At 67.6% G+C, this 48,440-nt stretch carries 49 protein-coding genes, 1 tRNA gene and 1 pseudogene; 31 read left to right on the plus strand and 20 right to left on the minus strand.

The window, feature by feature from the left end; genetic code table 11:
• Window positions 1–23: 23 nt before the first annotated feature.
• Entirely contained in the window at window positions 24–803 is a 780-nt protein-coding gene (locus H7290_RS19435; RefSeq protein WP_290515671.1) for a DNA-formamidopyrimidine glycosylase family protein, read from the minus strand.
• On the minus strand, window positions 796–5,382 hold the full coding sequence (locus tag H7290_RS19440; protein ID WP_290515672.1) for an ATP-dependent helicase: 4,587 nt from the start codon (window positions 5,380–5,382) through the stop codon (window positions 796–798). The genes H7290_RS19435 and H7290_RS19440 overlap by 8 nt, the downstream gene beginning before the upstream one ends.
• A 130-nt stretch (window positions 5,383–5,512) precedes the next feature.
• Between H7290_RS19440 and H7290_RS19445 the strand changes: the two genes are divergently transcribed.
• The 3 genes from H7290_RS19445 to H7290_RS19455 all read left to right on the plus strand — a co-directional run bounded on the left by H7290_RS19445 (window position 5,513) and on the right by H7290_RS19455 (window position 7,773).
• On the plus strand, window positions 5,513–6,196 hold the full coding sequence (locus H7290_RS19445; RefSeq protein ID WP_290515673.1) for a hypothetical protein: 684 nt from the start codon (window positions 5,513–5,515) through the stop codon (window positions 6,194–6,196).
• A 9-nt stretch (window positions 6,197–6,205) separates the two neighbouring features.
• Entirely contained in the window at window positions 6,206–6,682 is a 477-nt protein-coding gene (locus H7290_RS19450; RefSeq protein ID WP_290515674.1) for a hypothetical protein, read from the plus strand.
• Window positions 6,683–6,759: 77 nt separating this feature from the next.
• Window positions 6,760–7,773: a DUF3048 domain-containing protein gene (locus H7290_RS19455; RefSeq protein ID WP_290515675.1), complete on the plus strand. Its 1,014-nt coding sequence runs from the start codon at window positions 6,760–6,762 to the stop codon at window positions 7,771–7,773.
• A 27-nt stretch (window positions 7,774–7,800) separates the two neighbouring features.
• On the opposite strand, the gene H7290_RS19460 is transcribed toward H7290_RS19455, so the two are convergent.
• Window positions 7,801–8,454, minus strand: a complete 654-nt coding sequence (locus tag H7290_RS19460; RefSeq protein WP_290515676.1) for a TetR/AcrR family transcriptional regulator — start codon at window positions 8,452–8,454, stop codon at window positions 7,801–7,803.
• Window positions 8,455–8,592: 138 nt separating this feature from the next.
• On the opposite strand from H7290_RS19460, the gene H7290_RS19465 reads away from it, so the two are divergent.
• Entirely contained in the window at window positions 8,593–9,108 is a 516-nt protein-coding gene (locus H7290_RS19465) for a hypothetical protein (RefSeq protein ID WP_290515677.1), read from the plus strand.
• 92 nt (window positions 9,109–9,200) lie between these two features.
• Here H7290_RS19465 and H7290_RS19470 read toward each other — a convergent pair whose 3' ends face one another.
• The gene (locus H7290_RS19470) at window positions 9,201–9,959 is read right to left on the minus strand and encodes a MerR family transcriptional regulator (RefSeq protein WP_290515678.1); all 759 of its coding nucleotides are present in this window, start codon (window positions 9,957–9,959) and stop codon (window positions 9,201–9,203) included.
• A 64-nt stretch (window positions 9,960–10,023) separates the two neighbouring features.
• Here H7290_RS19470 and H7290_RS19475 point away from each other — a divergent pair, with 64 nt between their 5' ends.
• The 6 genes from H7290_RS19475 (at window position 10,024) to H7290_RS19500 (ending at window position 14,948) form a co-directional block, all read left to right on the plus strand.
• Window positions 10,024–10,572, plus strand: a complete 549-nt coding sequence (locus H7290_RS19475) for a YqgE/AlgH family protein (RefSeq protein WP_290515679.1) — start codon at window positions 10,024–10,026, stop codon at window positions 10,570–10,572.
• A gap of 74 nt (window positions 10,573–10,646) precedes the next feature.
• Window positions 10,647–10,862, plus strand: coding sequence for a DUF3039 domain-containing protein (locus H7290_RS19480; protein WP_290515718.1), 216 nt, complete (start codon window positions 10,647–10,649; stop codon window positions 10,860–10,862).
• Entirely contained in the window at window positions 10,852–12,552 is a 1,701-nt protein-coding gene (locus H7290_RS19485) for a DEAD/DEAH box helicase (RefSeq protein ID WP_290515680.1), read from the plus strand. The genes H7290_RS19480 and H7290_RS19485 overlap by 11 nt, the downstream gene beginning before the upstream one ends.
• A gap of 80 nt (window positions 12,553–12,632) precedes the next feature.
• Complete coding sequence (locus H7290_RS19490; protein WP_290515719.1) at window positions 12,633–13,565, plus strand: alpha/beta hydrolase; 933 nt, start codon at window positions 12,633–12,635, stop codon at window positions 13,563–13,565.
• A gap of 141 nt (window positions 13,566–13,706) precedes the next feature.
• Window positions 13,707–14,732 (plus strand): LLM class flavin-dependent oxidoreductase, encoded by a 1,026-nt coding sequence (locus tag H7290_RS19495; RefSeq protein ID WP_290515681.1) that lies wholly within the window; start codon window positions 13,707–13,709, stop codon window positions 14,730–14,732.
• Window positions 14,733–14,810: 78 nt separating this feature from the next.
• On the plus strand, window positions 14,811–14,948 hold the full coding sequence (locus H7290_RS19500; RefSeq protein WP_290515682.1) for a hypothetical protein: 138 nt from the start codon (window positions 14,811–14,813) through the stop codon (window positions 14,946–14,948).
• A 99-nt stretch (window positions 14,949–15,047) separates the two neighbouring features.
• Here the strand turns inward: H7290_RS19500 and H7290_RS19505 are convergent, their stop codons facing one another.
• From H7290_RS19505 to H7290_RS19515, 3 genes are read right to left on the minus strand one after another with little or no spacing between them, the layout of a single operon-like run.
• Complete coding sequence (locus tag H7290_RS19505) at window positions 15,048–16,370, minus strand: GNAT family N-acetyltransferase (protein ID WP_290515683.1); 1,323 nt, start codon at window positions 16,368–16,370, stop codon at window positions 15,048–15,050.
• A gap of 28 nt (window positions 16,371–16,398) precedes the next feature.
• On the minus strand, window positions 16,399–16,950 hold the full coding sequence (locus H7290_RS19510; RefSeq protein ID WP_290515684.1) for an isochorismatase family protein: 552 nt from the start codon (window positions 16,948–16,950) through the stop codon (window positions 16,399–16,401).
• Entirely contained in the window at window positions 16,947–18,257 is a 1,311-nt protein-coding gene (locus tag H7290_RS19515; protein WP_290515685.1) for a nicotinate phosphoribosyltransferase, read from the minus strand. The genes H7290_RS19510 and H7290_RS19515 overlap by 4 nt, the downstream gene beginning before the upstream one ends.
• Before the next feature lie 101 nt (window positions 18,258–18,358).
• Here H7290_RS19515 and clpS point away from each other — a divergent pair, with 101 nt between their 5' ends.
• The 10 genes from clpS to rdgB all read left to right on the plus strand — a co-directional run bounded on the left by clpS (window position 18,359) and on the right by rdgB (window position 25,152).
• Window positions 18,359–18,655, plus strand: coding sequence for an ATP-dependent Clp protease adapter ClpS (gene clpS / locus H7290_RS19520; protein ID WP_290515686.1), 297 nt, complete (start codon window positions 18,359–18,361; stop codon window positions 18,653–18,655).
• Window positions 18,652–19,233 carry a DUF2017 domain-containing protein gene (locus H7290_RS19525; protein ID WP_290515687.1) on the plus strand — a complete coding sequence of 194 codons (582 nt, stop codon included), beginning with the start codon at window positions 18,652–18,654 and terminating at the stop codon, window positions 19,231–19,233. Before clpS ends, H7290_RS19525 begins: the two co-directional genes overlap by 4 nt.
• A gap of 77 nt (window positions 19,234–19,310) precedes the next feature.
• Window positions 19,311–19,802, plus strand: a complete 492-nt coding sequence (locus H7290_RS19530) for a M67 family metallopeptidase (protein ID WP_290515688.1) — start codon at window positions 19,311–19,313, stop codon at window positions 19,800–19,802.
• Complete coding sequence (locus tag H7290_RS19535; RefSeq protein ID WP_290515689.1) at window positions 19,802–20,089, plus strand: MoaD/ThiS family protein; 288 nt, start codon at window positions 19,802–19,804, stop codon at window positions 20,087–20,089. The genes H7290_RS19530 and H7290_RS19535 overlap by 1 nt, the downstream gene beginning before the upstream one ends.
• Window positions 20,090–20,099: 10 nt before the next feature.
• On the plus strand, window positions 20,100–21,047 hold the full coding sequence (locus H7290_RS19540; protein ID WP_290515690.1) for a PLP-dependent cysteine synthase family protein: 948 nt from the start codon (window positions 20,100–20,102) through the stop codon (window positions 21,045–21,047).
• Between the two features lie 83 nt (window positions 21,048–21,130).
• Window positions 21,131–22,108, plus strand: coding sequence for a ribose-phosphate pyrophosphokinase (locus H7290_RS19545; RefSeq protein WP_290515691.1), 978 nt, complete (start codon window positions 21,131–21,133; stop codon window positions 22,106–22,108).
• 92 nt (window positions 22,109–22,200) lie between these two features.
• A complete protein-coding gene (murI, locus tag H7290_RS19550; protein ID WP_290515692.1) occupies window positions 22,201–23,025 on the plus strand; it encodes a glutamate racemase in 825 nt (274 codons plus the stop codon).
• Window positions 23,022–23,792: an MBL fold metallo-hydrolase gene (locus H7290_RS19555; RefSeq protein ID WP_290515693.1), complete on the plus strand. Its 771-nt coding sequence runs from the start codon at window positions 23,022–23,024 to the stop codon at window positions 23,790–23,792. The genes murI and H7290_RS19555 overlap by 4 nt, the downstream gene beginning before the upstream one ends.
• Before the next feature lie 14 nt (window positions 23,793–23,806).
• The gene (gene rph / locus H7290_RS19560) at window positions 23,807–24,526 is read left to right on the plus strand and encodes a ribonuclease PH (protein WP_290515694.1); all 720 of its coding nucleotides are present in this window, start codon (window positions 23,807–23,809) and stop codon (window positions 24,524–24,526) included.
• 11 nt (window positions 24,527–24,537) lie between these two features.
• Complete coding sequence (gene rdgB / locus H7290_RS19565) at window positions 24,538–25,152, plus strand: RdgB/HAM1 family non-canonical purine NTP pyrophosphatase (RefSeq protein WP_290515695.1); 615 nt, start codon at window positions 24,538–24,540, stop codon at window positions 25,150–25,152.
• A 6-nt stretch (window positions 25,153–25,158) separates the two neighbouring features.
• On the opposite strand, the gene H7290_RS19570 is transcribed toward rdgB, so the two are convergent.
• The 3 genes from H7290_RS19570 to H7290_RS19580 form a co-directional block, all read right to left on the minus strand.
• A complete protein-coding gene (locus tag H7290_RS19570; RefSeq protein WP_290515696.1) occupies window positions 25,159–25,869 on the minus strand; it encodes an SGNH/GDSL hydrolase family protein in 711 nt (236 codons plus the stop codon).
• Between the two features lie 147 nt (window positions 25,870–26,016).
• Window positions 26,017–26,487 (minus strand): tRNA (cytidine(34)-2'-O)-methyltransferase, encoded by a 471-nt coding sequence (locus tag H7290_RS19575; protein WP_290515697.1) that lies wholly within the window; start codon window positions 26,485–26,487, stop codon window positions 26,017–26,019.
• Window positions 26,487–27,665, minus strand: coding sequence for a benzoate/H(+) symporter BenE family transporter (locus tag H7290_RS19580; RefSeq protein WP_290515698.1), 1,179 nt, complete (start codon window positions 27,663–27,665; stop codon window positions 26,487–26,489). Before H7290_RS19580 ends, H7290_RS19575 begins: the two co-directional genes overlap by 1 nt.
• A 77-nt stretch (window positions 27,666–27,742) precedes the next feature.
• On the opposite strand from H7290_RS19580, the gene H7290_RS19585 reads away from it, so the two are divergent.
• The 5 genes from H7290_RS19585 (at window position 27,743) to H7290_RS19605 (ending at window position 31,174) form a co-directional block, all read left to right on the plus strand.
• On the plus strand, window positions 27,743–28,168 hold the full coding sequence (locus H7290_RS19585) for an SRPBCC family protein (protein ID WP_290515699.1): 426 nt from the start codon (window positions 27,743–27,745) through the stop codon (window positions 28,166–28,168).
• Between the two features lie 95 nt (window positions 28,169–28,263).
• Window positions 28,264–29,244, plus strand: a complete 981-nt coding sequence (locus H7290_RS19590; RefSeq protein ID WP_290515700.1) for an acyl-CoA dehydrogenase — start codon at window positions 28,264–28,266, stop codon at window positions 29,242–29,244.
• Entirely contained in the window at window positions 29,237–29,932 is a 696-nt protein-coding gene (locus H7290_RS19595; RefSeq protein WP_290515701.1) for a PIG-L family deacetylase, read from the plus strand. The genes H7290_RS19590 and H7290_RS19595 overlap by 8 nt, the downstream gene beginning before the upstream one ends.
• Window positions 29,929–30,495 carry an SAM-dependent methyltransferase gene (locus H7290_RS19600; protein WP_290515702.1) on the plus strand — a complete coding sequence of 189 codons (567 nt, stop codon included), beginning with the start codon at window positions 29,929–29,931 and terminating at the stop codon, window positions 30,493–30,495. Before H7290_RS19595 ends, H7290_RS19600 begins: the two co-directional genes overlap by 4 nt.
• Window positions 30,482–31,174: a glycosyltransferase gene (locus H7290_RS19605; RefSeq protein WP_290515703.1), complete on the plus strand. Its 693-nt coding sequence runs from the start codon at window positions 30,482–30,484 to the stop codon at window positions 31,172–31,174. Before H7290_RS19600 ends, H7290_RS19605 begins: the two co-directional genes overlap by 14 nt.
• 275 nt (window positions 31,175–31,449) lie before the next feature.
• On the opposite strand, the gene H7290_RS19610 is transcribed toward H7290_RS19605, so the two are convergent.
• From H7290_RS19610 to H7290_RS19630, 5 genes are all read right to left on the minus strand, one after another.
• A complete protein-coding gene (locus H7290_RS19610; RefSeq protein ID WP_290515704.1) occupies window positions 31,450–32,847 on the minus strand; it encodes an MFS transporter in 1,398 nt (465 codons plus the stop codon).
• 223 nt (window positions 32,848–33,070) lie between these two features.
• Window positions 33,071–33,952, minus strand: coding sequence for an alpha/beta hydrolase (locus H7290_RS19615; protein ID WP_290515705.1), 882 nt, complete (start codon window positions 33,950–33,952; stop codon window positions 33,071–33,073).
• A gap of 38 nt (window positions 33,953–33,990) precedes the next feature.
• The gene (locus H7290_RS19620) at window positions 33,991–34,686 is read right to left on the minus strand and encodes an SRPBCC family protein (protein ID WP_290515706.1); all 696 of its coding nucleotides are present in this window, start codon (window positions 34,684–34,686) and stop codon (window positions 33,991–33,993) included.
• A gap of 1 nt (window position 34,687) precedes the next feature.
• Window positions 34,688–35,485 carry an SDR family oxidoreductase gene (locus H7290_RS19625; RefSeq protein ID WP_290515707.1) on the minus strand — a complete coding sequence of 266 codons (798 nt, stop codon included), beginning with the start codon at window positions 35,483–35,485 and terminating at the stop codon, window positions 34,688–34,690.
• Window positions 35,486–35,536: 51 nt separating this feature from the next.
• A complete protein-coding gene (locus tag H7290_RS19630) occupies window positions 35,537–36,268 on the minus strand; it encodes an enoyl-CoA hydratase/isomerase family protein (protein WP_290515708.1) in 732 nt (243 codons plus the stop codon).
• Window positions 36,269–36,326: 58 nt separating this feature from the next.
• Here H7290_RS19630 and H7290_RS19635 point away from each other — a divergent pair, with 58 nt between their 5' ends.
• The 5 genes from H7290_RS19635 (at window position 36,327) to H7290_RS19655 (ending at window position 43,038) form a co-directional block, all read left to right on the plus strand.
• The gene (locus tag H7290_RS19635; RefSeq protein ID WP_290515709.1) at window positions 36,327–37,196 is read left to right on the plus strand and encodes an FAD binding domain-containing protein; all 870 of its coding nucleotides are present in this window, start codon (window positions 36,327–36,329) and stop codon (window positions 37,194–37,196) included.
• Window positions 37,193–39,568, plus strand: a complete 2,376-nt coding sequence (locus H7290_RS19640) for a xanthine dehydrogenase family protein molybdopterin-binding subunit (protein ID WP_290515710.1) — start codon at window positions 37,193–37,195, stop codon at window positions 39,566–39,568. Before H7290_RS19635 ends, H7290_RS19640 begins: the two co-directional genes overlap by 4 nt.
• The gene (locus H7290_RS19645) at window positions 39,565–40,056 is read left to right on the plus strand and encodes a (2Fe-2S)-binding protein (protein WP_290515711.1); all 492 of its coding nucleotides are present in this window, start codon (window positions 39,565–39,567) and stop codon (window positions 40,054–40,056) included. The genes H7290_RS19640 and H7290_RS19645 overlap by 4 nt, the downstream gene beginning before the upstream one ends.
• The gene (locus tag H7290_RS19650) at window positions 40,049–42,349 is read left to right on the plus strand and encodes a xanthine dehydrogenase family protein molybdopterin-binding subunit (RefSeq protein WP_290515712.1); all 2,301 of its coding nucleotides are present in this window, start codon (window positions 40,049–40,051) and stop codon (window positions 42,347–42,349) included. Before H7290_RS19645 ends, H7290_RS19650 begins: the two co-directional genes overlap by 8 nt.
• Before the next feature lie 65 nt (window positions 42,350–42,414).
• Entirely contained in the window at window positions 42,415–43,038 is a 624-nt protein-coding gene (locus H7290_RS19655) for a GntR family transcriptional regulator (protein ID WP_290515713.1), read from the plus strand.
• A gap of 27 nt (window positions 43,039–43,065) precedes the next feature.
• On the opposite strand, the gene H7290_RS19660 is transcribed toward H7290_RS19655, so the two are convergent.
• From H7290_RS19660 to H7290_RS19670, 3 genes are read right to left on the minus strand one after another with little or no spacing between them, the layout of a single operon-like run.
• Complete coding sequence (locus tag H7290_RS19660; RefSeq protein ID WP_290515714.1) at window positions 43,066–44,466, minus strand: amidase; 1,401 nt, start codon at window positions 44,464–44,466, stop codon at window positions 43,066–43,068.
• Complete coding sequence (locus H7290_RS19665) at window positions 44,463–46,019, minus strand: class I adenylate-forming enzyme family protein (protein WP_290515715.1); 1,557 nt, start codon at window positions 46,017–46,019, stop codon at window positions 44,463–44,465. The genes H7290_RS19660 and H7290_RS19665 overlap by 4 nt, the downstream gene beginning before the upstream one ends.
• Before the next feature lie 40 nt (window positions 46,020–46,059).
• Window positions 46,060–46,749, minus strand: a complete 690-nt coding sequence (locus tag H7290_RS19670; protein ID WP_290515716.1) for a TetR family transcriptional regulator — start codon at window positions 46,747–46,749, stop codon at window positions 46,060–46,062.
• 80 nt (window positions 46,750–46,829) lie between these two features.
• Between H7290_RS19670 and H7290_RS19675 the strand changes: the two genes are divergently transcribed.
• Window positions 46,830–48,005, plus strand: coding sequence for an acyl-CoA dehydrogenase family protein (locus H7290_RS19675; protein WP_290515717.1), 1,176 nt, complete (start codon window positions 46,830–46,832; stop codon window positions 48,003–48,005).
• 194 nt (window positions 48,006–48,199) lie between these two features.
• On the opposite strand, the gene H7290_RS19680 is transcribed toward H7290_RS19675, so the two are convergent.
• Window positions 48,200–48,281 (minus strand) — tRNA-Leu (locus tag H7290_RS19680).
• Between the two features lie 20 nt (window positions 48,282–48,301).
• Window positions 48,302–48,440: pseudogene (locus tag H7290_RS19685) on the minus strand (peroxiredoxin); the annotation flags it as partial.

The following is a 48,440-nucleotide window of genomic DNA, read 5'->3' on the forward strand; positions in this document are numbered from 1 at the left end:
ACGAGCTGGTAGCGCGGCCTTGCTCAGGTCTGGCAGTGCGGGCACCAGAACGTGTCGCGCTCGGTGGTGGGACGGTCGCCGAGCTTGCCGCTGAGCAGCCGGTTCTTGCACCGGCGGCAGCGAGCTCGCTCGCGGTTGTAGACCCATCGGTCCTCACCGGTGCGGGTGCTGCCCGTGAACGAGCGTTCGACGCGCGCCTTGTTGACGTCGAGCATGCGCTGCCCCCGCTGGATGACTCGACGAATGTCGCCGACCCGGCCGACGGGACGCGTGGGCAGAAGGCCCATCAGGAACAGCAGCTCGTTGACGTACTCGTTGCCGAAGCCGGCGAGGTTGCGCTGGTCGAGGAGCGCGAGGAACACGGGTCGGTCGGGGTCGGCAGTGACCCGGCGCACCGCTTCGTCAAGATCCCAGTGCGGTCCCAGGAGATCGGGGCCGAGGTAGCCGACGGCGGACGGCTCGTCGGCTCGCGCGAGCACCTCGAGGATGCCGAGCGAGTAGCCGACCGTCTGCCACTCGTCGTTCTCGAGCACCGCTCGTGCCGAGTGCCCGGGCCGGCGCCACGGGGACCCGAGTCGGTAGACGTGCCATGCCCCCTCCATCTTGAGGTGCGAGTGGATGGAGTGCGTAGCTGTGCGGATCAGCAGGTGCTTGCCGTGGCTCACGACCTCGTCGACCAGCTCCCCGCGGAGGTCGACGGTGGCGAACGCCGGCACGCGGAAGTCGGTGCGGGTCAGCTGGCGACCGGCGAGAACCTCGTGCAGGTGGTGCGCCGTCCGCCAGACGGTGTCGCCCTCAGGCATCGAGTCTCAGACCCTTGACGACGCGCTCGAACCCCGCTTCGACGAGTGCATCGCCCAACGGCGAGGACGCCACCGGCTGGCCCGTCGCGGTCTCGATCGTGAGCCGGCTGATGCGCTTGCCGCGCACGGTGGCGGCCAAGGATGCCGCGGCGGCCGCCAACCGGACGGGGTCGTCGTTGAACACCAGCACCTTCTTGCCGCCTCGCTCGAGGTAGAGCACCAGGCGGCCGTCGTGGATGACCACGAGCGAGCCGGCCTTGCGGGCGGGCCGGTGGCGGGTGGCCTCGTCTGCGCTTCGCTCGGGCCACGGCAGCGCCGCGCCGAACGGGTTGGCGGGGTCGGTCGCGGCCAGCGTCAGCGCCTTGACGTCGGCGACGCGGTCGTCCTCGGGGTCGGTGGAGTGCCCGCGCATGCGATCGACCGTGGCCGGGGCAGCGAACTGGGCTGCGCCGAGGGTCTCGATGTAGTAGCCGCGCAGGCATGCGCCGGTCTGCTCGAGCTCGCGCAGGACCCGGTAGATGGCCGCGAACCCGCCGGGCGTCTGCTCGGCCATGACGGACCCGCGGGTGACGACGCCGTAGCGCCCCAGCAGTGCCTCGGTGCGAGCCAGCTGCAGGCTCGTGAGGTCGGGCAGGCTGTCGGGCAGGGCGAACCACCGGCCGCTGACGGTGGGCGGCCCTTGCAGGGCGACCCGTGGCGAGCGGGTGCGCCGGCCGTGGATGCGGGCGCGGGGTGCTGGCCTCGTCGTGCGGTGGGCCCCGCCTCGCCCGACCATCGTGCGGATGGGCGCGAAGGTGTCGTTGCTGACGTGGCCCGACCAGACGAGGTCCCACAACGACTGGGCGAGCACGCTGTCGTTGTCGCGGCCGGCCGAACCCTCGGGCAACGCCTGCGCGAGCTGGCGGAAGAGGAACGCCCCGCCCCCCTCGAGCGCCGAGGCGATCTCGGCATGCAGCGTGTCGGGCTCGACGGCGGTGCGCTGCGGGAGCACGAGGTCGGCCGGATGCAGCTGTACCCAGCCGTCGTTGCCGGGCAGCGCACCCGCACCTGTCCAGACGATCTCGCCCGCCGACGTGAGCTCGTCGAGCATGCCGGGAGAGTAGTCGCGAACCCGCGCCGGCAGCACGAGCGACTCCCAGGCTGATGCTGGGAGGGCGAGGCCGACGAGTTGGTCGATGACGGTGAGCACTCCGTCGGCGCCCCTCAGCGAACCGCCGACGTTCTGCCACGACGGCAGGAATCGTGCGTAGGTCGTGGGGTCGACGGGCTCGACCTGCTGACGCGCCGCGGCGAGTGATCGTGATCGGATGCGTCGCAGGACACCGGGCTCGACCCACTCGGTGCCGGTGGCCTGCGGGCGGAACTCTCCTTCGGTGAGGCGACCGTCGCGGCTGAGCCGCCGGAGCACCTGGAGCGCGACGGCCGTGCCGAGGCCGAAGCGTGTTGCGGTCTCCTCTGTCGTGAAGGGTCCGTGGGTGCGGGTGAACCGCGAGATGAGGTCGAGGAGCGGATCGTTGGTGGGCTGCAGGTGGGCCTCGGGGATGCCGAGCGGAAGGACGATGCCGAGGGCCTCACGGAGGCGGGCTGCATCCTCGACCACGGCCCACCGCTGTTGGCCGGCGACGGACACCTCGATGGCTCGCCGGGCCACCTGCAGCTCGGTGAGCCAGGCCTGGGCCTCATGTCGGGCGTCGGGTTGCAGCCGGGCCTGCACCTCCTCGAGCGACAACGGGCCGAGGATGCGCATCAGGTCGGCCACCCCTTCGACGTCCTTGGCCAGCCGATCGTCGCTGAGCCGCTGCAGCTCGAGCTCGGTGCGCTCGAGCACCTCGGGGTCGAGGAGCTCACGCAGCTCTGCCCGACCCAGCAGCTCGGCGAGCAGCGCGGGGTCGAGCGTGAGGGCCGACGCCCTGCGCTCGGCGAGAGGGGTGTCGCCCTCGTAGAGGAAGGCCGCGACGTAGCCGAACAACAATGTCTGCGCGAACGGCGACGCGCGCTCGGTGGTGACCTCCGCGATCTGGATCTCGCGGGAGGCCAGCTTGCGCGCGAGGGCTGTGAGGGCCGGCAGGTCGTAGACGTCCTGCAGGCACTCGCGGGCCGTCTCGAGGAGGATGGGGAACGAGGGGTACTTGCGGGCGACGACGAGCAGCTGGGCGGCGCGTTGGCGCTGCTGCCACAGCGGAGCGCGCGAACCCGGGTTGCGGCGCGGCAGCAGCAGCGCGCGGGAAGCGCACTCGCGGAATCGCGACGCGAACAGTGCCGATCCGCCGACCTCCTCGGTGACGACGGCATCGAGCTCGTCGGCCTCGAAGACGAACAGCTCGGCACCGGGCGGCTCGGCCTCGGTGTCGGGGATGCGGGCCACGATGCCGTCGTCGCTGGCCACCACAGAGCCGTCCATGCCGAAGCGTTCGATGATGCGGGCCGCCACTGCGAGAGCCCACGGCGCGTGGACGCGACGGCCGAAGGGGGAGTGCAGCACGACCCGCCAGTCGCCGAGCTCGTCGCGGAAGCGCTCGACCACCAGCGTGCGGTCAGATGGCACCTGACCCGTGGCCTCGCGCTGGTCGCGCAGGTAGGCGGCGAGGTTGTCAGACGCCCGTCGGTCGAGGCCGAGCGACTCGGCGCGGTCGGCAAGCGCCGCCGGTGTCAGCGTGGATACCTCGCGCACGAATGCGCCGATTGCCTCGCCGAGCTCGTAGGGCCGGCCGACGGCGTCGCCCCGCCAGAACGGGAGACGGGCGGGCTGGCCGAACGCCGGGGTGACGACGACGCGATCATGGGTGATCTCCTGGATGCGCCAGCTGGTGGCGCCGAGGGCGAAGACGTCGTTGATGCGCGACTCGTAGACCATCTCCTCGTCGAGCTCTCCGACCTTGCGGCTGCCAGTCTCCTCGGTGCCCGCAGCCAACGTCACGGAGAACATGCCCCGGTCGGGGATCGTGCCTCCGCTCGTGACGGCGAGCCGCTGGGCCCCGGGGCGACCGGTGATGGTGCCGGCGTCGCGGTCCCACACCAGACGGGGGCGGAGCTCGGCGAACTCATCGGACGGGTAGCGGCCCGACAGCAGGTCGAGCGTCGCGTCGTAGGCGGAGCGGGGGAGCGAGGCGAACGGTGCGCTGCGACGGACGATGTCGAACCACTCCTCGACGTCGAGCGCCTCAAGAGCCGTGGCGGCGACGGTCTGTTGCGCCAGGATGTCGAGCGGGTTGGACGGGATGTCGAGCCGCTCGATGAGCCCTTGCTGCATGCGGGACGTGGTGACGGCGGCCCCGAGGAGGTCTTGCCGGGACGTCGGGTACATGACTCCCTCGGAGATCTCACCGACCTGGTGACCAGCCCGGCCCACCCGTTGCAGCCCGCTGGCCACCGATGGAGGGGTGGAGACCTGGATGACCAGGTCGACGGCGCCCATGTCGATGCCGAGCTCGAGGCTCGACGTGGCTACGACGCATCGCAGCCGACCGGTCTTGAGCTCGTCCTCGATGATGGCGCGCTGGTCCTTGCTGACTGATCCGTGATGGGCTCGGGCAAGCACCGGCTCGGCACCGGTGGTCTGGTTGTGGGAGCCACCGATCTGCGCAGGTGCGCGCGGCGCGGTGGCAGGGGAAGCGTCGGCATCGGCGCCGATGCGCTCGGCGTAGGCCTCGTTGAGCCGAGCCGTGAGTCGTTCGGCCACGCCGCGGGAGTTGACGAAGATGATCGTGGACCGATGCTGGAGGACCCGCTCCATGACGGCCTCCTCGACATGGGGCCAGATGCTGCCCCGGGGTTGGTCGTCGGCTGCCGCCGCGGCCGGGCCCGCTTCGACCGACCGGGCGCCACTTCCCTCCTCGCGCTTGACCGCCGGCAGCTTGGTCATGTCTTCCACCGGGACCGCGACCTCGAGCCGCAGCCGGGTCTCGGCCAGCGGCGCGACGATCTGCACGGGTGAGGAGCCCGCAAGAAACCGCGCGACCTCCTCGTGGGGCCTGACGGTGGCACTCAGGCCGATGCGCCGGGCGGGCGACTCCATCAGGGCGTCAAGCCGTTCGAGCGACAATGCCAGGTGGGCGCCGCGCTTGGTGCCCGCGACCGCATGAATCTCGTCGATGATGACGGTGTCGACGGTGCGCAAGGTCTCGCGCGCGGCCGACGTGAGCATGAGGAAGAGCGACTCGGGCGTCGTGATGAGGATGTCGGGCGGGTGGGTCACGAGGGTGCGACGGTCGCGCTGTGTGGTGTCGCCTGAACGGACGCCGACCGTGACCTCGCGGAAGGTGTCGCCGCGCCGCGCTGCCGCCTGCGTGATGCCGACGAGCGGCGACCGCAGGTTGCGCTCGACGTCGACTGCAAGCGCCTTGAGCGGCGAGATGTACAGGACGCGGGTGCCCTCGGACTCGCCCGCGTGCATGAGCCGGTCGATGGAGGAGAGGAACGCCGCCAGCGTCTTGCCCGAGCCTGTCGGCGCGACCACGAGAACGTGATCGTCACCGGCGACACCGTCCCATGCGCCGAGCTGCGCGGGGGTGGGGGCAGCGAACGAATCGTTGAACCACTCCCGCGTCGCGGGGGCGAAACGATCGATCGGACCGGGCATCCGTCCATCGTCCCAGCCACCACCGACACTCGCACGGGACTGCGCAGGCACCCCTGGTGGGGACGGCTATCCTGAGCACTTGTCGCGGCCAGATCGGCACGGTCGCGACGTCGACCACAGGGGACGGTACGTGACCGAGGACAGGCTCAGGGAGCTCGTCGCCCTGACCGGGGTGGCGCTCGTGACGGTCATCGTCATCGGAGCCTTGATGGGGTCACGCTCCGTCGCCACCGACCTCGAGCCGGCAGCGACGGAGGCACTTTCTGCCGCGGGCCTCGACATGGTGGCGGTGAGCTTTGAGGGTCGCGAGGCCGAGCTCGCAGGTGGGACGCGGCAAGACCTGGTCAGGGCCGAGTCGGTCGTCGCACACCTTCGTGGCGTCCGTCGGGTCGGCGTGCCGGGTGGCGACGTGGCGGTGCCCGCCCCACCTGCGCCGAGCCCTGCTGACAAAGTCCCGACGCTTGTCCTGCGACGAACGGCCGACGGCCTCGAGATCAGTGGCACCGTGGCTGATGCAGAGGTGTCTGCTGAGCTCAAGGCTCGCGCGGCGGAGGAATTCGGCGTGCCTGTGCGCGGAGACCTCGCGATCCGGGCTTCCGTCGGGGCTGCCTCATGGGGGACCACGCTCCCGAAGGCTTTCAGTCGCCTCGTCGACGTCGCGGGTCTGACGTTGCAGATCGATGGCAGCGGGTCCCTGTGGATCGGGGGCACTGTCGGCAGCCGTGCTGCTGCCACGGTCGTCCAGTCGTCGGTGGCGGCGGCCGTGCCCGGGCTCGACGTCGTGACGTCCGGACTGATCGTGAAGGCGGTTTGAGTCGTGTCGATGTTCACGGTCGGGGAGATCATCATCTGGCTCGTCCTCGCCTCTGCGCTCGGGTTCGCCCTTGGCTGGCTGATGAGGGAGCAGCGGTTCCGCGCCACGTCGTTGACGGCGAAGGTCCCGGACGCTGTTGCCGAGCCGCCGGGGTCTGACGATGAGCCCACGTCTCCACCGCAGGAGAGCGTCCCGGCAGAGGAGCCGGCCTTGGCAAAGAAAGCAGCTCCGAAGAAGAGGGCAGCTCCGAAGAAGGCACCAGTCAGGACGGCAGCACCAACCATCGCGCCGGGGGCGTTCCCCAGATCGGCCGCTCCGCTCCCGGGCGGCGAGGCGCCTTCGCCCGCACACGTCATCAAGGGCAACGTGAAGTCGATGATCTACCACCCGCCCGGCGGCTCGTCGTACTCCCGGACCGTCGCCCAGATCTGGTTCACCGGCGAGGACGACGCGGTCGCGGCTGGTTTCCGCAGGTCGCGGCGCTAGTAAAGGTCAGACGAGCACCGGGTCGGACGCGGACGCGGTGCGCGATCCGGTCGACCCCATGGGGCATGCTGGGCCGCATGAAGATGCGCCTGCTCGTCCTCGTCTCTGCTGCGGCCTTGAGCCTGACCGCTTGCTCCTCCGACGGCGGCACGTCTGCACCCGGACCGAACGTCGACAAGGGCTCCAGCCAGAAGCTCGTCCAGATGTCTCCGCTGACCGGCAGAGCGCTCACCAAGGGGGCCCCGGCCAACCCCGTGTTCGTCGTGAAGGTCGAGAACACCGACGCGGGCGCGCCGCAGTACGGCCTCGACAAGGCCGATCTGGTCATCGAAGAGCTCGTCGAGGGGGGCCTCACGAGGCTCGCCGCCTTCTACTACTCCCAGCTGCCCTCGAAGGTCGGCCACGTGCGATCGATGCGTGCCACCGACATCGGCATCGCGTCACCGGTCGGCGGTCAGATCGTGGCGTCGGGTGGGGCGGGCGGTACCTACGGACGGGTCAAGAAAGCCGGAATCACGGTGTTCTCGGAGGATCACGGCGCGCCGGGGTTCAGCAGCGACCAGGCGAAGGATCGTCCGTACAACCGCCTGATCAACCTGAAGACCGTCGCCAAGAAGGCGAAGCGCAACAAGATCCACGCTCCCTACCTTCCGTGGACGTCGAAGGGCTCGGCCATGGCTCCGACGGCGGGTGCGGGTGCGCCGAAGCGGGCCAGGTCGGCCACGGTCGCGTTCTCGAACTCGACCCGCACGCAGTGGGCGCTCAAGAGCGGAAAGTGGCAGCGGACCAACGGTCATGCCTCACCGGGCCACGACTTCAAGGCCGACACGATGATCGCGATGTTCTGCAAGGTTGGTGACGCCGGCTACACAGACCCCGCAGGCAACCCGGTGCCCGAGACCAAGCTCAAGGGCCGGGGGCGGGCCGTCGTCTTCCACGGCAAGGATGTCACCGAGGTGACGTGGCACAAGTCGAGCCTCGGCGCGTCGATCACGTTCAGCTCCGCTGGCGGCAAGCCCTACACGATCGATCCCGGCCACGTGTTCCTCGAGCTCGTGCCCAAGGACGGCGGCTCGGTCAACCTCGGGTAGGTCTGGTCTGCCGGATCCGTCGCTCAGTCAGGTGCCGATGGTCGGCAGGAGACGCATGCCGGCCAGGATCGCACCGATCGTTGCCTGTACCTCTTCACTGGCGGCATCGGGGTCATCGGCGTCGGCAACGTACTCCGATGCCGACCGGATGGCCCCGTAGAACACCGCGCCGAACGCCTCGCTGAGCCCGTCGGCCCCGCCGAGGTCGTCGAGCAGGTCGTCAACGGTTCGCTGCACGATGCCCAACGACGATGCCTTCTCGGCCTCGTGCCACCGTTCGTGGCCGAGGGCTACGGGGCCCTCCTGGATGCAGATACGGCGGTACTGCGGCTCACGGCACACCTCGAGGAACTTCTCAAGGCCGATCTTCGCACGCTCCCACGGGTCCTTCGAGACGGTGAGACCTTTTTCGATGTCGCGAACGGTGCGCTCCTGCACCCGGTCGAAGACGCTCTCGAACAGGGCCAGCTTGCTCGGGAAGTGGTGGTAGAGCGCGCCCTTGGTCACCCGTGCGGCCGCGACGACCTCGTCGAGCGAGGTGCCGGCGTAGCCGTGATCAGTGAACAGGACGGTCGCGTTGTCCAGCAGCGCGCCCTTGGTGCTGGAGGAATAGTCCTGGCGACGCGTGGTCTTGCGAGCGGTGCGCAAGACGGTCTTCGTCACGCGTGCAGGGGTTGGCATGCAGCAAGTCTAGGCGGGATGGCGCGGGTGGTGGGAATCACATACCAGGGGTTTGCCAATCGGATCGGCCGCGAACATACTGAGAGTACGTACCGAGGGTATGTAGCCTTCGCTTCGTCGAACAGAAAGGAGCACACCATGACCTGGAATGCTTACCACCGTCGTAAGGAAACACTCCGAGCCATGCTGACGATCGCTGATCAGCATCGCGACGTGTCCCTCACCGATCTGCTCGACACGGTCGACGGAGGCCACGACGCCTTCGCGAACGAGACCGAGCTTCTCTTCGATCTCCAGATGGTCTGGTTCCAGCGCCTCAGCGGCCAGATGGACCGTCTTCTCTCAGAAGGCCTCGAGACCCCCGAGCTGGTGGCCGTCACGGCATGGGTCAACGCAGCGGCCGAGATGCCCGGCGCCCGGGCCCTGCTTGACGCCCACCGCACCGACCCAGCCCTCCAGAAGGCGCAGGCCAAGGAGCTGTCGTTCCTGGCAGCGTCAGCCGGCGTGCCGACCCACCACCCTCGTCTCACCGATGTCGGTCAGCGGATCCAGGACTCCGCTCGCGAGTCCGTGGTCTACGCCGAACCGATCACGCCCGATGACAACACGCGGACGGGACTGATCTCCCGGCTTCGCGGCATGATCGCCGCCTGACGACACCACGACCAGAACCCTGCCCGGCGCCACTTTCCCTCCCTCCCTGCGGCGCCGGGCAGGGTTCTTCCCTGTCGGGACGCCTTGGAGCACTACGGAGCAGCGGGGTGATCGCCGAGGCCGTTGAGCTGCTCGCCCAGCTCGACGTCGATGGCATCGCGCAGCTCGCTGCGAAAGATGCCGAGGGTGACTTGGCTGGCGACTGGCAGCAGGCTCTCGATGATGCCCAGCACCCTCGGCCAGTCGTCCTCGGGGTAGCCCGCGTCAACGAACGGTTGGACGAGCTCGGTGACGACCTGACGGACGAAGGTGTCGGCGATAGTGCGCAAGTGCGTCTGCAGTATCGGGAACATGTCGATGACGGTTTGAGGCGCCAGCCCGATCGTGACTGCGGCAGCACCCGCCCGAACGACAGCGGGCTCGACCAGCAGCAGTTGGTCGCCTTCCTTGCGCTCGACGAGTCCGAGCTCCTCGAGAGCGTCGATCAAGCGGGAATCGCGGTCGACTCCGGCCAGCGCGGCGAGATCGTCGCGCTGCATGACCTCGGTCTCGACGTTGTCGGGCTGGTCGAGGATCGTCATGAGGTCGAGGGCGTGCCCGGCGGCCGTCTGAGGAGTGTTCTGCAGGGCCTGTTCGACGGCCGCGAGGGTGAACCCCCGCTCGAGCAGCTGGCGGATCAGCTGCAACCTCTGCAGGTGGTCGCGGTTGTAGTAGCCGGTGCGTCCGGCGAGGCGAGGGGCGTCGATCAGGCCCCGCCCGGCGTAGGCCCGGACGTTGCGCACAGTCATCTGCGCCCGCGAGGCCAGCTCGTCGACGGTGAACTCGTCGATCGCTGACTCATCCGCTGGCATGAGGTGAAGCATAGGGGGCGCGGCAGCATGCCGCCGCTGCAGCCTGCGGGGCATCATGGGGACCATGGACACGATGCGGGGCCGCCTCCTGGTGGCCACCCCGGCGATCGAGTCGGGGCCGTTTCTGCGCAGCGTCGTGTTCATGCTCGACCACGACGCTGACGGCGCCTTGGGCGTCATCGTCAACAGGCCGCTCGACTCCGACGTCGACGATGTCCTGCCTGACTGGGCTCGTCTCGTCAACGCCCCGGTGTGTCTCTTCGACGGAGGCCCCGTGGCGATGGACTCCGCCCTTGCGCTGGGAGTCATCGCCGATGTCGCCCCGGCAACCGGCTGGCGTCAGATGGCCGGACGGGTGGGCCTCGTCGACCTGGAGGGCCCACTGCCCAGGGACGGACAGTTCGTGGGGCTCAGGGTCTTCGCGGGCTACGCCGGGTGGGAACCCGGGCAGCTCGAGGACGAGCTCGCGGAAGGTGCTTGGCTGTGCGTCGACGCGCTCGACGCCGACCTGGTGTCGCCACAGCCGGAGACGCTCTGGCGTGAGGTGCTGCGTCGACAGGACGACGATGTGAGGTTCTGGACGACATTCCCCGACGACCCCTCCACCAACTGACCCGGACTCGCTAGACTCTTGGGGTGGCATTCTTCGGGCGAGGTTCAGAGACAGTGGTCGACGAGCGCACCGACATGCGCACCGAAGATGGTGACCACGAGAAGTTCTCGCACTACGTGCCCAAGGAAAAGCTCACCGAGGCCATGATCATGGGGGAGCCGGTCGTTGCTCTGTGCGGCAAGGTCTGGATCCCGAGCCGTGATCCAGAACGGTTTCCCGTGTGCCCCGAGTGCAAGGACATCTGGGAGAGCATGAACAGCGACGACGGAGACCCTTCGGGTGACGCGTAGCCAGCACCTCCGGGTCTGGCAGCGTGAGGCGTTCGAGCTCTACCAGCGTGCGCAGCCGCGCGACTTCCTCACTGTGGCCACGCCCGGCGCAGGCAAGACGACCTTTGCTCTGACGATCGCCGCCGACCTGCTCGCCCGCGGCCTCGTCGAGCGTGTCGTCGTCGTCACCCCGACCGACCACCTCAAGACCCAATGGGCCCTGGCGGCCTCGGGCATCGGCATCATCCTCGACCCGACTCTCGCGGGTTCGGGCGTCCTCGGGAGCGACTTCCAAGGCTTCGCGGTCACCTACGCGGGCCTGGCGGTCAACCCCAACGCCTACCGTGCCCGTATCGAGCACCGCCCGACGATGGTCATCCTCGATGAGGTGCACCACGCCGCCGACGCACTGTCGTGGGGCGACGCCGTGCAGGAGGCCTGTGAGCCGGCCATCCGCCGGCTGTCGCTGACCGGCACGCCGTTTCGGTCCGACGACAACCCCATCCCCTTCGTCACGTACGCGCCGGCCACCGACGGAACCGTCACGAGCGTCGCCGACTTCTCGTACGGCTACGGTCATGCGCTGAAGGACGGTGTCGTCCGTCCCGTGCTGTTCATGGCCTACTCGGGGCAGATGCACTGGCGCACCCGCGCCGGCGACGAGGTCGCGGCGCGGCTCGGCGAACCACTCGACCGGGCTGCCACGGCTCAGGCGCTCCGCACCGCACTGCACCCGCAGGGCTCATGGATACCGGCGGTGCTCACGGCGGCGCACACGCGCCTGATGGAGGTGCGCCGCGACGTCCCTGACGCCGGCGGTCTGGTGATCGCGAGCGACCAGGACACCGCACGTCAGTACGCGTCGGTGCTGGCAGACATCACGGGGGTGGTGCCCACCGTCGTGCTCTCGGACGAGCCCGGTTCGAGCGCTCGCATCGCCGACTTCTCGGCCGGGATGACGACCTGGATGGTGGCCGTGCGCATGGTCAGCGAAGGCGTCGACATCCCCCGGCTCTCGGTGGGTGTCTACGCCACGACGACCGCCACCCCGCTCTACTTCGCCCAGGCCGTCGGTCGATTCGTGCGGGCCCGACGCAAGGGTGAGACCGCCTCGATCTTCGTGCCCAGCGTGCCCGTGCTGCTCGCGCTGGCGTCCGACCTCGAGGCGCAGCGCGACCACGTCATCGGGCGCCCAGTCAAGGACGAGGCCGATCTCTTCGCCGCCGAGGCAGAGCTCCTCGCCCAGGCACAGCAGGACGAGGGTGCCTCCGACCAGCTCGGTGAGTACCGCGCGCTGGGCAGCGACGCCTCCTTCGATCGGCTGGTCTACGACGGCGGCGAGTTCGGGTACGACTCGCTGTCCGACGATGACGGCGAGCTCGACTTCCTCGGCATCCCCGGCCTGCTCGACCACGACCAGGTCGCCGAGCTGCTCCGGACGTCTCGGGCCAAGCGGGCGAAGGCGAAGAGCGCGTCGGCCGCCACAGCCCCGGCTGAGGCCGATGTGGCGTTCGAACGACGTAGTGAGCTCCGCCGAGAGCTGCACGCCCTTGTCGGTGCCTGGTTCCACCGCACGGGGCAGCCGCACGGGGTCACTCACAGCCGCCTGCGTCAGCAGTGCGGCGGTCCGGCCGCGGCGCAGGCCTCGTCGGCCCAGCTGCAGGCGCGCATCGACGCCGTGCGGGTGTGGGCCCTCAAGGCATCCGGCTGACGCCGCACGTGAGACGCACGACTCGCACCGTCAGGTCGGCGGGACGATGAGGACCCGAGAAAGGACTTCAGTTGACTGCCATGGCCCTGCGCACGCGAGTCTTCGCCGCAATCCTGCGACGCACTGCGACGCCCGTCGAGGAGGCGAAGGACTACTCCAAGCTCCGCGCCGAGCGGTTGAAGCTGCAGGCCTCGGCTGCCGGAGGCCTGATCTTCGGTCGCGTCGACAAGGCGGCGACGGTCGAGGAGATCACCGTCGGAGCTGGTTCGCGCGCGCTGGTGCACCGGCCGAAGGGTGCCATCGGCCCACTCCCGTGCGTCATCAACTTCCACGGTGGCGGCTGGGTGCAAGGCAACCCCGAGCAGTCCGCGTGGCTCTCGAGCCGGGTCGCGGTGCGCAACAAGGCCGTCGTGATCTCACCGTCGTACCGGCTCGCCCCCGAAAACGTCTTCCCGGCCGGTCTCCACGACTGCCGCGATGCCGTGGCGTGGGTGGTCGAGCACGCCGACGAGCTCGGCATCAACCCTGAGCGCATCGCGGTGATGGGCGACAGCGCTGGCGGCAACCTGGCCGCCGTCGTGGCGTTGCTCGCGCGGGACGCCGGTGGCCCGGTGCTGCGCGCGCAGGTGCTGATCTATCCGGGTGTCGAGATGTACGACCGCTGGCCGTCGGAGGACCGCAACGCCGAGGCGCCGGTGCTGACGTCGGAGGGCATGCGCGCCTTCGGGCGGCTCTACCTCGGCGAGCAGTACGGCACGGAGGACTTCCGCGCCTCCCCGATCAGGGCCTCCTCGCACGCCGACCTGCCGAAGGCCTTCATCCTCACGGCTGAGCACGACCCGCTCCTGGACAATGGCGCGCACTACCGCGACGCGCTCGTGGCCGACGGGGTGCCGGTGCGCTATGCCGAGTACGGCGGTGCGATTCACGGTTTCATGAGCCTCCCCGGGGTGGTTCCGGTGTCCAAGAGAGCGCTCGACGACATCGTCGATTTTCTGTCGACGACGCTCTGAGGCATGCTGGCAGGGCGAACCGTCGTGACGCTGTCATGACAGCCACCCTCGACACCGGCGAGCTCACGAGCCTGGCCGCTGACACCGTCGGTCGGGAAGTTTCGCCGGGGGAGTCGCGTTGCACCCCGTGTGAGACTTTCTGTGCTCGATCTCGTTCCTGTCCGCACCGATCAGACGACCAGCGATGCCGTTGCCGCGACCGTGTCGCTCGCGCAGGTCGCCGACCGAGTCGGCTACACCCGTTACTGGGTGGCCGAGCACCACAACATGCCTGCGGTTGCCGCGACATCGCCGCCGGTGCTCATCGCGATCCTCGGGGCCCACACCTCCACGATCAGGCTCGGTTCCGGTGGTGTCATGCTGCCCAACCACGCGCCGCTCGCCGTGGCGGAGCAGTTCGCCCTGCTCGAGGCGGCCACTCCCGGCCGCATCGACCTCGGCATCGGTCGCGCCCCCGGCTCCGACCCCGTGACATCGATGGCCCTGCGTGGTGCGGCGGGCCGCGACGACACCGACATCGAGAACTTCCCGCAGTACCTCGACGACGTCGTCGCCCTGATGGGCGCCGACGGCGTGCGTGTGGCGATACCCCGTCAGGAGTACATCCTCAAGGCCACGCCCGCTGCGGCGAGCGAGCCGCGCATGTGGCTGCTCGGATCGTCGATGTACTCGGCGCACCTCGCGGCGGCCAAGGGCCTGCCCTACGTCTTCGCCCACCACTTCTCGGGTCACGGCACTGCTGAGGCGCTTGAGGTCTACCGCTCGGAGTTCCGGCCCAGCGACCTCTCACCGGAGCCCGTCACCTTCCTCACCGTGAATGCCTCGGTGGCCGACACCGAGGAGGAGGCCGCCGCCCTGATGCTGCCCAACCTGCACATGATGGCAAAGCTCCGCACGGGCCAGCCGCTCACGGCACTCGACCTCGTCGAGGACGCCGAAGCCATCTCGTTGGCACCCCAGGCACAGGCCATCGTCGAATCCAGCCTGGCTCGCGCTGTCGTCGGCACACCCGAGTCAGCTGCCGCCCAGATCAGGTCGCTGGCCGAGCAGTTCGGCGTCGACGAGGTGATGATCAACCCCGTCGCGTCTGACCGCCGCGGCACCGACCCGCGTGCGGCACCTGGTCGCGAGCACACCGTCGAGCTGCTTGCCAAAGAGCTGCTCTGAGCGAGCATTGCTCTGCTCGCCGCCGCCAGTTCACCGTGAGGTGGGCTGGCGTTGGGACGAGACCGACATGGTCGGTGCATGCCCCAGCCAGATGCCCCGATGCCGTCACGCCTGAATCTGCTCGTTCGCTCGGCGGTCCGCCCGGCGCTCGCGGGTATCGCTGCCGGTGCCCTTGCTGCTGCCATGGTGCCGTTCGCCGCCGCGAACGACGGTTGACCACTCGGCGTGGGGACGAGCAAGGCCGCGACCCTCACGAGGAGCAAGGCCCGGTCCGGCATCGACCGTCTCACGCGTGATCGTTCGCTGACGCTCCGGTCAGAACCAGATGCTGAGCCACGGCGCGACGGGCGACCTGAACATCGCCTCGAGCGTCGTGGCGTCACCCGTGACCCGGCCGGCCTGGGCCAGCACGAGCGGTGAGACGCCACCGAGGTGGATCGCGCTGAGCTCGTTGATCGACATGCTGACGTCGACCGGCTCGCCGACCGCTGTCACGACGGCCGATCCGGTTGAGTCAACCTCAAGAACCCACGCACCCTCGGTGTGGAGCCCGGCAGCTGCCCCCAACGGGTCGGCGACCCCGACGACGATGCGTCCGGGAGTCGCATACGTGCGCGCCTCGAGGGCTGCCTTGACGTCGAGGATGCGGGTCCAGAGGTGGTCGAACTCAGTCACGCCGACGGCGCGGTGGTCGGCGATCATCCAGCGCAGGGGCTCGTCGGGCGGGCGCAGGTGGGCCGTGATCGTGGAGACGAGGTCCATCTGCACGAGGAATCGCCAGAGGCCCGCGTACGCATCGGCGGTGGCTGACACGAGGTGCAGCAGCGTGAGGTGGTGGTTGGTGAAGTCGCCGGCGTTCTCCTTGACGCGGAAGATCGCGAAACCCTGAGCCATGCCCGACTCGTCGTCGTACCGGACGCAGCGCAGGGTCTTGGCCTCCTCGTCGCCCACCATGAGCCCGAGCTGACGGTCCCAGAGGATGCCGTCGTAGGCGATCTGGCCGGGTGTCGCCAGGCGCACCCGCTCGACGATCTCGTGGCCGCCGACGCGCAGCTGCTGGGGGCTGACGAACTGCACCCGGCCGCCGGCCACGGGGCCGATCCATCTCGCGCGGCGGGTGTCGACCGTCAGGTCGCAGGCCATGGCCGACGGGGCGAAACCGAACCGGCCATAGATCGTGGACTCCGACACCGTCAGCATCGCGAGCGGGAGGTCGAGCGCCGCAGCCGTGCGCAGCTCGGCCTCGATGACGGCCCTCGCGATGCCGCGGCGGCGGTGCGTCGGTGCGACCGTCACGCCACTGATTGCCCAAGCGGGCAACGACCTGTGCCCCGGCACCGTCAGCTCGGCTGGCCACACCTGGGTCGTGGCCACCGGAGTCAGGGGATTCGCCTCGCTGTCGTCCCACACCCCGGTGGTGCGGCGCACGCGTGCGTAGCCCCGACGCTGCTCGACGTGCTCGGTGGTGCCGGCGGCCGAATGGAAACCACGTGACTCCGCCTCCGTCCAGGCCGCGAAGGCCGCCTCGTCGGCGGTGTCGACAAGACCGAGACGAAGGCCGTCGGCGGCAAGCAGGTCTCGCGACGTCCCATCGACGCCGATCTCGAGGTGTCGGGAACCTGCATGTTCGGCGCTCATGCTGTCAGGATATCGACGTCGGACGGGCTCAGACAGTCACGACCCCGGCTGCTCCGAGCTCGTCCGTCACCGCGGGGATATTGTCGGGCGACACCGCTGCGGTCAGGCCCGCGATGACCCGGACCGAGAAGCCCTCGCGGGCCGCGTCAAGGGCCGTCGCCCGGACGCAGTGGTCAGTAGCGATGCCGCAGATGTCGACCTCGTCGACACCACGCTCACGGAGCCAGTCGGCCAGTCCGATGCCCGAGGCGGTCACCCCCTCGAACCCCGAGTAGGCCGCGGTGTACTCACCCTTGAGGAACGACTCGGCAAACATCGACGGGTCGAGCGGCGCATGCATCTGCTCGCCGGGGGTGCCGACGACACAGTGCCGAGGCCACGAGTCGATGAAGTCGGGGGTGTCGGAGAAGTGGTCGCCCGGGTCGATGTGGTGGTCGCGCGTGGCCACGACCAGCTGGTGGGAACCGAATGCCAGCAGCTCAGCGACACCGATGGCGACAGCAGCGCCACCGGCGACCGCAAGCGAACCACCCTCGCAGAAGTCGTTCTGCACGTCGACGACGATGAGGGCCCTCGTCATGAGAAGGCTCCCTCGTACACCGTGTCGAGAATCGGTTCGCCTCGCGACAGCTGCATCGCCGACGGCGGCAGCTCGCCGAGGGCCGCGCGCAGCCTGGCTCGCGCGTCGTCGAGGGTCTCGTGGTGGGCCCGCTGACCGTCGCGGACGAGCTCGACGAGGAGCGGGCGGTCGTTGCCGTCGTGTGCGGGCGGCTCCCCGATACCGATGACTTCCGCCTGCGCACGACCTGACGACCCGAGCCGGCGCGTCGGGTGCTTGCGGCCGCCCATCGAGACCTTGTCCTTGCTCTTCTTCGCCACAGGCATCATCTCGCCGTCGTCGCCGACCCGCGCGACGAGCTTGTAGACGAATCCGCTCGTCGGAACCCCCGAACCGGTCACCAGCGCGGTGCCGACGCCGTAGCCGTCGACAGGCGCGGCCGCCAGACCGGCGATCGCGAACTCGTCCAGGTCACTCGTGACGGTGATGCGGGTCGACGTCGCGCCGAGCTCGTCGAGCTGCGAGCGAACTGTCCGGGCGAGCGACACGAGGTCGCCCGAGTCGAGGCGCACACCGCCGAGCTCGGGACCCGCGAGGTCAACTGCCGTGCGGATCGCGGCGGGTATGTCGTACGTGTCGACCAGCAGGGTGGTGCCAGGTCCGAGGGCCCGGATCTGTGCGGCGAACGCCTCCCTCTCGGTGTCGTGGAGCAACGTGTAGGAGTGCGCGCTGGTGCCCGTGGTGGGGATGCCGTATGTCCGTCCGGCCTCGAGGTTGGACGTCGCGGCGAACCCGGCGATGTAGGCCGAGCGTGCGGCGGCGACAGCGGAGATCTCGTGGGTACGGCGTGATCCCATCTCGATGCATGGGCGGCCGCCGGCGGCGCTGATCATCCGGGTCGCCGCCGAAGCGATGGCTGAGTCGTGGTTGAGGATCGAGAGAAACAGCGTCTCGAGGATCACGCACTCGGCGAAGGTGCCCTCGACGATGAGCACGGGCGACTGCGGGAAGTAGAGCCCGCCGTCGGGATAGCCCCAGACGCTTCCACCGAAGCGGTAGTCGGCAAGCCAGCTGAGGGTGGCCTCGTCGACGACTTCTGCCTCACGGAGCCACTGCAGCTCGTCCTCGCCGAAGTGGAAGTCCTGGAGCGCGTCGAGGATGCGCCCGATTCCGGCGACGACCCCGTATCGCCGACCGGCCGACAGACGGCGGGCGAACATCTCGAAGACGGAGCGTCGTTGCGCCGTTCCGTCGCGCAATGTCGCCTGCAACATCGTGAGCTCGTAGCGATCGGTGAGCAGTGCCGTGCTGGCGGAAGCGTTCACCACTTCAGGATAGGTGCCGTGGCGCGCGTGCGTCGGTGACGTCTGGCCGGCCGTTGCGGGTGGCACCATTTCGCTTCGGCATGACGCTGCGACACAATGGGGGCGTGACAACCCCGGCCCCCGTCGAGATCGCCGAGCCAGACGTCGTTGAGATTGTCGAGCTCGAGAATCCTTGGGTCACGATCGTCTGGAACGACCCGGTCAACCTGATGTCGTACGTTGCCTACGTGTTCCGCAACTACTTCGGCTACACCGAGGAGAAGTCTCACGAGCTGATGCTTGCGGTGCACCACGACGGCAAGGCCACGGTCTCCAGCGGCAGCCGCGAGCAGATGGAGGTCCACGTGCAGGCCATGCACGAGTACGGCCTGTGGGCCACGCTCGAGCGGGCTGACGCGTGAAGCCGTTCAAGCGTCGCCGTCGTGGGGGCATCGCCGCCACCTTCGAGCCCGACGAGGCGCACCTGTTGGCCAACCTGTCAGGACAGGTCGTCGAGCTGCTGCGCGACCGCAACGGCGCCGAGGAGTCCGACGCAGACCCGCTGGCGGCCCAGCTCGGCATGGGCGGCCCGTCGGTCCCACCGGAAGACCCGGTGCTGCGCAGGCTGCTGCCCGACGCGTATCGCGACGACGAGGAAGACTCCGGTGAGTTCCGCCGGTTCACCGAGAAGTCTCTGACCACCGCCAAGGTCCACCACGCCGAGGCGCTCATCGGCTCGCTCGTCGACGGTGGGCTCACGTTCGGCGACACCTCGCACGACGAGCACGTCATCGAGGTCGAGCTCGACGAGGCCGAGGTCCAGTCGTGGCTGCGGGCACTCACCGACGTCCGGCTGTCGCTCGCGGTACGCCTCGGCATCGAGAACGACGAGGACGCCATGCTTGTCGCCGAGTCCGACGACGAGGCCATCGTCGCGACGTTCCACATCTACGACTGGCTGGGACACGTCCAGGAGACACTCATCGCAGCCCTCGACTGACGAGCTCGGCGCCGGACCGCGGTCTTGCTCACCGGTCACGGCGGGTTCCTTCGCGCAGTAGCCGATAAACTGATGCCGTGCTGATCATCGACCAGGCCACGCATGACGCGATCATCGCGCATGCTCGCCGTGACCACCCCGACGAGGCGTGCGGCGTCGTTGCCGGCCCGATCGACTCCGACGTCCCCTTGCGGTTCATCCCGATGCTCAACGCCGCGATGTCGCCGACGTTCTACGAGTTCGACTCCGGCGACCTGCTGAAGCTCTACCGCGACCTGGACGACCGCGACGAGGAGCCGGTCGTGATCTACCACTCGCACACCGCCACCGAGGCATATCCGTCTCGTACCGACATCAACCTCGCCGGTGAACCAGGCGCCCATTACGTCCTGGTGTCCACCCGTGACGGTGCCCACGACGACGGCCCGGTCGACTTCCGTTCCTATCGCATCGTCGATGGGGAGGTCTCGGAGGAAGAAGTTTGCCTCGTGGCGGCTTATACAGACGGGGCTCAGAACATCGAGCCTCATACGCACGGGCAGTCCACCCAACAGAAGGCAGAAGACTGATGACCATCGAGGTCCGCATCCCCACCATCCTGCGCACGTACACCGACGGCGAGCGTGTCGTCGCGGGCGGCGGAGCAAACGTGACCGAGCTGATCGACAAGCTCGAGGCCGAACACGCGGGAATCAAGGAACGTCTGGTCGAGAGTGGCGAGGCGCGACGGTTCGTCAACATCTACGTCAACGACGAGGACATCCGCTTCACCGGCGGACTCGGCACGGCGGTCGCCGACGGTGACACCGTGGTCATCCTGCCGGCCGTCGCCGGTGGCGCCCCCCACCACTCCTGATCGGCCACGCATGCGTTTCGACTCCCTGATCGACTCCGTCGGCGGCACGCCCCTCGTGGGGCTGCCCCGTCTCTCGCCGAGCCCTGACGTTCGTCTGTGGGCCAAGCTCGAGGACCAGAACCCGACGGGGTCGATCAAGGACCGCGCTGCGTTGGCCATGATCGTGAAAGCGGAGAAGGACGGCCTGCTGCACCCCGGCTCGACGATCCTCGAGCCCACCAGCGGCAACACCGGCATCTCGCTCGCGATGGTGGCCAGCCAACGTGGCTACAAGCTCATCTGTGTCATGCCGGAGAACACCTCGATCGAGCGCACCCAGCTGCTCACGATGTGGGGTGCCGAGATCATCCCCTCGCCCGCCGCAGGGGGGTCGAACGAGGCCGTCCGGGTTGCCAAGGGCATCGCGGCAGAGCATCCCGACTGGGTCATGCTCTACCAGTACGGCAACCCCGCCAACGCTCAGGCCCATTACGAGGGCACCGGCCCTGAAGTGCTCGCCGACCTGCCCGAGATCACGCACTTCGTGGCCGGTCTGGGCACCACCGGAACGCTGATGGGCGTCGGTCGGTTCTTCCGTGAGCACAAGTCGTCGGTGCGCATCGTGGCTGCCGAGCCCCGCTACGGCGAGCTGGTCTACGGGCTGCGCAACCTCGACGAGGGCTTCATCCCCGAGCTCTACGACGAGACGCTCATCGACGCACGCTTCTCGGTCGGCCCGCGCGACGCCGTCCGCCGCATGCGCGAGCTGATCGCGTCCGAGGGCATCTTCGCGGGCATCTCGACCGGCGCGATCCTGCACGCGGCCCTCGCCCAGGCCGCCAAGTGCGTCAAGGAGGGGGAGCCGGCAGACATCGTCTTCATCGTCTGTGACGGCGGTTGGAAGTATCTCTCCACCGGAGCCTATGAGGGGACGCTCGACGACGCCGAGGACCAGCTCGACGGTCAGCTCTGGGCCTGAGCCCATCGTGTCTGCACCACCATTCGCACCCCGAGTTGGCCGGACGTTGCGCGCCGCTCCAGCGCGTCGGCTAGCCTTCTGCCGTGAGTCAGATCGTCGTCTTCTCCGGAAGCGCGCACCGACCCCTGGCCGAGCAGATTTGTTCGGAGCTTGGCCAGCCGCTCTCGGCCTCTGACACGATCCGCTTCAGCAACGACTGCCTCCAGGTGCAGCTGCTCGCGAACTGCCGCAAGAAGGACGTCTACATCATCCAACCGCTGGTCCCGCCGACGCAGGACCACCTCATGGAGCTGCTCCTGATGATCGACGCGGCCCGGGGTGCTTCCGCCGAGTCGGTCACCGCGGTGATACCGCACTACGCGTACGCGCGCTCCGACAAGAAGGACGCCTCGCGCATCTCGATCGGCGGACGACTCGTGGCCGACATGCTCACGACAGCCGGCGCCGACCGGGTCGTCACGATGACTCTGCACGCCCCACAGGTGCACGGCTTCTTCAGCGTCCCGGTCGACCACCTCACCGCGATCGGCGAGCTGGCCGACTACTACCGGGGTCGCGACCTCTCCAACACCGTCGTCGTCTCGCCCGATCTCGGCAACGCCAAGACGGCCTCCTTGTTCGCCCGTCTGCTCGGGTTGCCGGTCGCGGCAGGCTCGAAGCAGCGCCAGGCGGACGACAAGGTCGTCATCGACGCCATCGTCGGTGACGTGGCGGGCCGCACGGCGATCGTCCTCGACGACGAGATCGCCACGGGCGGCTCGATCGTCGAGCTGATGAACAAGCTCGCCGAGGAAGGATGCACCGAGGCGTCGGTAGCCTGCACCCACGGGCTGTTCACGGGCAAGGCCGTCGAGCGTCTGCGCAACCACCCCTCGATCACCGAGGTCGTCACGACCGACACGGTCCCGCCGCCGGCCGACTGGCCGGAGCTGCAGGTCCGTTCGGTTGCCAGGCTGTTCGCCGAGGCCATCGCCCGCATCCACGCAGGTGAGTCGGTGTCATCACTCTTCGACGGGGTGGACCCGGCTCACGCACCACCGCAGCCCAAGCTTCCGCTCTGAAACGCCTACCGGTCGGACTGCAAGGTGGCTCACATGTGATCTGCGGCCCGTTCACTTTGCCGTAACACTCCGCCCGCGTAGGCTTTTCCGTTGTGACTGACGCTCCCATCGGCATCTTCGACTCCGGCTTCGGCGGCTTGACCGTCGCCCGAGCCGTTCTCGACCAGCTGCCGCACGAGCCAGTGCTCTACCTGGGTGACACCGCCCGACAGCCGTACGGCCCCCGACCGATCTCGCAGGTCCGCGAATTCGCGCTCGAGTGCCTCGACCACCTGGTGGCCCAGGGGGTCAAGGTTCTCGTCATTGCCTGCAACTCCGCCAGCGCGGCCGTCCTGCGTGACGCCCGCGAGCGCTATGACGTGCCCGTCGTCGAAGTCATCGTGCCCGCCACCCGTCGCGCCGTCAGCGCCACCCGCAACGGCTCGATCGGCGTCATCTGCACCGAGGCGACCGCCACGTCCCGTGCCTACGACGATGCCTTCGCTGCCAATCCCGGCATCACTCTGCACACGCAGGCATGCCCCCGACTCGTCGAGTTCGTCGAGACGGGCGTCACCAGCGGGCCCGAGCTGATCGCGGCGGCACAGGGCTACCTGCAACCCCTCATCGATCTCGAAATCGACACGCTCGTGCTCGGCTGCACGCACTACCCGCTCCTCACCGGTGTGCTGTCCTACGTCATGGGCGACGGTGTCACGCTCGTCTCGAGTGCCGAGGAGACCGCCAAGGATGTCTACGCGTTGCTCGTCCGTGAGGGCCTCGAGCGCGACAGGTCGCTGCCCGAGCCACACCACCGCTTCCTCACGACGGGCAGCCCCGAGGAGTTCCGCGATCTCGGCCGTCGGTTCCTGGGCCCCGAGATCGAGTCCGTCGATCGGCTTCTCACCACCGCACGGGTTGCACGGGTGACCACATGAGCATCAAGCTCACCGTCATCGGGTGTGCTGGCTCGTTCCCAGGTCCCGATTCCCCGGCCAGCTGCTACCTGCTCGAAGCGCCGTTCGAGGGACGCACCTACCGTCTCCTCCTCGACCTCGGCTCGGGTGCCTTCGGTCCGCTTCAGCGCCACTGCGACGTGAGCGACATCGACGCCGTCGCGCTCTCGCACCTACATGCCGACCACTGCTTCGACATGTCGGCGTTCTACGTCGTCAGCAAGTACAACCCTGACGGGCCCCTCGATCGCATCCCTGTGCTCGCCCCCGAGGGCGCCGACACGTTCCTCGCGTCGGCCTACGGCATCGAGGAGCCCTGCGGCATGAACGAACAGTTCGCGTTCGAGCCGTGGCTCGACGGCAGGCAGTCTGTCGTCGGACCCTTCACCGTGCTGGCGGTACGGGTCGACCACCCGGTGCCGGCCTATGCGATCAGGATCTCGACCCCGGAAGGTTCGTTGGTCTACTCCGGCGACACAGGGCCGACCGAGGCACTCGCCGACCTCGCCGCGGGGGCCGACCTGTTCCTGTGCGAGGCCTCGTTCCTCGAGGACGCGATCAACCCACCCAACCTGCACCTGACAGGTGCGGAGGCCGGCGACTACGCCACGCGCGGTGGTGTCGGCAGGCTCCTCGTCACTCACATACCGGCCTGGACCGACCGCGCCATGGTCGAGGCCGACGTCAAGAGCACATGGGACGGGCCCTACGAGCTGGTGACCGCAGGATCGACCTACACGGTCGGCTAGATAGGCTCGCGGGCATGACCCGCGAAGACGGCCGTAGTGCCGACCAGCTCCGACCTGTCACGATCACCCGCAACTGGCTCGACCATGCGCAGGGTTCCTGCCTGATCGAGTTCGGCAAGACCAAGGTCCTCTGCGCCGCGAGCGCCAGCGAGGGTGTGCCCCGGTGGCGCAAGGGCTCGGGCCTCGGCTGGTTGACGGCCGAGTACGCGATGCTGCCGCAGGCCACCCACGACCGCTCGGCACGGGAGTCCGTCAAGGGCCGCATCGGCGGACGCACGCACGAGATCTCGCGCCTGGTCGGCAGGTCGCTGCGCGCCGCGATTGACTACAAGGCGCTGGGCGAGAACACGATCACGATCGACTGCGACGTGCTGCAGGCCGACGGCGGCACCCGTACGGCTGCGATCACCGGCGCCTACATCGCCTTGGCGGACGCCGTCGAGCACCTGCGTTCCAAGGGTGCGTTGGTGGGTGAACCCCTCGTCGAGTCAGTCGCGGCCATCAGCGTCGGCATCATCGACGGAGTGCCGCTGCTCGACCTCCCGTACGTCGAGGACGTCCGGGCCGAGACCGACATGAACGTCGTGATGACGGGCTCCGGCAAGTTCATCGAGGTGCAGGGCACCGCCGAGGGCGTGCCGTTCGACAAGACCGAGCTTGACGCCCTGCTCGAGCTGGCCGGCAAGGGCTGCACCGACCTGACGCGTATGCAGAACGAAGCACTCGGTAGGTGAGAGAGGTGCCGATGAGGGTCGTCCTGGCCACCAACAACGCGAAGAAGCTCGCCGAGCTGCGCCGCATCCTCACCCCACTGGTGCCCACGATCGAGGTGCTCGGCCTTGCCGACGTCCCCACTTACGACGAGCCGGCGGAGACAGAACCGACGTTCGAGGGCAATGCACTGATCAAGGCGCGGGCATGTCTCGCTGCGACAGGTCTTCCATCGCTCGCTGACGACTCTGGGCTGTGCGTCGATGCCCTGAACGGCATGCCGGGGGTGTTGTCGGCCCGGTGGTCCGGGGTGGCCAAGGACGCCGGCGGTGACGCCGCCAACAATGCGTTGCTGCTGAACCAGCTGTCGGAGGTGCCCGAGCACCGACGCACGGCGCAGTTCCGGTGTGCGGTGGCCTTTTGCACGCCCGACGGAATCGAGGTCGGCGAGGTCGGTGAGATGGCGGGGCGCGTGCTGAGCAGCGAGCAGGGTGCTGGTGGGTTCGGTTACGACCCGCTGTTCGCCGCCGACGGCTACGACATCTCGACCGCCGAGCTTGCGCCGAAGGAGAAGGACCGCATCAGCCACCGTGGCAAGGCCCTGACGGCGATCGCACCCACCGTGGTCGATGCTCTCGCCAAGCTGTGATGTCGCCTAGTCGATCGAGCGGATGACCCGGTCGGCGATGGCCACGCTGCCGGCTCGGTTGGGGTGCACCCCGTCCAGGACACGAGCAGTGGTGAGCGTGCCGCGAGTGTCGATGAACTGGAGCCCGTGTCGCGTTGCCGCATCCTTGATGATCATGGTGATCCGCAGCCCGTCGATCTGGTCGAGTGGACCCCACGGAGGTCCCATCACGATGATGCGGGTCGACGAGGGCAGGAAGGTCTGCAGCACGTCGAGGTAGCGGTTGACGGCGCGGTCGATCATGATGTCGGGCGCCTCTACGTATCGTCCGCGTCGGCAGAACGACCAGTCGTTGCGTCCCGCCTCGATGATCAGCATGGAGGGTGGGGGACCGGTGAACGCCGCGTCCCGGTCGATCAACCGGTCGCCGCTGCATGGTCCTGCGGGGCCATGCCCGGAGCGGAGGTAGCCCGAGCCCGACTGGGCGTACGTCGTGACGTGTGCGCCGAACCGGCGGCCGACGATGCTCCACCAGCCCTGCCTCAGGTCGCCCGGTGTGTCGTTGTAGCGCGCCGTGATGGAGTCGCCCACGACCACGATGCCCAGCGGAGCGAGCGCCGAGACGCTGGCCTGCTCACCACCCTGCGCACCCTGCCATGCGATGAACGGCGCGATGATCACCGCGAGGACGAACGAGACAACAATCGTGGGGCGAACGGCCGTTCTGGGCATGGTCATGGTGCGTTTTTCTTCCTCACTCGCGAGGCCAACTGTAGGCCGACTTCACCGCGAACAATGCCCAAACGCGTCAAGTCAACACAATCGTCATCAGCGCGTCGCAGAAGCCACCGGTGCACTGGTCGTGCGGCGGTGTCTGGTTGCCCCTCAGCCGCCTTCGGGCATCGCGAAATCGTGCTGCCGCCACGCTTCGAACACGGCGACAGAAGCCGTGTTGGCGAGGTTCATCGAGCGTCGGCCCGGCAGCATCGGCAGCCGTACGCGCGCGGTGACCCGGGGATCGGCAAGCACCTCGGGGGGCAGCCCGGTCGGTTCGGCGCCGAAGAGCAGGACGTCGCCCGGCTCGTACGCCACATCGGTGTACCGCTGCTCACCGCGCGCCGTGAACGCGTAGACGTGGGCTGGCAGCAGCGCATCCATCGCGGCATCGAGGTCGGCGTGGACCGTCATCACGGCGAGGTCGTGGTAGTCGAGCCCCGCGCGGCGAAGCTTGGACTCCTCGAGGTCGAAACCGAGGGGCTCGACGAGATGCAGCTCGGCACCGGTGACGGCCGCCAGCCGGATCGCGGCGCCGGTGTTGCCGGCGATGCGTGGCTCGTGGAAGAGGATTCGGAACATCAGCCCACCCGATCTGTGCGCCAGTCGAGCACGAAGTGAACCAGGAGCCCGGCGATGATTGCCCAGAATGCCGAGCCGACCCCGAACGCGGTGATGCCGGACGCAGCGACAAGAAACGTGATCACTGCCGCCTCTCGCCCACCTCGGTGCGCCACGGCGCCTTCGAGCGCGTTGGCGAGGGTCCCCAGGAGTGCCAGCCCGGCGACGGTCGCGATGACACCGGCCGGAGCAACCGTCACCAGTGCGGCGAGTGCGGACGACGCAGCCGCCAGCAGCACGTAGGTCGATGCCGCAGACTGGGACGCTATCCAGCGGCGACTCCTGTCGGCCCCGGCATCGGGACCCGCGGCGAGGGCCGCGCTGATCGCTGCGAGGTTGACCGAGTGTGCGCCCGCCGAGGCGCCGACGATCGTCGCGACACCTGCGGTGGCCATCGAGGCGCGCCAGGGGACGTCGTAGCCGAACGACTTCATGATCGCCACCCCCGGGACGTTCTGCGACGCCACCGTGACGATGTAGAGCGGCAGCGCGATGCCGACCACGGCGGCCCACGTCCACGTGGGGGAGGTGAGAGACAGATGCGGGGCGAGCGCCGAGGCGGCGACACCCGTGCCCGTGTGCACCATCTCGACCCCGATCACGACCCCGGCGGTCACGAAGGCGGCCGGCACGGCCCACCGAGGAGCGAGCCTGACGCCCACGAGCCACACGAGCACGATCGGGATGATGGCACCGGGACTTCTGACCAGGCTCGTGACGGGTGCGTAGCACAGCTCGAGCACCACCCCGGCGAGCATGGCCTGCGCGATCGGGGCAGGGATACACGCAATGAGCAGCCCGAGCGCTGGCCACAGGCCCGTGACGAGGTAGGCGACACCGACGATGACGAAGGCGCCCACGGCTGCCGACCAACCGCCGTCGACGGGTTGCGTCCCGGCGAGCAGGGCGACGCCCGGAGTCGACCAGACGAGGACGAGCGGCATGCGGTAGCGACGACTGAGCCAGATCATGCCGACGGCCTGGGTGAGGCACAGCGCGAGCAGTCCGGAGGCTGCCTGCTGCGGCGTCGCCCCCACGGCGGTCAGGCCTGTGAGGACCACCGCGAACGAGCTGGTGTAACCCACGAGGGCGGCGATGATGCCGGCACTGACAGGTTGCTGGACGTCCGCGCGGTTCATGTGCGCACCGGCAGAAGTCCGTGGCGCTCCATGGACATGAACCCTAGACGTCCGGCCGCCCCCTACAATCACCGGTTATGCCCACTCCTCAGCGCGTCCACGTCACCCACACGTTCACGTCCGACCCGGCCACCGTCTTCGAGAAGCTGTCTGAGCACGAGAACCTCGGTCCGGTCTTCGGGGCGAAGATCACCCGGGTGCGCGACGGCGACACCTCTCGCAACGGGGTCGGTTCGACCCGCCGCCTCAAGATCGGTCCGCTGCCGGGGTTCGACGAGACCACCACGACCGCCGAGCCGAACACCCTGATCGAGTACAAGATCACGAGGGGCGGTCCGCTCAAGGGCCACTGGGGCGTGCAGAGGCTCAGCCCGACGGCCGACGGCGGCACGTTGCTCGACTACACGATCGGCTTCGACGCACCGGTGCCCGGCATGGCGGCACTCGTCGGCAAGATCCTGACCGGGGCCATCTCGAAGGGCCTGCCCAAGCTCGCCGACTGAGCCCGCGCGGGGCCGTCGAGATCGTTTGAGGCGGCGGTCGCAGGGGTAACTCACGGGACAATCGACCAGGCGCGCTGGTCGCTCGGGAGGGACCCATGACGACGCATGCCGAGCCGGTGAGCAGCCTGACCGCGAACCCCGCGACGATCACCGTCGACGATCTGGTGTCTGCCGTCCACGGCGCCCTGCCACACCCAGGCGACGGGTCGACCGCCGCGCGATGGCGCGCTCTCGCCGCGGTCGCGCGCGCTGATCTCCCCTTGGCCAAGCTGGTCGAGCCGCACCACGACGCCGCAGCGATATTGCGTGACCTCGACGGCCCGCCGCAGGCCGTCGGGGACGTCTGGGGGGTGTGGGCAGCGGAGCCGCCGTTCGCGAGGCTCACCGCCGACCAGACGGGCGACGGATGGTTCCTCTCCGGCCGCAAGGCGTTCTGCTCGGGTGCTTCGCTGGTCACGCACGCCCTCGCCACCGCCGACGCGGGAAGGGGGTCGCGACTGTTCGCGATCGACATGCGCCACCACCAGGTCTCGGCAGACATGTCCGCTCCGGCGTGGAGCGGACACGGCATGCACCGCGCGGACACCGGGACCCTGCTGCTCGAAGGGGTGCCCGCCACACCCGTCGGACAGGTCGGCGGGTACGTCTCGCGGGCAGGCTTCTGGCATGGTGCCATCGGCATCGCCGCATCCTGGTGGGGTGGCGCGCAAGGCGTTGCCGACACGCTGGAGGGTGCGCGGGAACGCCTCGACAAGCACGGCCTCGCCCACCTCGGTGCAGTGCGGGCCGACCTCGACAACCTCGGGGCGGTCATCGCTCAGTCGGCGGCGCAGATCGACGAGGGCGAAGCCTCGGACGTCGCGGATGCCGAGCGACTCGCCCTGTCGACCCGCAGCCTCGCCGCGGACGTGGTCGACCGTGTCATCGCGCGTGTCGGCCGAGCGCTCGGCCCCGGGCCGCTTGCCTTCGACCAGCACCACGCCGACCACGTGGCGGATCTGCAGGTCTTCGTCCGTCAGCACCACGCCGAGCGTGACCTCGAGCGGCTCGGCGCATGGGTCCCGAGCCGTGTCTGAGTCCTGGCGGGAGCATCTCGCGGACTCAGCTCCGGAGCCGGTCGATGACCCCGGCGGACCTGTGCTGGTGGTGTCGGCGCACCCCGACGACGAGGTGCTGGCCATCGGGGCATGGCTCTCGTCGCAGCGAGATCGGGACCTGACCTTCGTGACCGTGACCGACGGCGAGGCGTCGCACCCCGACAGCCCGACGATGACCGCCGACGACCTCCGCTCGGCCAGGCCTGCCGAGCTCACCGACGCACTGCATCTGCTCGGGATCGAGTCACCCGTCATCCATCGCCTCGGTATCTCCGACGGCGAGATCTCGTCCGAGCGGGAGACGCTGCTACTGGCCTTGCGGCCGTTCGTCGCCGCGGCGGGCCTGGTGCTCGGCCCGTACCGCCACGACGGGCACCCCGACCACGATGCTGTCGGCAGCGCGTTGGCCGAGCTCTGCGGGCGACACACGACGCTGTGGGAGTTCCCGATCTGGACCTGGGCGTGGACCGTGCCGGGTACCCACCCGGCGACCGGGTCGATGAGGTGCCTGCCCGGTTCCGACGACGACCGTGTCAGCAAGCGACGAGCCGTCGCGGCCTTCACGACGCAGGTTCGACCGTTGAGCGACGACCCTGCCGACCGTGCCGTGGTCGACGGCCCCCTGCTCGAGCATGCCGAGCACGCTCCCGAGGTCGTGCTGGCATGACGGACGCCCGCTACTTCGAGGACCTCTACGCGCAGTCGGACGATCCGTGGCATCTCGCGCAGCGCCCCTACGAACGTCGCAAGTACGAGCTCACGATGGCGAGCCTCCCGCACCAGCACTACCGCCGGGCGTTCGAGCCGGGATGCTCCATCGGGCTGCTCACCGAGATGCTCAGCAAGCGCTGCGACGAAGTCGTGGCCACAGACCCGTTCGCGGCACCGCTGGCGGACGCGGCGTCCAGGTTGGCACCGCGGAACATCAACGTCGCGCAGGGACGCATCCCCGACGACTGGCCGGACGGCACGTTCGACCTGATCCTCCTGTCCGAGCTGCTCTACTACCTGTCGGCCGACGATCGTGGGTTTGCCCTCGACGCCGTCGAGTCGAGCCTCGACGCTGGCGGCCATCTGATGGCGGTCCACTGGCGGCACCCGTTCGACGAGGCGGAGTGCACCGGCGACGACGTCCACGCCGAGATCGCCGCACGCGAGAGTCTCGAGCCGGTCGTGCGGCACGAGGAGACCGACTTCCTGCTGGAGGTGTTCCGCCGTGCCCAGGCGTGAGGTCGACACGATCGTCGTGGTGATCCCCGCACACAACGAGGAGTCGAACATCGCCCGTGCCCTCGCCGGGGTGCGACGGGCCATCGTCCCCCTCGCCCGATCGGTCGACGTCGAGGTCGTCGTGGTCGTCAACGGCGGCATCGACCGGACAGCCGAGATCGTCCGGCAGGAGGGCGCCCACCTCCTCGTGTCTGACATCGCTGATGTCGGCGCAGCCAGGAGCACGGGATGCCGGTGGGCGCTGCTGCGATTCGCCAGCCGCCTCGACCGGCTGTGGATCGCGACGACCGACGCCGACAGCCTCGTGCCCCGGCACTGGCTCGCCGAACATCTCGGGGCGGCAGAGGGCGGCGCGGACGTCGTGCTGGGCACCGTGGTGCTGGCCCCGCACGAGGCCCGCCGCCACCGCGGCTGGGCCGAGACGTACGCGCAGGACGCAGCTCGCCGGCGTCACCACGGTCATGTGCACGGCGCGAACATGGGTATTCGTGCCCGCCGTTACCTCGAGGTTGGTGGCTTCCGTGCGATGGCCGCGCGCGAGGACGTCGATCTCGTCGAGCGGCTGCGCAGTGCGAGCGCACGGATCGCCTGGTTGAGTCACGTCCCGGTGCTCACGTCGGCCCGACACGACAACCGCGTGGTGGCCGGGGTGGGCAACGACCTTGCCGCCTCGATGTAGGTCCAGCGCGAGCGGGGGTGACGCCGTGCGACGGCGTGGCGGTTGAGGGGCGGGGGCTCACCGGCGGGCAGTCGACGCGTCGACGAATGCGGGCACGACGCCCACGCAGTCCATCTACAGGTCGAGCGGCATGGGGGCTCCAGCGCCGTCACGACCATCACGGGTGAGCATTCCGATTGTCGCTCGGTCAGCGTCAGACCTCAGCAGAAGGACAACCCCCTGATCGGCAGGGACGCCGTTCAGGGGGTTGTCTTCTCTGATCTCTTGTCGGCTACCTACAGGTAGACCTTCTCCGGCACCTCGAGGGTGCCGTCGATGTTGTCGAGTTCCTGGTTCTTCGTCTCCGGTGTGGCGAACGCCATCCAGACCGCTGCGAGTGTCATCAGCACTGCAACAGCCGCGAACGTCAGGGGAAGGCCGACGTGAGGCCACAGCAGCGAGCCGAAGATCAGCGGTACGAATCCTGCCCCGACCCGGCTGACACTTGACGCCCAGCCGAACCCGCTGGCTCGCAGGTGAGTCGGGTACAGCTCGGAGACATACGTGTAGAGCGCCGGGATCGTCAGCTCGATCACGAATCCGAATATGCCGATCCACCAGACCGCCGCAGTAGGCATGTCCAGCACCAGGGCGAACACGACCAGCGACGCGCCGGCCACTGGGCCACTGAGGCCGATCACCCACTTGCGTCCCACCACGTCGACGAGCAACGCAGAGACGAGAACGCCCACCACTCCGACTCCGGTCATCAAAGTCGTGACCATGAAAGCGGCGTATTCGCCGTACCCCTGCTCGACCAAGATGCTCGGCAACCAGAGCAAGGAGCCGTAGTAGAGCAGGAAGACGGTGAGGAAGAGGGCCCAGCACACGGAAGTGATCTTGGCGCTGAACTTCCACAGTTCCGGAAGTTGCTTGGCGATGGATGCCAACGACAATTGCGGTGCTTCGTGGGTGGCGGAGAACTCCCAGTCCTCGGGGGCGGCGCCGGTACGTTCGACGAGTGAGTCGATGACCTCACGAGCCTCGGCGTGACGGCCACGGCGGATGAGGAACATCGGTGACTCGGGGACGGAACGCCTGATCCAGAACAAGAGGAATGCTGGCAGCACCATCACGAGCATCATTGCCCGCCAGTTGTCGATCAAGGTGAAGCCCAGGAGGGCGGTGCTCACCAAGCCGCACAGCGTTGCCCCGATGGGCCACCACACGTCCATCGCGGTGAGAACGCGGCCGCGTACGGCGGCTGGTGTGAATTCGCCGACCAGTGCGTAGTCGACCGGGATGCAGCCACCGAGACCGAGTCCTGCGCAGAACCGAAAGACACAGAACAACCAGAAGGCGGGGGAGAGGGCGCCCAGAACGGTGAAGATCGAGAAGACGAGAAGCGTGAGGCTGAACGCTGTCTTGCGACCGATGATGTCGGCGAGTCCACCCCACATGAACGCCCCAATTGCCATTCCGATGAGGTTGGCGGTGCCGACCCATGCTGCTTGGCCGAGGGAAAGGCCCCACTCGTCACTGACGAGCGGGATCAGGAACCCGTTCATGGTCACGTCCCAGGCGTCGAACATGAACCCCAGGCCGCCGATGATGAACACCACGCCTTGGACGCGCCAGCGCCACGGCAGTTCTTGTACGATCTGGTCGCCCGTCTTGATGGTCTCTGTTGCCATGTTGGTCGATGCTCCCTTGTCCTCAGCTGGGACCGCTTGTCCGTCTCCTGACGCACCGGCGATGTGGTATATCAAATTTCAAATATAATGAAACCCGAGATCTGTGTCACAGTCAAGGTTTCAGACCCGACCCGTGACACGTGTTGCCGGTTGCCTTGAGACCGTTGCTGGACATGTCGTCCCGCCCTCTGCTGGCCACATGTTCTGATCGTGACGGCCCCTTCTACTTCGCGCCCGTTGTCGAGGTGGAGGGCGCCCGCGGGTCGCGTTCGCCCCATTTGTCGTGCTCGACAGCGGTGAAGAATCTTTCGAGGAGGGCATTGAACAGGACCGGCTCCTCGAGATTGGTGACGTGGCCGGATTTTGGCAACACTGCCAAACCGCAGCGCGGGATCGTGCGCTTCAGCATCAGGTCGGTCTCTAGGACCCCGTTGTCCTCGTCCCCTGCGATGACCAGCACGGGTGGTTCGCAGGCGGCGAGCTCGTCCTGCATCGCATAGAGCGACGGTCGAGTTTTCTGGACGCCGCGCATCGTGTTGGCGGCCCCCACGGGATCATGTTGGGCCAGTAGTTGCACGTGCCCACCGTGGCCACGCGGGTCCTTGGCCTCGTACTGCACGCGAGCCGGGCCGAAGCCATACCAATGTGACATCGCCGCCGACCCTTCGTCCTCGAAGGCCGTGGCAACCTTTTCCGATTCCCTGCGGAACTGCTCCTCGTTGTCCGGATGTGCGCCGTACCCGCAACCTGCCACCACTGATCCCCGTGTCCGGTTCGGATGAGCCAGTGCGAAGTGGAGGGCGCAGAAGCCGCCCATCGAGTTGCCGACCACGAACGCCTTGTCCACCCCCGCGTCGTCCATCACGGTGAGGACGTCGGCGACCGCACGTGCCTGGCTGTAGGCCGTTGGGTCCTGTGGCACGTCGGAAGGAGGGAAGCCTCGGGCCGCGAGCACGATGCAGCGGTAGGTGCGCGCAAAATGGCGAACCTGTGGCTCCCACGACCGGTGATCGCCGGCGAACTCGTGCAGGAAGACCAGAGGGTCACCGCGACCGGTCTCCTCGTAGTAGAGATTGACGCCGTCATCGGTTGAGACGTTTGGCATCTTGGATCCTCACTTTGTCGGGTCGGCGCCAGCCGAGGTCAGTTCCTGCGGTATCGGTCCTTGCGACCGACGCCGATCCGCGCTCCGAGATAGGCCGCGAGCCCGGCGGCCGCGACGGTGCCCATGGAGCGCATGTGCCGTTGCAACAGTGGCCGGATGATCAGGCTCCATACGTCGAAGTCGCCGCCAGTCGCCGCAGCTGGCGGACCATCGAACGCGGCTGGTCCTTCCTCCTCGTCGCGGGAAGACGGATCTGGCAGGCCGGTTTCCGCTGGGGCGGAAGAGCCACCGGGGGCCAGCATCTGCTCGACGTTGCTTGCGAACGTCTGCATGATGCCGTCGGTGACCTCGCCGATCACGCCCCGACCGAACTGGGCCACCTTGCCCCGGATGCTGAGCTCGGTGTTGATCGCCACCAGTGTGCGCCCTTGTTGCTCGCTCAGCTGGGCGATGATGTGTGCATCGGCATTGCCGGCACCGCGGAGCTCGCGCCCTTTCGCCCGCATGGTGAGCCGCAATTGATCATGATCGACCTCCAGGATCTTGAACTGGCCTGTGTAGGCAACTCCCAGGGGCCCGACCTTGACCTTGACCTCGCCTTCGTAGGTGTCGGGTTCGGGACGGCCCGTGACCCGGGAACCGGGCATGCACGAGGCCACTCGCTCGATGTCCAGGAAGGCAGCGAACACCTCGGCGGACGGTCGGTCGATGGAGAAGGAGTTGGAGAGCTTCACCTCAGCGTTCCATCAGGGACTTGCGTTGGGCCCCGTCGATCGGGATGTGGGCGCCGTGCACGCTGGCGGCGACGTCGGAGGCAAGGAAGGACACCAAGGCGGCTACTTCCTGGGGTTGGGTTATTCTGCCCAGCGGGATCGATGCCTCGGCCCGGCGACGGGCCTCCGCCTGGTCCACGCCCATGTCACGTGCGAATGCCTTTTCGAGACCGTCCCAGCGCTCAGTGTCGACGGGGCCCGGGTTGACCGTGTTCACCCGGATTCCTTTGGGACCGTACTGGTCGGCGATGGAGGATGCGAAGTTCAGGTCGGCGGCGTTGGCCGCGCCGGCGGTCATCTCCCAATAGCTGGGCTTCAGCCCGTCGTTGCCCACGACGAGCACGATCGCTCCGGAGCCCTGCTTGACCATGTGCGGGACGACCGAGCGGACCGTACGGACGTAGCCCATGAACTTGAGGTTGAGGCTCTCCATCCACTGTTCGTCGGTCAGCTCCTCGAGCAGACCGCCGGGTGAGCTCCCGGCGCAGGTCACCAGAACGTCGATGCGGCCAAACTCCTCCAGCGCAGCCTCGACACAACGGTCGACGTCTGCGGACCGGCTCATGTCGCCTGCTTGGGCGACAACCTTGCTTCCGGTCGCGGCGGCAATCTCGGCTGCTGTCTTCTCCAAGGCCTCGGGGTTGCGCGCAGTGATGACCACGTCACAGCCCTCGCTCGCCAGTCGGGTGGCAACCTCACGACCGATGCCTTTGCTTGCGCCGGTGATCAGGGCCACTTTGTTGACCAGATTCAAATCCATGCTGAACTCCTCCGTTGGATTGGTATATCAAATACCACTCAGCGGCTGAGGTCAAGGACCAGACAATCGGCCCTGACGGCTCGCGGTGCGGGCACTGGGGGCAGAACCCGTCCACGAGTCGCGATTCTGCTGACGCTCCGCCGTGAGCCGACCGAGCAGATCGTCAGCGGTCGTCACCTTCTTGACCCTGGCCAGGGCTGCCGGATCCGCGCCGGCCAGCGAGACAGCCAGCTCCCGGGCTCGCGACCATGGGTCCTCGTCGACGCGTGCCGCGAGCCCGGCCTGAACCGCCTCGGCCGCGTGGAGCCAGCGCGAAGTCAAGGTGAGATCCAGCGCCCGGGAACGGCCGAGGAGAGTCGGGAGAATCCAGGCCCCGACTGCTAATCCGTGGCCCGGACCCACCCAGCGCCAGCGCGCCTGTGCGGAGATGACCCTGATGTCGGCAGCGGTGGTGAGCTGAGCGCCACCGCCGACCGCGGCGCCCTCGACCACGGCGATCACGATGCCCGGTCGGGTGATCATCTGTTCGTAGCAGTCATAGAGCAGGTCGCTCAGACGGGTGCGGGTCGCGTCGTCGGTGTCCAGATCGGCACCCGAGCTGAAGATGTTCGCGGTCGTGCTGCCCAGCAGCAGGGTGCAAGAGGGTCGGGCAGAGAGGGTCCGGTGCAGATCTTCCACGGTGGCCAGCGAAAGCGCGTTGCGGCGAGCCGGTGCATTGATCCGCACTCGGGTCACGCTGCCGGTTCCGCAGATGTCCTCTTCGTCGACGTGAAGGTCGCTCATATTTGATCCGTTCGCTCGTTGCGATATGGTATATCAACGACCTAGAAGGAGTGTGTCTGTGAAGCCAGCAACATTTGAGTATCACCGGGCATACACCCCGGACGAGGTCGTAGAACTTCTGGACGAGCTCGGCGAAGATGCCAAGATCCTGGCAGGCGGCCAATCGCTCGCCCCCATGATGAACTTTCGGCTCGCCCGTCCGAGCGCACTGATCGATGTCAACACGGTCGTCGGTCTCGACTACATCCGACGCGAGGGTGACCAGCTGTGTGTCGGGGCAATGACCCGGCATCGCACCGTCGAGACCAGTACCGACGCTGACGTACAGGACGGCTTCGCGTTACTTCCACGGGCAGCGCGCTGGATCGGGCACTACCCGATCCGCACACGTGGCACGGTCGGAGGCAGCATCGCCCACTCCGACCCCACCGCTGAGTGGTGCATCTTAGCCAGGTTGTACGACGCAGACGTCGTGGTCCAGGGACCTGAGGGTCGACGGACAGTTCCGAGCGAAGGGTGGTTCACCGGTTTCCTGAGTACCTCTATCGGTCCGAGCGAGATGGTGGTGGAGACCCGCTTCAGCAGGCCCCGACCGTATGGCGCGTTGACCGAGTACGCACGTCGGCGCGGAGACTTTGCGATTGCTGCCTCTGCGGTCGCGTTCGACGTCGTCGACGGACGTTGTCAGGATGTCAGCATCGTGCTCGGTGGAGTCGCGACGGAACCGTTGCGCCTGCCGGAGGCAGAAGCTGCCGTGGAGGGGTCCGTCCCGGAGGACCAGACGTGGGCCGAGGCAGCCCGGATTGCGGCTGCCGCGATCAAGAAGTCGTCCGACCCGCAGGACGACGACCGCTATCGCCGGCACCTCGTCGACACCCTGACTCGGCGTGCTTTCGACGAAGCGCTGGTGACGGGACCGACCTCGTGAATGCCAGCTCATCGGCCGCGCCGCGCTGGGTCGGCAGCCGGCTGCCCCGCCGGGAGGACTCGCGAATGCTGCGGGGCGCCGGACTGTTCGTGGACGATATCGCCGATCCGCATGCGTACCACTTGGCGTTCGTGCGCAGCCCACATGCCTCGGGGCGCATCATCGAGATCGGTACGGAGGACGCGCGCGCGATGCCGGGGGTGATCGCGGTGCTCACCTCGGCCGATCTGGGCCATCCGCAACTGACCGCGGTGCTCGAACGGGAGGAGTTCATCGCGACTGCGATGCCGCTGCTGGCCCACGACAAGGTCCGGTACGCCGGTGAGCCGATGGTGGTCGTCGTTGCCGAGAACCGCGGTCTCGCCGAGGACGCGGCTGAGAGCGTGTGGTGCGAGATCGAGGAGCTGCCGGCTGTCATGTCCTTCGACGATGCAGGTGCCGTGGCGACACCAATCCACGATGAGGCGCCTGACGGCGTGTTGTTCGATCTGCAAATGTTCTCGGACGACGTGCTTGAGGAGCTGCTGGCGGAGGCACCACTAGTGCTCGAGGAAACCTTTCGAAGCGGCCGGGTCGCGGCCGCGCCGATGGAGTCGCGGGCCTGCCTGGGAGAGTGGCGCGCACGTGACGAGCAGGTCGTCCTTCACATCTCCACCCAGGTTCCACATCAGGTTCGCACCGGTGTCGCGCAGGCACTGGGGATTCCGGAAAGTCGGGTCCGGGTGATCGCGCCAGACGTCGGCGGCGGTTTCGGTCTGAAATGTGTCGTGGGACGCGAGGAGGTCGTGGCTGCCGCGATCACCCTCCGGCTTCGTCACGCGGTCCGTTGGAGTGAGGATCGCCAGGAGAATCTGATGGCTTCGTTCCACGGGCGTGAGCAGGATTACCGGATCCGGGCGGGTTTTGACGGTGAGGGACGCATCGTCGGGCTCGATGCCGACATCAGGTGCAACATTGGGGCGTACTCGGTGTCCCCGTTCAGCTGCGCGGTGGAACCGCTGATGGCCGCCACCGAGCTGCCGGGCGTCTATAAGGTTGGGCGGTATGCCGCCAGGGCCCGCGGATTCGCCAGCAACAAGGCTCCCACCGCGCCCTACCGGGGAGTGTCGCGTCCACAGATAGTCTTCGTCATGGAGCGGTTGATGGACAAGGCGGCTCAGAGACTGGGTCTCGACCGAGTGGAGATTCGGCGCCGCAACACGATTCAATCCGAGGACTTCCCCTACACCGGTCCCAACGGCATCACGTACGAGCCGGGATCGTACGTGGAGGCACTGGACCACTGCGTGGCGGAAATCGAGACGGCCGGCTGGTGGCAGGCGTGTGAGCAGAACGATGGCCTGCTGCGTGGCGTGGGCATCGCGAACTTCTCCGAGAGGACCGCCTACGGCACCGCGACGATGGGTCTGCGCAAGATGCAGATGACTCCTGGCTTCGAGGTCTCGCACGTTCGGATGGACGCCTCGGGCGACGTAGTGGTGACCAGCGGGACCTGTGGGCATGGACAGGGCCACGAGACGACATTCGCCCAGATCGTCGCCGACCGGTTGGGCATCACACCGGATCGAGTCAAGCTACGGCAGGGTGACACGGAGATCACCAGCTTCGGTTGGGGGACGTTCGGCAGCCGTTCGTTGGTGATCGGTGGCGGGGCGGCCGCCGTTGCTGCGCGTGGCGTGGCCGATCAGATCCGGCAGGTCGCGGGGGAGATGCTCGAGGCCGATGCTGCCGACATAGACTTGGCGGAGGGCTACGCGACGGTGCGCGGTGCGCCGGATGCGCGGATCGCCATCGACGACATCGCGGCGACGGTTCATTTCAGGTCGCACACGCTGAGCGAGCGTCGGGAATATCTGCTCGAAGCCAGCGGTAGCGCCGATCCTTCGGGAATGTTCTCGAATGCGGCACATGCGGCGCTGGTCGAGGTCGATCCGGGGACGGGTGACGCCCGTGTCTTGGACTACATCGTGGTCGAGGACTGTGGCGTCGTGGTGAACCCGATGATCGTCGAGGGCCAGGTCCGTGGTGGTGTCGCCCAGGGCATCGCCGCGGCGCTGTACGAGGAGATGGAGTTTTCTTCTGAGGGCCAGCCGCAAAGTGCCACCTTCATGGACTACCTGGTTCCGACCGCGAGCGAGATCCCGCGCGTCGCCGTGCATCACCTGGAGACACCTTGTGACCAGACGGAGACGGGGGCCAAGGGCATGGGCGAAGGCGGGAGCATCGGCGCTCCTGCCGCTGTCGTCTCCGCGCTCAACCACGCGCTGCGTGAGTATCACGCCGACATCGACTTCATCCCGGTACGACCAAGCGATCTGCGAAAGATCCTCGATGGCACAGCTGTTGTGCCACGAGAACAGGAGGCGATATGAAGGACCAACATCTGGTGACCTTGACGGTCAATGGCCGTGAGCACGAGCTGGTGCTCGAGTCGCGTCAGTCGCTGGCAGACACCTTGCGTCAGGATCTCGGGTTGACCGGCACTCATCTTGGCTGCGAGCACGGCATCTGCGGCGCGTGCACCGTCCTCCTCGACGGTGAACCGGTTCGTTCCTGCCTGGTCTTCGGGGTTCAGGCTGACGGACGCGAAGTGCGCACCGTCGAGAACCTGGCGGACGGCGACGAGCTGAACGACCTTCAGCAGGCGTTCAGCCGTCACCACGGCCTCCAGTGCGGGTTCTGCACTCCTGGTTTCCTGATGTTGGCCGAGGCCTACCTGTCCACCGAGCCGACCGGACAGCGTGAGGAAGTCCGGGAGGTGGTTTCGGCCAACTTGTGCCGATGCACCGGATACGAAGGAATCGTGGATGCCATCTGCGAGGTCGCCGAGCTCCGTTGTCCGGGGGCGCGCCATGACTGAGCAGATCGGCCGGCGGGTGCCTCGCAAGGAAGACCACCGGCTGCTCGTCGGCGGTGGCCGATTCGGCGCCGACATCCAATGCACGCGGATGCTGCACGTGCGTGTTGTCCGCTCGCCGTTCGCCCATGGGGTGCTCACCCGCGTGGATACGTCCGCGGCCCTCAGTGTGCCCGGTGTCATCGACGTGGTCACTGCCCGCGACTTGCCTGCGAGCCTACGGATCCCGGTCCGACTGGAGGTCCAGGGACTCGATCTTTCCGACCACCTGCAACCCGTGCTCGCCAGCGACTCCGTCCGTTACGTGGGTGAACCGGTCGCTGTGGTGGTTGCCGAGGACCCCTACATCGCAGAAGACGCTGCCGAGATGGTCCAGATCGACATCGAGGAGCTTCCAGTGGTTCTCGACCCGTCCGCTGCTGGTGGTGACGACGTCGTGGCTGACTTCCGTCTCGGATTCGGTGACGCGGACGCTGCTTTCGCCTCCGCCGCCCACGTCGTGGCGATGGACTTCAGCGTCGGCCGCCACACTGCCGTCCCGATGGAGCCTCGCGCGCTGGTCGTCGACTACACGGCGGCCACGGACTCCTTGGAGATCTACGGCGCCACCAAGGTGCCGGCATTCAACCGTGGAGTCCTGGCCGACCTGCTCGGTGTGGACCAGAGCACCATTCGGATGCACGCGGTCGACGCCGGCGGCGGGTTCGGTGTCCGTGGCGAGTTCTACCCCGAGGACTTCCTGGTGCCCTGGCTGTCACGAAAGCTGCGGCGCAACCTGTCCTGGGTCGAAGATCGCGCCGAGCACCTGGTGTCGGTCAACCATTCCCGGGAGCAACAGCATCACATCGAGGTCGCGCTAGAAGCCGACGGCACGATTGTCGGCTTGCGTGACGATGTCTGGCACGACAACGGTGCCTATGTCAGGACCCACGGCATCATCGTCCCCGAGCTGACTCTCGCGATGTTGCCCGGTCCCTACCGGATCCCGGCCTACGAAGGACGCGTCCGGGTGGCGCTGACCAACAAGACCCCGTGCGGCACCTATCGTGCGCCGGGCCGCTTCGAGGGCACGACCGTGCGCGAGCAGCTGCTCGACAAAGCGGCCTACGAGCTGGGCATCGACAGGGTGGAGCTGCGCCGGATGAACCTGCTGCGCGCCGATGAACTGCCGCACAGGCGGGCGATGACCACGCTGGGAACCGACGTCGTCCTGGATTCTGGTGACTATCCCGGCCTGTTCGGCCGTGCGCTGGAACGCGCCGACGAGCTCGGCTGGAACCGCCTCGTCCAGAGCGCCCGGGCGGATGGCCGTCGTGTCGGACTTGGGGTTGCCATGTTTTTGGAGAAGAGCGGTCTCGGACCCAACGACACGGCCGATGTCGAGGTGACTAGCTCGGGCCGGATCCGGGTGCACTCAGGCGGCACGTCGCTGGGACAAGGCATCGAGACCGTCCTCGCGCAGATCGCGGCCGATGAGTTCGGTGTCTCGATCGACATCGTCGACGTGGTCAACGGGGACACCTTGCTGCAGCCGTACGGCACGGGATCGTGGGCGAGCCGTTCAACTGTGGTCACCGGTAGCGCCGTCCGCGGCGCTGGGCAGCTGGTGGTCGCACGACTGCGTGAACTCGGGGCCAGGATGCTGGAGGTGGCCGAGGGAGACGTTGAAGTCAACGAAAGGCAGGTGCGGGTCCGCGGTGCGACGGCGAGCGCACTGAGCTTCGCCGACGTGTGGCGCGCTGCGCAACCGGGAAGCGCTTGGCTGCACGCCGACGAGCCAGCGGGTCTGTTCGCCCGGCATCGCTTCAGCGTCGACCACATGACCTACCCGTACGGGGCACACATTTGCGTCGTCGAGCTGGATGCCGGCACCGGTGCTGTGAAGGTGCTGCAATATCTGGTGGTCTACGAGGTCGGTCGTGCGGTCAATCCGACATTGGTCGAGGGACAGCTGCGTGGGGGGGTCGCCCAAGGAATCGGTGGTGCATTGTTCGAACAGTTCAGCTACGACGACGCCGGACAACCACAGGTGACCACGTTCATGGACTACCTGATGCCGACAGCGTCGGAGATCCCGGACATCGACCTCCTGGTGTGCGAGGATGCACCATCGACGACGAACCCGTTGGGTGCCCGCGGTGCCGGTGAAGGTGGACTTACCGGTGCGGGGGCGGCAGTGGCGAGCGCAGTAAGTGACGCGCTCGGACTGCCGGCAATGACGCAGTTGCCGATACGACCTGAGCTGGTCGTGGCAGGTATTGCTAGTAACGGCCTGTTGAGCGGGACGGGAGCCTAGTCATGGTCACTCCAGATGAGATGGGTCGGCCACACATCCGATCAACCGTCGGCGGATTGTCACTGATGCAGTACTCGTCCAAGAGCGACATCGTCTGCGCGATGCTGCGCGAACTCATCATCAGCGGCGAGCTGGCGCCATCGGAACCGCTGCGCCAACGTGACCTCGCCGCGCGGTTCGGGGTGAGTCAGACCCCTGTACGGGAAGCTCTGCGCAAGCTGGAGTCTGAAGGCCTGGTGATCAACGACCCGCACCGTGGTGCCGTGGTCGCCGGATCACGAAATGGCATGGTCAGTGACAACTCACAGATCCGGGCGGTACTCGAACCGTTGGCCGCGCAACTCGCTGCACGGGCCATCACCGACGAGCAACTGGCGCTGTTGCGCCAGCTCAACGGCCAGATGGAAGCGCTGCCTGAAGGCGATGAACGCTACGGCGCGTTGAACCGTGAGTTCCATTTCGCGATCTACGAGTCCTCGGCCTCACCGATGCTGTTGTCGATGATGCGTTTGCTTTGGCAGTCGATGCCGCATGGCCCTGCCGTCACCCGCAGTCATACCACGTCCGTCGACCAGCACTCAGCGCTGATCGAAGCTCTGGCTGCACGGGACCCTGAGCGGACGGCCGAGATCACCCGCAGCCACATCTTGGACACCAGCTATGTCGAGTCCCACGAGACGGGCGCCTAGGCGGACAGGGCGGCTCTCCTGACTCATTCACCACTCGTGGTCGGTAGCGACACGGGTGTGCTGCTCGATTCTCAGCGCGAGGGCGACGCAGACGGCCTCGCCGTGCGGGGGCGCCATGATCTGCGCGCCGACGGGCGCTGCCGACGTCTGGATGGGGACGCTGATTGCAGGCGTCCCGGTGACGGATGCCCACGCGGTGAATCGGGTCAGAGCCGAGGAGACCGGCACCGCGCGGTTCGCGATCTCGACGGTACCGACACCCCGGAGCGGAGCCACACAGGGCGTGGTTGGCGTCAGGAACGCATCGAGATCATGTTCCGCGAACAGGCTGGCGGTTGCAGCGGTGAGCACCTTTCGTGCGTCTGCGATCAGCTGAGCATGTTGCTTGAGCTCCTCACCGAGAGTCAGCAGCGCCCGCGCTTCACCCCCGAAACCGGCAGGATCTGCCTGCACCGCGGCAGCGTGTTGTTCGGCCGAGGACAACAGCATCGTGAGCAGCGAGATGCTCCCCGCGTGGCGGGGTAGCTTCGTGTCGACGGCGATCGTCCGGACACCGGAGCGGGTGAGATCCGCAACGGTGCGTTCGTACGCCCGCCCGGTCGGTGAATCCAGTGGCCCCGGTTCGCGGAGCACGCCGACGCGCAGGCCCGACACTGGCCGCTTGGCTCCGAGGGGCTTGTGGAGGAGGACTTCGAGCATGGCTGCACAGGTGCGGGTGTCTTGGGCAAAAGGGCCGGCGACGTCCATCTCAGGGGCGAGCGGGGTGATGCCGCGCATGTCCACCGATCCGGTGGTGGGACGGAACCCGACCACTCCGCACAGAGCAGCCGGGATGCGGATCGAGCCGCCGGTGTCTGTGCCAAGTGCGCTGGCGCACACCCGCGCGGCCACGCATGCGGCGCAGCCTCCCGACGATCCGCCCGTGGTCCACTCACGGTCGAGGGGATGCCCTATCTGCGGGGTGATGACACCCCAGGCCATTTCGTGGGTGGCCGCCTTGCCGACGCATTGCGCACCGGCGGAAGCGAGCCGCGCCCAGGCGGGCGCGGACTGGGCTGGTTCCCGCCATGCGGCGCCCGGTGTGCCGTTGTGAACCGGCAGCCCGGCCACGTCGATGATGTCTTTGACGGCCACAGTGAGGCCGTGCAGGGCGCCCGGTCGGGGGTTCTCAGGAGTGTTCGCGGCAGCGACCAGCCAGCCCTCATCCAGCGCGGAGTCGATCGAGACCACGGGTGGCGTGGGATCCGCGGCCCATCCCAGCCAGCCTGCGTCGGCGGGCCCAGGCAGGCACCAGTCGGACAGTGCAGCTGAATCGGCCATGAGAGTCTCGGCGATGGTGATGGCGCGCCGCATCCAGTCCCGGTAGGTCTCTCTCGTCGCACGCTCCAAGGCGACTTCTGGGAGCGGCCAGCGGGGGGCTCTGGTCATGCGCGAGAGGACGGGACAAGTTGGTTTCGGGTTACTTTCCCCATGGCATTGCGCGGAAGCTGGTCGAGGAAGAAGACTCTCTTGGGGCACTTGTACGCCGCCAGATGATCTAGGCAGTGAGCGAGGATCTGCTCGGAGCTGACCTGTTGGCCGGCGCGCGCCACGACCCACGTGGCGACTTCCTCACCCCAGCGCTCGCTGGGCAGCCCGGCGACGGCGGCTTCCCGGACGCCGGGGAGCTGCTCGATGACCCGCTCGACCTCGGTGGGCACAACATTCATGCCGCCGGTGATGACGAGCTCCTTGAGCCGGCCACTGATGATCAGCAGTCCCTCGTCGTCCCAGCGGCCGAGATCCCCGGTCCGGAACCACTGTCCGGGCCAGAATGCTGCGTCGGTGGCTGCTGGATCGTCGAGGTAGCCATCAAAGACCTGGGGCCCACGGAGCACGATCTCGCCCTCGGTTCCGACTTCGACGGGATGACCCCGCACGTCGGTCAGGGCGACTTCGACCCCCGGCAGCGGGTATCCGACCGCGCCGACCGTGCGCTCGCCTTCGTAGTTGTTCGAAACGTTGAGGCCGGTCTCGGTCAGCCCATATCGTTCCAGCGGCATCATGCCGACCTTCTCGAAGTAGGCTCGGGCCAAGGTGGCTGACAGCGGCGCGGAGCCTGAGGTGGCCAGTCGGAGTCGCCGCAATGGGGCGAGCTGTTCCCGATCCAGTGCGACCAGGCGTTGGTGGATGCTTGGTACTGCAAACATCACTGTGGCCTGCGTCCGAGCGATGGTCTCCAGCAGCCGGTCCGGGTCGAAGCGTGCGAGGACGCCCGCTTTGGAGCCGGCGAGAAGGCTAACGTGAATACCACTCAGGCCGTGCTGATGGAACAACGGCAGCGCGTGCACAAGGATGTCCTGGCTGTTCCAGCGCCACGCCAGCATCGCCGACCGGATCGAGGCCAGCAGTTGGCCGTGGGTGAGTGGGACCCCCTTCGGGAGTCCAGTGGTGCCCGAGGTGAAGGCGAGCAAAGCGACGTCCCGGGAGTCCAGACCGACCGGCGGATGTTCTGCTGCAGACTCTGTCGCTTCGATGAGATCATCCATGCGGAATACCGGCACCGAGGTTGTCCGCGCGAGCTGGTCATCAGTCAGCACGATGACCGGGTCGCAGCGGTCGACCACCCGATTCAGTTCGCTCGTCGTGAAACCAGGGTTGGTCAACACCATGACGGCACCCAGCCGAAGGCCGGCAAGATAGGCGACGACGAACGCCATCGAGGTTGGTGCGCTGATCACGACCCGCTCACCGTGGACGACGCCGTGCTCAGCCAGGACCGACGCCGCGCGAGCGGCGCGTGCACGCAGGTCGGCGTACGTGATGGTCGCTTCCTCGATCGTGAGCGTGGAGTCGGGGTGCGTTCGCGCGGTCTGCGCGAGGACGTCGGGGATGGTTCCCCGGCTCAGCTGCCGCCGGAGTGCCGCCGGGTCCAAGTTTTCCGGAGTCGCACCCAGATGGCCGATCCAGGCCTGCATCATCGCTGGCTCTACGTCTCGCACTAGATCTCCTCGCCTGAAACATGGTATACCAGCGACGATATCACTTCGGTGCGAGATCAGGTTCTTCCTTAGGTGTGGAGGGTGCCCCGTCGCGCTTGCGCCCGTTTGCGAGGCTGGCATGGAGCGGCTCAAGACCGGCGATCAGGCACTCGAGCGCAAGCGTAAAACTATCGGTGTCAATCTCCTCCGCGTGATCGCGGATCAGATGGGCCTTGACCAGGTTGGGATATCGGTTCAGGTAGACGCGAGTGTCATCGGCGAACCCGCTGGCGAATGCCGTCGTTGCTGCGCCGATCACCAGATACTTCGTCGCGGCGGAGATCAAGGTCGCCTGGCGTGCGGGCCAACCGCCGGCGATCAGACCCCCGTGCACGGCGTCTGCCATCGTCAGGAAGTCTTGTCGCTCGCCGGTCCCGGCTGCGACGACCGGGGCGGCATTGGGGTGCGCGGCCAGAGCGCTGCGGTAGGAGCTGGCCCAGACGCGTATGCCATTTCTCCAGTCCCCGTCGTTGAAGCCGGAGGTATCGACCCCTCGGGTGAGCAGGTTGGCCACCGCGTCCAACACGTCGTTCTTCGTCGGGTAGTGGCTGTACAGAGATGCTGCCTGCACGCCGAGCTCTTGGGCCAGTCGTCGCATGGAGAGCGCGGCAAGACCGTCGGAATCGATGACGGCGAGCGCAGCGTCGCGGATCAGGACTCGGTTGAGCAGCGGTGTGCTCGGACGCACCATAGAAGGTCTCCTTGCTAAAACTAACGACGTGAGGTTAACATCCCATAAACCTAACACCGTTTGGTAAAGGAGCAATTGTCGTGACTGTGACACCCCAGAGCCCGCTGGACCTCTTCGGTACTGATTCGTTGGTGGGCGAGGATGATCTGGCGATCCGCGACACCGTCCGTAGATACGTCCAGGACAAGATCAAACCGCAGCTCGCGGACTGGTACGAGACGGCGAACATCCCGGCCCGGCACCTGGCGAAGGAGCTTGGCTCGCTGGGTCTGCTCGGCATGCACCTTGAGGGGTATGGATGCGCCGGGACGAGCGCTACCGCGTACGGCCTTGCGTGCATGGAGCTGGAGGCAGGTGATTCGGGCCTACGCAGCCTGGTGTCGGTGCAGGGGTCGCTGGCGATGTTCGCGATTTGGAAGCACGGTTCAGAGGAGCAGAAACAAGAGTGGTTGCCGCCGATGGCCGCAGGAGAGGCGATCGGCTGCTTCGGACTGACTGAACCGGATTTCGGTTCGGACCCGTCAGGGATGCGGACCCGTGCCCGCAGGGACGGTGCGGACTGGGTGCTCAACGGCACCAAGATGTGGATCACCAACGGGTCGATCGCCGATGTCGCGGTCGTGTGGGCCCAGACGGATGACCGGATTCGCGGGTTCGTCGTGCCGACCGACACAGCAGGATTCTCAGCTCCGGAGATCATGAGGAAGCTCTCGCTGCGGGCGTCGGTGACCTCCGAGTTGGTGCTCGAGGACGTCCGACTGCCGGCGTCGGCGATGCTGCCCGAAGCGGCTGGCTTGTCCGGTCCACTGTCCTGCCTGAACGAAGCACGATTCGGAATCGTCTTCGGAGCCCTCGGGGCGGCGCGCGACTGCTTGGAGACCGCGATCGGCTATTCCCAGGAACGGCAGATCTACGGCAAGCCACTGGCGACGTTCCAGGCCACTCAAATCAAACTGGCAGACATGACCCTCGAGCTGGGCAAGGGCCTGTTGCTCGCGCTGAATCTCGGCCGGCTCAAGGACCAGCACGTGCTCCGTCCTGAACAGGTCAGCCTGGGGAAGCTCAACAACGTCCGCGAGGCGATCGCGATCGCGCGGGAGTGCCGCACGATACTGGGTGCCGCCGGAATCACTTTGGACTACCCGATCATGCGGCATGCCAACAATCTCGAATCCGTGCTCACCTACGAGGGGACCTCCGAGGTCCACCAGCTCATCATCGGCCAGGCCCTCACCGGACAGTCCGCATTCCAATGAGGCTTGGCTGACCGGCCGGCCCAGGACCGAGGTCGGTCGAGTCCACGCACGAGGGTCGTTCTCCTCCTGTGTCCAGACGCCTGGGTGCGGCGCGATGCCTGGCGAGTTGCCGCAACCGACAAGCACCTCAAATGACAGAAGACCGAACCCTTCACAGGTTCGGTCTTCCGGGATGTCCTGAGACATCGGATTTGTGCCGGTGACAGGACTTGAACCTGCACGCCCGAAGGCACAGGATCCTAAGTCCTGCGTGTCTACCAGTTCCACCACACCGGCCCAACAGAAAGAGTAGGGGGTCAGCCCACGAGTCCGAGGTCCTTGCGCAGCTTGGCGACGTGGCCTGTCGCCTTGACGTTGTACTGGGCGACCTCGATGGCGCCGTCCGCGACCACGAACGTCGATCGGATGACGCCCTCGACGACCTTGCCGTACAGC

Origin of the sequence: Aeromicrobium sp., assembly GCF_014378035.1 — a bacterium.
Taxonomy (GTDB): Bacteria; Actinomycetota; Actinomycetes; order Propionibacteriales; family Nocardioidaceae; genus Aeromicrobium.

Bases quoted from the DNA above. Each gene is read 5' to 3' on its own strand.
- H7290_RS19435 (WP_290515671.1), bottom strand. From the start codon at position 803: ATGCCTGAGGGCGACACCGTCTGGCGGACGGCGCACCACCTGCACGAG.
- H7290_RS19440 (WP_290515672.1), bottom strand. From the start codon at position 5,382: ATGCCCGGTCCGATCGATCGTTTCGCCCCCGCGACGCGGGAGTGGTTC.
- H7290_RS19450 (WP_290515674.1), top strand. From the start codon at position 6,206: ATGTTCACGGTCGGGGAGATCATCATCTGGCTCGTCCTCGCCTCTGCG.
- H7290_RS19455 (WP_290515675.1), top strand. From the start codon at position 6,760: ATGAAGATGCGCCTGCTCGTCCTCGTCTCTGCTGCGGCCTTGAGCCTG.
- H7290_RS19460 (WP_290515676.1), bottom strand. From the start codon at position 8,454: ATGCCAACCCCTGCACGCGTGACGAAGACCGTCTTGCGCACCGCTCGC.
- H7290_RS19465 (WP_290515677.1), top strand. From the start codon at position 8,593: ATGACCTGGAATGCTTACCACCGTCGTAAGGAAACACTCCGAGCCATG.
- H7290_RS19470 (WP_290515678.1), bottom strand. From the start codon at position 9,959: ATGCCAGCGGATGAGTCAGCGATCGACGAGTTCACCGTCGACGAGCTG.
- H7290_RS19475 (WP_290515679.1), top strand. From the start codon at position 10,024: ATGGACACGATGCGGGGCCGCCTCCTGGTGGCCACCCCGGCGATCGAG.
- H7290_RS19480 (WP_290515718.1), top strand. From the start codon at position 10,647: ATGCGCACCGAAGATGGTGACCACGAGAAGTTCTCGCACTACGTGCCC.
- H7290_RS19490 (WP_290515719.1), top strand. From the start codon at position 12,633: ATGGCCCTGCGCACGCGAGTCTTCGCCGCAATCCTGCGACGCACTGCG.
- H7290_RS19500 (WP_290515682.1), top strand. From the start codon at position 14,811: ATGCCCCAGCCAGATGCCCCGATGCCGTCACGCCTGAATCTGCTCGTT.
- H7290_RS19505 (WP_290515683.1), bottom strand. From the start codon at position 16,370: ATGAGCGCCGAACATGCAGGTTCCCGACACCTCGAGATCGGCGTCGAT.
- H7290_RS19510 (WP_290515684.1), bottom strand. From the start codon at position 16,950: ATGACGAGGGCCCTCATCGTCGTCGACGTGCAGAACGACTTCTGCGAG.
- H7290_RS19535 (WP_290515689.1), top strand. From the start codon at position 19,802: ATGACCATCGAGGTCCGCATCCCCACCATCCTGCGCACGTACACCGAC.
- H7290_RS19540 (WP_290515690.1), top strand. From the start codon at position 20,100: ATGCGTTTCGACTCCCTGATCGACTCCGTCGGCGGCACGCCCCTCGTG.
- H7290_RS19555 (WP_290515693.1), top strand. From the start codon at position 23,022: ATGAGCATCAAGCTCACCGTCATCGGGTGTGCTGGCTCGTTCCCAGGT.
- rph (WP_290515694.1), top strand. From the start codon at position 23,807: ATGACCCGCGAAGACGGCCGTAGTGCCGACCAGCTCCGACCTGTCACG.
- rdgB (WP_290515695.1), top strand. From the start codon at position 24,538: ATGAGGGTCGTCCTGGCCACCAACAACGCGAAGAAGCTCGCCGAGCTG.
- H7290_RS19570 (WP_290515696.1), bottom strand. From the start codon at position 25,869: ATGACCATGCCCAGAACGGCCGTTCGCCCCACGATTGTTGTCTCGTTC.
- H7290_RS19575 (WP_290515697.1), bottom strand. From the start codon at position 26,487: ATGTTCCGAATCCTCTTCCACGAGCCACGCATCGCCGGCAACACCGGC.
- H7290_RS19580 (WP_290515698.1), bottom strand. From the start codon at position 27,665: ATGAACCGCGCGGACGTCCAGCAACCTGTCAGTGCCGGCATCATCGCC.
- H7290_RS19585 (WP_290515699.1), top strand. From the start codon at position 27,743: ATGCCCACTCCTCAGCGCGTCCACGTCACCCACACGTTCACGTCCGAC.
- H7290_RS19590 (WP_290515700.1), top strand. From the start codon at position 28,264: ATGACGACGCATGCCGAGCCGGTGAGCAGCCTGACCGCGAACCCCGCG.
- H7290_RS19600 (WP_290515702.1), top strand. From the start codon at position 29,929: ATGACGGACGCCCGCTACTTCGAGGACCTCTACGCGCAGTCGGACGAT.
- H7290_RS19610 (WP_290515704.1), bottom strand. From the start codon at position 32,847: ATGGCAACAGAGACCATCAAGACGGGCGACCAGATCGTACAAGAACTG.
- H7290_RS19615 (WP_290515705.1), bottom strand. From the start codon at position 33,952: ATGCCAAACGTCTCAACCGATGACGGCGTCAATCTCTACTACGAGGAG.
- H7290_RS19625 (WP_290515707.1), bottom strand. From the start codon at position 35,485: ATGGATTTGAATCTGGTCAACAAAGTGGCCCTGATCACCGGCGCAAGC.
- H7290_RS19630 (WP_290515708.1), bottom strand. From the start codon at position 36,268: ATGAGCGACCTTCACGTCGACGAAGAGGACATCTGCGGAACCGGCAGC.
- H7290_RS19645 (WP_290515711.1), top strand. From the start codon at position 39,565: ATGAAGGACCAACATCTGGTGACCTTGACGGTCAATGGCCGTGAGCAC.
- H7290_RS19650 (WP_290515712.1), top strand. From the start codon at position 40,049: ATGACTGAGCAGATCGGCCGGCGGGTGCCTCGCAAGGAAGACCACCGG.
- H7290_RS19655 (WP_290515713.1), top strand. From the start codon at position 42,415: ATGCAGTACTCGTCCAAGAGCGACATCGTCTGCGCGATGCTGCGCGAA.
- H7290_RS19660 (WP_290515714.1), bottom strand. From the start codon at position 44,466: ATGACCAGAGCCCCCCGCTGGCCGCTCCCAGAAGTCGCCTTGGAGCGT.
- H7290_RS19670 (WP_290515716.1), bottom strand. From the start codon at position 46,749: ATGGTGCGTCCGAGCACACCGCTGCTCAACCGAGTCCTGATCCGCGAC.